This window comes from Peribacillus faecalis (assembly GCF_014712675.1).
GTDB classification, from domain to species: Bacteria; Bacillota; Bacilli; order Bacillales; family DSM-1321; genus Bacillus_AD; species Bacillus_AD faecalis.
In genome coordinates this window covers 1-55,971 of the sequence record NZ_JACXSI010000025.1, presented here as the reverse complement: position 1 = coordinate 55,971, position 55,971 = coordinate 1, and the positions used below count along the sequence as shown (strand labels likewise).

The following is a 55,971-nucleotide window of genomic DNA, read 5'->3' as shown; positions in this document are numbered from 1 at the left end:
CCCGTCCGCCGCTGACTTCAAAGGAGCAAGCTCCTTATCTGTCCGCTCGACTTGCATGTATTAGGCACGCCGCCAGCGTTCGTCCTGAGCCAGGATCAAACTCTCCAAAAATTGTTTGACTTGCTCATAAAATAAAAAGTTTTGTTTCGTTCAATGCCGAAACGTTTTATTAGAATTAACGTTGACGTTTTTGTTTTGTTTAGTTTTCAAAGATCAATATGTTATCTCAAACAGAAGCTTTTTTATAATAACATTAGCTCACTTGTTTGTCAACAACTTTTTTATTTTAATCACTTCACTCAGAAGCGACTTTATCAATATAACATTTTCGAATTTGACTGTCAACAACTTTTTTGGTTGTTCTTTCATTCGAATTGTTTGTTTATCGCATTTCCTAACGACAGATATTAATATACCACCTTACCTAAAACTTCGCAACCCATTTAGGTAAAAAGTTTAGCAGAATAGTAAAGTTTGATAATTCATAATAATTTAACAACCAGCATTGTTACTAGTACCCAATTTAGTCTAAATCAAAACCATTAATTTTATTATTTTTCCCATATAAAAAGACAGCAGTTTCGCTGTCTTTTTATAAATAATATTAACGTTGGCGCATATAAGGGAATAAAAGAACATCGCGAATAGATGGCGAGTTTGTTAAAAGCATGACTAAACGGTCTACTCCGATCCCTAAACCACCTGTAGGCGGTAAACCATACTCTAGTGCTTCGATGAAATCTTCATCCATTTCATGTGCTTCATCATTACCTTGTTCTTTTTCTTTTAATTGCGCTTCAAAGCGTTGACGTTGATCGATCGGGTCATTTAATTCAGTGAAGGCATTTGCATGCTCGCGGCCGACAATGAATAACTCGAAACGATCAGTGAAACGTGGATCTTCTTCATTTTTCTTAGCTAATGGAGAAATTTCCACCGGGTGTCCATATACAAATGTCGGCTGAATAAGTGTTTCTTCAACTTTTTGCTCGAAGAATTCATTTACAACGTGTCCGAATTCCATATGTTCATTTACTTCAATGCCATGTTCTTTCGCTAACGCTTGTGCTTCTTCTTTCGTCATGTGCTTCCAGAAGTCTACACCAGTTGCTTCTTTAACGGCATCTACCATATGAACTCGTTTCCATTGAGGTGTTAGGTCCACTTCGTGCTCTCCGTAAGGAATAACCATTGTACCGTTAACTTCTTGGCAAACGTGCGCAATTAAGTTTTCAGTCAAGTTCATAATATCATTGTAATCTGCATATGCTTCATACAGTTCGATCATTGTGAATTCCGGATTATGTCTAGTTGATACACCCTCATTACGGAAGACACGACCGATTTCATACACTTTTTCTAGACCACCGACAATTAGTCGTTTCAAGTGAAGTTCAATTGCAATACGCATGAACAATTCCATATCTAATGCATTATGGTGCGTAACGAACGGGCGTGCTGAAGCTCCGCCTGCGATTGTATGCATCATCGGCGTTTCTACTTCCAGGTATCCGTGGCTATCCAGGTAACGACGCATAGATTGGATGATCTTACTTCGTGTAATGAATGTATTTCTGCTTTCTTGGTTTGTAATAAGATCGACGTAACGTTTACGGTAACGTTCTTCAACATCTTTCAGACCATGGAACTTGTCCGGAAGCGGACGAAGTGCTTTCGTTAAGAATGTAAATTCGCTCGCTTTAACAGATAGCTCTCCAACATTTGTTTTGAAAACTGTACCTTTAATACCGATAATATCACCAAGGTCAGCGTGATTAAATTCGTCATACGCTTCGTCGCCGATAGCATCTTTACGAACGTAAATTTGCATTTGTCCAGTCAAATCCTGAATGTGCGCAAATCCCGCTTTACCCTTACCGCGCTTTGTCATAATACGACCGGCGATTTTCACTTCGATTTCTTTCTCAGCAAGCTCTTCTTTTTCGCAATCTCCATACGCATCAAATAACTCTTGAGTTAGATGAGTGCGTTCGAATCTTTTGCCGAACGGGTCTTTTCCCGCATCAAACATGTTTTGCATTTTCTCGCGTCTAACGAGAAGCTGGTCATTTAATTCTTCATGACTCATTGTTTGTTCACTCCACTTTCTCTTATCTGGATATATAGACAGCTCGAATAACGAACTTTATTTTCTTTACTCATTGTACACAAAGTATGGACAGAAAACACCTTTTTTCCATCAAAATCGAGTGCTTTCTGCTTTTCACATATAAAAAACTGCCAGTTTCTCTACTGGCAGTCTAATTTTACATGCATTATAGAAAAGATACCAATCAAAGTCAACAAACTATACCGCTTGGACTTGGTCAATCTCCTCTTCTTTTTGATTATCTTCTACTAATGTATTTAAAAGGTTCGCTAAATCAGCACGCGTTTCACACGCATTAATCTCATTGCGCACCTTCCCGCTTCCTTTTACACCTTTTAAATACCATGCTGCGTGTTTTCTCATCTCACGAACAGCGATGTGCTCGCTTTTCAAATCAATTAAACGATCGAGATGCAGTATGCACACATCAATTTTCTCTTGTGCAGTCGGCTCAGGCATAAGCTCTCCCGTTTCGAGATATTTGACTGTACGATAAATCATCCATGGATTTCCTAGTGCTGCGCGACCAATCATAACACCATCGCAGCCTGTTTCATCAAGCATACGCTTAGCATCTTGAGGGGTGCTAATGTCTCCGTTTCCGATGATTGGAATGTTCACATTTTGTTTCACTTCGCGAATAATGTTCCAATCCGACGTCCCTTCGTACATTTGCACACGTGTTCTTCCGTGAAGCGCAACGGCCTTACCTCCAGCCCGTTCGACAGCTTGCGCATTTTGGACAGCATAAATATGCTCAGGATCCCAACCCATACGCATCTTCACTGTGACAGGTTTCTCGACAGCGTCGACTACCGCAGCAACCATATCATAAATTTTGTTCGGATCAAGCAGCCATTTGGCACCTGCATCAGCCTTCGTGATTTTCGGTACCGGACATCCCATGTTTATATCAATAATATCAGCATTTGTATGTTTATCGACAAATTTAGCCGCTTCGACAAGAGACTCCCTTTCACCACCAAAAATTTGCAGACTTAGCGGCTTCTCGCGCTCATCGATGTACAACAAATTCATCGTTTTTGCGTTTTTTAAAACAATCCCTTTATCACTGACCATTTCAGCACAAACAAGACCTGCGCCAAATTCTTTGACCGTAAGGCGAAATGCTGAGTTGCACACACCGGCCATCGGCGCAAGGACGACGGGATTCTTCATTTGAATATCGCCTATTTTTAACATTCGTTGTGTTCTCCTTTGCTTTAAGCTATTCGAAATTCAATCCCAAATCCTTAATCAATTCTATTCTTGCGGCGGACGCAACTCATCAATAGAAATGCGCAGTACTGCAGACACTTCTGATAAAAATTGTTCTGTCGGAACACGGTTGCCTCGTTCGATTTCGCCAAGTAGCGAAACAGATACAAGTAACTCTTTTGCTAATCCTTCTTGTGTATATCCTTTTAGCTTTCTAAATGCGCGAATTCGTCTTCCCCATCTTTCCTCTTCCATAATCGAACTCCTTCTTTATCGGGTATATGGTCTAATACTTTCTGCAATGGCAATCCCATCGCCGGAAGCTCGATGTTAGGTTCTATTTCCAATAGCGGAATGATGACAAAAGCGCGCTCATGCATCCGAGGATGTGGAACAGAAAGGTTATCCGTTTCAATATTGTCTTGATTATACAGCAAAATGTCAAGGTCAATCGTTCTCGGACCCCACCTGATTTTCCTTTCCCTGCCAAGCTCTAATTCTATTTGCAAACATTTTCTCAACAGCTGCTCTGCTTCATAGTCTGTTTCCAGCTTCACAACTATGTTTAAGAAATTTCCTTGATTTGTATATCCAACCGGTTCTGTTTCATATATCGATGATACGTTATTTATACTTATTCGCTCATCTTTATGCAGTTCCTCTATAGCTCCCTTTAAATAACTCAAACGGTCATCTAAATTGGAACCAAGAGAGAGATATGCTACTGACTTCACGCTTGTCGACTCCTCTTAATTTCTACAGCAACTGATTTGTAGTGTCCCGGTATTGGCGGATCAGGTTTGATGACCTTCACCGTGCATGCCGATACTAAAGGGAATTCCGCTAAAATTGTTGAAGCAAGATTTTCAGCTACTGCTTCTAACAGTTTATACGGTTTTCCTTCGACAATCATCTTGCATGCATTATATAGCTCTCCATAGTTAACAGAGTCATGCAAGTCATCACTTTTGCCAGCTGCCGATAGGTCTACTTCTGCGATTAAGTCTACTCTAAAGCGCTGACCAAGTTTTGTTTCCTCCGGGAAAACACCATGATAGCCGTAAAACTCCATCTCATTGACATATATTTTATCCACTGTAATCACCCTTTCCCATTAATGCATCCATCATTTTTGCCATTCGGGCGATTTCTTTTACATCATGTACCCGCATGATTTGACAGCCCTTTTGTATGCCATAGCAAACCGTTGCGCCTGTTCCTTCCATGCGCTCGTCAGGGGGTAAATTTAAAACAGCTCCAATCATGGATTTTCTTGATGTACCAAGAAGCACCGGATAACCGAGAGCTACGATTGTATCTAGATTCTGCATCATTTTAATATTCAACGCTAAATCTTTCGCGAATCCGATGCCCGGATCCAAAATGATATTATCATCACGGACACCCGCTGTTTTAGCTAGCTGAATGCTTTCGTAAAGATCATTGATAGCATCCCGCATAAAAGAAGAATAACTACTTCCTTCGCGGTTGTGCATAATAATGTACGGAACATCCAGCTCCGCCACCACTTTCGGCATAGCACCGTCAGCTTTGCCTCCCCATACGTCATTGACAATATGAGCACCTGCTAATATCGATTGCTTAGCCACTTCCGCTTTATACGTATCGATGGAAATCGGTACTTCAATCTCCTGCGAAATTGCTTTTATAACCGGAATAACCCTTGATAATTCCTCATCGGCTGAGACAAACTCCGCTCCCGGACGTGTAGACTCACCGCCAATATCGATAATATCCGCACCATCAGCTACCAACTGCTTCGCTTTCGCCACTGCGTCATCAACGTGAATGTAGCGACCGCCATCCGAGAAGGAATCTGGTGTTGCATTCAATATCCCCATAATCAATGTCTTTTTCTCATAATCCAATTGATAAGGACCGCAAGATAGAACTGTGTTTTTTGTAGTCATCTTTTCACCCAGCATTTCTTATAATAAGTTTTCACACGACGATGAAGACGTGCGTTCCAGTTTGTATTGCTGATACAAGGCCTGTGTTATTTTGCCGGCTGCTCCTTGATAAACACCGATCTCTATCAGCTTATTAATGGCGACTATTTCCTGAATAGAGTTAGTTAGAAAAACTTCTTCTGCCCTCTCTAACTCCGATAACGGGAAACTGCCCTCCTGTATTTCATAGCCCATCTTTTTAGCCGCAGCTATAATCCATTGTCTTGTAATTCCCATTAAAATGCCAGTATTTTCACCTGGCGTATATATGACCTTGTTTTTCACCCAAAATACATTGGATGTAATACCCTCTGCGACAAATCCATCCTTCGTCAAAAATATTCCTTCCGCATTCGGATATGTTGTCTGAAGCTCCATTTTTGCAGCAATATTATTTCCGAAATGATGCGATTTAAGACGATTGCCTGTTTCCGGCATATTACGTCTTAATTTCAAAATTACAGCCTCTTTCTCGACAATACAGTTAACCGCTTCCGAAAGAGGACTAATAAAGACAATCAAAATCGGATAAAAGTAATCATCTTCCGGTAACCCGGCTTTTCCGATACCTGCCGAGTAATTAATCCGGACACGTGCATTCGAAAGGTTATTTAGCCTTAGCAGCTTTTGTACGATAGCTGTTATTTCCTCTTTACGAACAATTGTTCTTATACCCATTTCATCAAGACCTTTTTGCAACCTGACTAGATGATCATCTAGTAAAAAAGGGTGTCTATCATATATACGAACGGTTTCAAAAATGCCCATTCCGTATAGAAACCCATGGTCAAAAGGCGAAATCACGGCATCTTGTTCTTCTATGTACTGTCCATTACAATAAATAACCACTCTATCACCTAGCTCTTTTATAAAAGTGAAGGAATTGGCCGATTAGTTCTTTCCCTTTTTCCGTCATAATCGATTCAGGATGGAACTGAACACCTTCAACCGGATATTCCTTATGACGAATCGCCATGATTTCCCCCTCTTCGGTCCATGCTGATATTTCAAAGCATGATGGCAGCGTCTCTCTTTTTACAATTAAAGAATGGTATCTTGTAGCCTGAAAAGGGTTTGGCATATTCTCAAAAATCGTCTTACCATCATGAAAAACAGGTGATGTTTTTCCGTGCATCAGCCGCTCTGCCTGAACGACATCTCCTCCAAATACTTGCCCTATCGCCTGGTGCCCTAAGCAGACACCCAAAATCGGAATATCTTTAGCAAAATGTTCGATTATTTGAAGGCTCATTCCCGCTTCATTCGGACTGCATGGTCCGGGTGAAATCATTATGCATTGCGGCTGCCATTGTGCAATTTCCTCAATCGTGATTTCATCATTACGCTTCACGATTAATTCTTGACCCATCTCTCCTAAGTATTGCACTAAATTGTACGTGAAGGAATCGTAGTTATCAATCATGATGATCATAGTTGTTTACCTTCTACTTTCTCGTCTGCCATTTCCTTTGCTCTCCATATAGCCTTCGCTTTCTTTAAGCTCTCCTTATACTCATTCTCCGGCACAGAATCGATAACCACACCTGCTCCCGCTTGAATATGTCCGATTCCACCTTTAGCAAACAAAGTACGGATGACAATATTCAACTCGAGATCTCCGTCAAATCCAATCCAACCGATTGAGCCTGTGTAAATTCCTCTCCGGACAGGTTCCAACTCCTCAATAATCTCCATTGTCCGTATTTTGGGTGCTCCCGTAATTGTCCCTCCCGGAAAGGCTGCATCAATTAAATCATAGCCATCAAATGAAGTTTCCAATGTCCCTTGAACATTGGAGACAATGTGCATGACATGTGAATATTTTTCAATGGTCATAAACTCATTCACTTCCACTGAACCATATTCACACACCTTTCCAAGATCATTGCGTTCTAAGTCAACAAGCATAACGTGTTCAGCTCGTTCTTTTTCATTGTTCATTAATTCTTGCTCTAAACGCTCGTCTTCTTCTGCATCTTTCCCTCTCGAACGTGTACCCGCAATTGGACGTGTACTGACATGATTCCGTTTCTTTTTGACCAATAGCTCCGGAGATCCGCTGACAATTTGAAAGCTTGGCGTTTGTATGTAGCCCATATAAGGTGAAGGGTTCAACTCTCTTAAAGCAGAATAAATAGCCTGAGGATGTGCTGTAAGCGGTTTGGACTGTCTTACCGATAAATTCACTTGAAATATATCCCCAAAAGATATATATTTCTTTATTTTCTCGACTGCAGTGATAAATTCCTGCTCTGTCATAGAAACCGACAAACTTTCTTCAGAATAATATACAGAATTCGACTGCTGTCGCATTGTATGAGAAGATGCTGCCCTGATAAAGTCCTGTTCAATTTCATCCAGCCGTCTTAAGCAAGCTCTCTCAGTTTCCTGCTCCCCTACTTTCAGAAGCCATAGAATATTATTTTTGTGCTCAAATACAGCAACCTCATCAAAAACTAAGAAATATATATATGGTGTTTCCAAGTCATCTTTTGCCAAAATCGGCAGCTTTTCAATGCAACGAACATAATCATAGCTGATAAACCCAATCGCCCCACCTCGAAAATCAGGAAGCTGATCACCTGAAGGAATACTATATCGATGCATCCATTCCTTCATTCTATGTAAAGGATTTCCGTCCAACTTTTCCACTTGTCCTAGTCGATCGGTCACTTGCAAGTAATCCGCATATCCTTCCAGAATGGCGAATGGCTGCAAGCCACAAATGGAATAATTCCCGTTTCGTCCGCTTTCCAGAATGACGTGGTGATCTTTCTCTTGTGATAATACTTCATACGCCTGAAAGAATTGCTCTTTCGTAAATGAAAGTTGCTTACTGTATACATGCCTGTTGATCATAATCACTCCAATACCATATTTGTTAAACCTTAATAGTTTACTACGAACTTCTTTTTTTCTGCATTATAAAGCAAAAAAGCACCCTGGGGGAAGGGTGCTTTCTTTCGAAATAATATTATTCAAAGTTATAAAGAGGCGTGCTCAAGTATCTTTCGCCATTACTTGGGATAATCGCTAATACTTTTTTGCCTTTTCCTAACGTTTTCGCCACTTGAAGTGCTGCTGAGATTGCCGCACCGGAAGAAATTCCACCTAGAATACCTTCTTCTTTAGCTGCTTGGCGTGCATATTTGAATGCTTCATCATTTTGCACAGTGATAATTTCATCATAGATATTTGTGTTCAACACATCTGGGACAAAACCTGCACCAATACCTTGGATTTTGTGAGGACCTGGTTTGCCGCCTGATAGAACCGGTGAATCAGCTGGCTCAACAGCTACGATTTTAATACCAGGGAAAGCTTCACGTAACACGCTTCCTGCACCAGTGATTGTTCCGCCCGTACCGATACCTGAAATAAATGCGTCCAGCTGCTCGCCGCCAAATTGCTCTACGATCTCTTTACCAGTTGTTCTTCTATGAACTTCAGGGTTAGCTTCATTCTTGAATTGTTGCGGCATAAAATAGCCGTTTTCTTTCGCCAACTCTTCTGCTTTACGAATTGCTCCGCCCATTCCTTCAGGTCCAGGAGTCAATACAAGCTCAGCTCCATAAGCACGTAATAAGTTTCTACGCTCTAAACTCATTGTTTCCGGCATAACAAGAATTGCTTTATAACCTTTAGCTGCTGCGATCATAGCAAGACCGATACCAGTGTTGCCGCTTGTCGGTTCAATAATAGTCGAATCAGCTTTCAATTGTCCGCTTTCCTCTGCTGCTTCAATCATCGCTAAAGCGATACGGTCTTTAACGCTGCTTCCAGGGTTCATGTATTCTAATTTCAAGTAAACATCCGCACTGTTGTCATCTACTAAACGATTTAATTTCACGATAGGCGTATGCCCAACTAATTCCGCTACAGAATTTGCGATTTTAGACATAATCTCCACTCCTAATTCCAAGTATTTTTATTGGTTTTATTTTAATTTACACGCAAGTTTAAATTTTGTCAACAATTTAAAGCTCAGTTTTTAAATTCTTTATTTATTTAGACATCCATTCCCATTTTATACGTTTATGAAACTCATTCTCCTTCTAACGTATGAAAAACATAGCAAAAGGGCTGTCAAAAGCTTTAAACTTTTATACAGCCCCATCACCTCTTTAATAGTTCCACTTGACACCGAGTTCATCCCAGAAATAACTCGCTGTTATTGCGCCATCTATTTCCTCTAAGGCAAGTTCGCGCTCAATCATACTTTTGACATCTTCATAGGCGAACGTTTTCGCTTTAATAATTTCCTGCACAAAAATCAACGCGTAACCGTCTTCTACTTTAAAAGGCTTGCTGAATTCTTCTTCTTTCAGCTTTCCGGCCTGTTTATAATAGGACGGTGAATATCGCGTTTGATTTTTATTTATATAGCCAATATCGCCGGCTTGATATGCAGAGCCGGTATCTGTTGATTGTTCTAGCGCCAACGTGCCGAAAGCCACACCATCCTGCAGTTGCTCATAGATTGCTTGCGCTGATTTTTTATCTTCAACAACAATGTGTGACAGATGATACGTTTTACCGATTTTATATAAATCTTCATTCGCATTATATGCTTCTTTAACTGCACTTTCAGATATTTCTACACTTTGGACTAAAAGCTTCTCAAGAAGGATTTTTTGTTCAATTTGACCTTCCCAGTCGCTTCCGTACCATAAGTATTGCTCATCGTAAGAGCCGTATTTCGCTTTAATCATCATTAACTCTGTATCGAGCTCTTCCTCAGATACCGAGATGCCATATTCCGATGCCGCTTGCTTAATCACTTCTTGATTCACCATATCAGACAAAACTTCTTGACCAAAACGTTGCTCCAATTCATCCCAAAGTTGCTGGCGTTCAATAGAAGTATCGCTGATTTTCGCTATTTCTACCTCGCCATCAGGTGTAGAAAAAGGATTGGTTGCAATAAAAATCGTGATGACATTCGTTAAGAAAAGGATGCCTATCGCATATACTAACTTTTTCTTCGAAACGGGAAACTGCTCCCATTTTATTGTGCGTCTTTTTCTAATTGTTCCAGTTCCTCCTTAGAAAAATGATAATTTTCGTTACAGAAGTGACAGTTAGCTTCCGCTTGACCTTCTTCTTCAATTATTTGACGAATTTCATCTTTTCCTAAGCTGATTAAGGCATTTTCAATACGTTCTCTCGAGCATTGGCAAGCAAATGAAACTGGCATTTTCTCTAGAATCTGCACGTTCCCTTCACCCAATAGCTGTTCTAAAATATCTTCAGGCGTAGAGCCGGCTTCAATCATTTTAGAAATCGGAGGAATTACTTTCAGCTGTTGCTCAATTGCAACAATTGTTTCTTCTTCTGTTCCTGGCATCAACTGCAATATAAATCCGCCAGCTGCTTTAATCGAATTGTCCGGATTAACAAGTACGCCTACGCCTACAGAGGAAGGCACTTGCTCGGAAGTAACTAAGTAATACGTAAAGTCATCACCAAGCTCGCCTGATATGATTGGCGTTTGTCCTGTAAAATGATCCTTTAATCCAATGTCTTTCACGACAGTCAACATTCCGTCTGTTCCAACTGCTCTGCGAACATCCAGTTTGCCTTCTTCATTCAAATCAAAATGCGTTTGCGGGTTCGTAACATAACCTCTTACTTCACCCTTTGCATTGCTGTCAACAAGGATTGACCCAATCGGGCCGCCGCCTTCGATTTTAATTGTCAGCTTATCGTCGCCTTTCATCATCGCACCCATCATCACGCCGGCCGTCATTGCACGACCAAGTGCCGCTGAAGCTGTAGGCCATGTGTAATGGCGACGCTGCGCTTCTGATACGGTTTCAGTAGTTGATACTGCATATGCTCTGACTTGGCCGTTATAACCTAATGCTTTTACTAAATAATCTTTCATACTATCTATTCCGCTCCGTTTCTAGACGTTATTCTTTAATCGGTCTTTGTTTCTTTGATATATAATTTTTAACCCTGTTAATGTTAAGTATGGGTCTACGACATCAATCACATTCGATTCATCCGCAATAAGCGCAGATAATCCGCCTGTTGCGATTACTTTCGGCTCAACCTTGCTCTCAGCCTTCATACGGCGAACAATGCCTTCTACTTGCCCAACATAGCCGTATAAAATACCTGCTTGCATCGCTGACACTGTACTTTTGCCGACAATCGAATCCGGCTTAACAATTTCAATACGCGGAAGCTTAGATGCTCTTGTATAGAGCGCTTCTGTTGAGATACCGATACCTGGAGCAATTGCCCCACCCATATATTGTTTCTTTTCATTGACATAGCAATACGTTGTCGCTGTTCCAAAGTCAACAATAATTAGCGGACCGCCATATTGTTGAATTGCTGCTACAGCATTAACGATACGGTCTGCCCCTACTTCTTTCGGATTATCGTATTTAATATCAAGACCTGTTTTAATTCCCGCTCCGACAATTAACGGCTTCGTCTTGAAATATTTCTCGCACATGCGTTCCAACGCTGCCATTATAGGAGGCACGACAGAAGAAATGATAATTCCGTCAAAGTCAGTAAATCTTAAGTTTTCATGTTCCAATAATGCTTTTATGATCATGCCGTATTCATCTTCAGTTTTATTGCGACTTGTTTCTATACGCCAGTGATGCTTCAAGACGTCATTTTTATATACACCTAACACTGTATTGGTGTTACCTACATCTAAAACAAATATCATTCAAAATCACCACTTTTAAAAGTTTGACAATATACCATCACATCATACCATAACTATATTGAGAGCGTTAATAAGAAAAACCGTCACCGGTCCTTTTCTAAAACTTATGCTATCTTAAAACTGTTATCAAATTGACTCTCTGTTGCTTAAGCAATAAAAAGCGACCTCTACACAATGAAGAGGTCGCTTATGTTATCGGAAGAAAAGAAGATTAATCTTCTTTTTTGTCAGAAGGCTCATCTTTTTGTGGCTTCTTTAAATCAATATCTTCTACAGATACATTGTCAGCCTCAATCTTTTCTTCTTTCTTTGTAATGTTTACTTTAACGTCATTTTCAGTAACCTCAAGGTTTCCGTTCAATGACTTGTATGAACGCTCAGGTAATTTACCGTGGTCGCATAAGGACTTGATTTGTTCTGCATCCAATGTTTCAACCTCAAGAAGCGTATTGGCGATTAAGTCCAGCTTATCTCGGTTTTCAGTAAGAATGTCTTTTGCTTTAGCATAGCATTCTTTAATGATACGTTGAATTTCCAAATCAATTTCATAAGCGATTGCATCGGAATAGTTTTGATCGTTATTGAAGTCACGACCAAGGAATACTTGACCACCTTGTGATTGTCCAAATTGAAGAGGTCCCAGTTTATCACTCATACCGAATTCTGTTACCATACGACGAGCAATGCCAGTAGCACGTTGGAAGTCATTATGAGCACCAGTACTTACTTCACCGAATACAATTTCCTCGGCGACACGTCCGCCAAGAAGACCGACAATTTTATCAAGAAGTTCCGGTTTTGTCATAAAGAAACGATCTTCTTTCGGAAGCATTACTGCATATCCTCCAGCTTGACCACGCGGAACAATCGTTACTTTATGAACAACTTCCGCTTCGTCAAGAACAACACCGATTACTGTATGTCCGGCCTCATGGAAAGCAACAATATTTCGTTCTTTCTTAGAGATAACACGAGTTTTCTTAGCAGGGCCGGCAATTACACGGTCTGTTGCTTCATCGATATCACCCATGTCAATTTTCTTCTTGTTTTGTCTCGCTGCAACAAGCGCAGCTTCATTCAACAAGTTCTCTAAATCTGCACCTGAGAAGCCAGGCGTTCTTTGAGCGATTGCTGTCAAATCGACACTATCATCTAAAGGCTTATTGCGGGCATGTACTTTAAGTACTGCTTCACGACCTTTAACATCCGGACGGCCTACTGTAATCTGACGGTCGAATCGTCCCGGACGAAGAAGTGCCGGATCCAAGATATCAGGACGGTTAGTTGCTGCGATGATGATAATACCTTCATTCACACCGAAACCATCCATCTCAACTAATAATTGGTTTAAAGTTTGCTCACGTTCGTCATGTCCGCCGCCTAAACCAGCGCCACGCTGACGGCCTACTGCATCAATTTCATCAATGAAAATGATACATGGAGCATTCTTCTTCGCATTTTCAAATAAGTCACGTACACGAGATGCACCGACACCGACAAACATCTCAACGAAGTCAGAACCTGAGATTGAGAAGAATGGAACTCCCGCTTCTCCAGCTACTGCTCTTGCCAATAATGTTTTACCAGTACCAGGAGGTCCGACTAACAGAACCCCTTTCGGAATACGAGCGCCAAGCTCAGAGAATTTGCGAGGGTCCTTTAGAAACTCAACAACCTCCACCAGCTCTTGCTTTTCTTCGTCCGCGCCCGCTACATCAGTGAAACGAACTTTTTTCTTCTCATCATTATAAAGCTTAGCTTTACTTTTACCAAAGTTCATAACACGGCCGCCACCGCCTTGTGATTGGTTCAATAAGAAGAAGAACAGGAATAAAATAATCACAAACGGAATCATTGTTGTTAAGAACGAGATGAAACCATTCGTCTCTTTTGCCGGAACAGCTTCAACATCTGTACCAGAAGCTTGAGATGCTTCTTCAATGCGCTCAAGAGTCGCTGTACTGTTGATTACATATGTAACAAAGTACTCCCCCTCTTTCGCATCTTTCAGTTGACCTTTAACAGTATATACGTTTCTCTCTGGCTGTATGGAATAACTTTCTACGTTCCCATTTTCCAAATTGCTAATAAATTGATCTTGAGTGATGCTTTTATCATTTTCATTATTATTGGTAAAGATGCTAACGATACCGATAATAACCAAAAGAATCAATAAATAAAAAATGGTATTACGGAAGATCCGATTCATTCCTTATCTCCTCCCACAGTCACAACTATTTAGAATTTTACCACAGTAAAACATTGGAATACAATATATTAACATTCTAACGAGACTGTATGTTTATATAAGCTATTATAGCTTAGTTTTCGTAAATTTCGGGTTTTAGAACACCAATGTAAGGAAGATTACGATAACGTTCAGCATAATCTAATCCATACCCCACAACAAATGCATCCGGAACGATGAAGCCTACATAATCAGCTTTGATATCAGCTTTTCTTCCGCTTGGCTTGTCTAATAAAGTAATAATCTTAATACTTTTTGCTTTGCGGTAACGGAATAGTTCCACTAAGTAGCTTAGCGTCAAACCGCTGTCGATAATGTCTTCAACAATCAGAATGTCTCTTCCCTCAACTGAAGTGTTTAAATCCTTTACGATTTTAACTTCCCCTGATGAAACTGTAGAGTTGCCGTAGCTGGATACATCCATGAAATCCATTTCGATGTGTGCGTCAACGCGTTTGAACAAATCTGCCATGAAAGGCATAGCACCTTTCAATACACCAATTGCTAATGGGAATTTATCTTTGTATTCCTCAGTCAGCTGTTGTCCTAACTCTAAAATTTTTGCTTGTATTTCTTCTTCACTAATTAAAATTTCTTCAATTTCATTGCGTAAGCTCATTAACTGCCTTCCTCCTAGAAGAATGAATTCTAAACATACTTTAATGTAATGAAAGACTTACTCTCCTTAACAGCCTCTTTGTCAGATTTGCTCAGACCGGGAATCCAGATGACCTCCCCGCCGGCATCCTCCACAATCGGCCATGACGCTCTTTCTGTTACAGGTATTTTTTTATCAATAAAAATGTCTTTCACTTTCCTCGATCCATTTAAACCTTTCACTTTCATACGGTCCCCGTTATTGCGGGTCCTGACTGTTAAAGGCAAATGTATATCCTCAAGATTGGCAATAAAAATATTGTTGCTCTTTTCTTCAACCGATTGATTCGCACTTGTTGTTATTTTTCGTCCATTCGGAAGGACGACCTCACCTGGTATATGTATTGTATAGGAATAAGGTTCTGAATCTTTCTGCCTGAATGTAAAGATACCTTCGTCATATGACTTAATAACCTTTAGGCCTGCTGGTAAGTGGATTTCTCCGGATGGATGAGAACTTTGAAAAAGAGTGATCATTGACTCAATATGCGTTGCAGATAGATCTTCTTGTCTTTCAAAATAAAGATAGTTTAATATTAGATGAATACACCTTCTTTGTAAAGGCTTTGGCGTTTGCAGAAACGCTCTAATACTAATCTTTACCTCGTTATCCTTTTTTAAAACCAGCGCTTCTAATCGTTCATTTGCAAGTGAGTTTAAAAAAGCTTCGTCCTCGAGCAATTCTTCGCTAAATCTTTGGAAATGCTCATGAACCTGTGTATTTTCCTTTTTCAGAAACGGAAGCACTTGTAAACGATACCGATTTCTCGCATATACAGGCTTCAAATTGCTTTCATCCAATCTGTACGCTATCCCATATCTTTGACAATAATCTTCTATATCATCCTTATCAGCAAATAGAAACGGACGAATGATTTCATGCTCCTGAAACGTTCTCTTCATTTGGATGCCGGCTCTGGCTTCTCCGCTTGCACCTCTTGTCAGCCTCATCAAAATAGTTTCAATCTGGTCATCACCGTGGTGAGCCAGCACCAACTTATGTATCCGATACTTTCTCATAACCTCTTCATAAAACTTATATCTTGCTTCTCTGGAAGCAACTTGCGAGCTTTTACCCGTTTTACTTATGTATGCCGGAACATCTATTCGTGTCCCCGCAAAAACCACTCCCCATTCGGCACAATACTTTTCAACAAACAAATAATCCTCATAAGATTGCTGACCTCTGAACATGTGGTCTACATGAGCAACTACCAGCTGCAAATTGTATTCTTTTCTCAGACTGCATAGAAAGTGAAGAAGTGCCATTGAGTCTGCTCCCCCGGAAACTCCAATCAGCAGACGTTCATCTTGCTGTATAAGCCCATATTTGTTTATTGCCTGCCTAGCTCTTTCTTCAAGCATGATTAACTCCCTCTTCTTAACTTATCACTTCATAGAAGAATTATTACTTTATATTGTACTTTATTGCTCTCTCTTTTCCAAAGTAAATAGTAAATAACTTCACAAATGTTTCTTTTTTTGAAGGCTTATCCTGTTAACTGCGAAAAGATATACAAACCATATATGCAACCGACAATCAATAGAATGAAAAATGTTTCAGCAAAACCGCCGTTTTTCTTATTAGATTTCACATTCTTTGATGTGACACTTCCCTTCACTCGCCGGTCATTTTTCGCCTGTATCGAAAGCAACAGCTCTCTTCTCATTTCCTTAGCACTTCCATACTCGCCCAATAACGCTTTTCTAATTACCTTATTGTACGGGCGCAGCTTTACGTTTTTATCAACAATTTCCAGCAATTGTCTTTTTCTATCTGATTGCTTCTGAAAACGATTCGGGTAACATACATTAATTCCAATCATTGCAACAGCAAATAAGTCATATGAAGGTTCCGCTTTTCTCGTACCCAACCCCCAATACCCGCGATCAAAAAACTCCGTATACTCTTTCACTGATCGGCCGATTGGAGTCGTACCGCCGACATCTATACAGCGAATGGAGTGGGATGCGTCCATGACAATCAGGTTTTCCGGTTTTAAGTCTCCAAATATCCAACCTTGACTATGCAGCTCGTCAAGGCTCGCAAGTAATTGCAGAAGCAATATACCGACCCAGTCATCCCCTTTCTTCTTAATAAATGAAAGCAAATCGTCCCCTTGAATATATTCCATAACATAAAAAGGAAAACTGCGGCCATTATGTTCCCAATCATCTCCATGAAATAAATAAGGCCCCAGGGAAGACCCTTGGACCTTGGAGAACGACTTTAATACATTCATCTCTGAAGCGATGCTTCCATAATCGCTGCTCATTTTAATCGCGACCAGCTGTCCCTGATGGTCGGCTAAATACACAGTCCCATTTGCGCCGGCGCCTAGCATTCTTATAACTTTATATCGATTTTTATTCCATTTTCCGTTTATTACTGTCCCTGGAGGCACTTTACTAGGATTCTTTGTAGTATTGCTCATCATCATCCGATAACAGGCTCCTTAACGATCTTTTTTTATTAAAATACCGGATTGCTTCACTGATAGCCGGACCTGTGGGCGTTATGCCTCTTGGACTCAGCTTAGAGAATACTTTGGATAATGACTCTAGCTTCGGTGTCCAGTCTATTAGCTTCTCCACATCCTCCTTTTTCCCGGGAAATACAAACAGAGAGAACTTATTTTTTCCGACACGAGCATTTAAACTAATGGAAAGGTCTATTAACGATTCTTTTACAGTAGGCAACTTTTGCTTCATACTGGCACTCGTATCTACTAGCACAAGCACTTCCAATGAGGAAGTCTCACTCAGCTCATCTACTACTTCAATAACTTCCCCCCTTTTATCCGGCGGCAATTCTTCTATAGAAGCCGATTGCCCCAGTATTTGCTTCAGTTCATTATTTACGACACCTTGAATTGTGGAAGCCATCGCCTTTCTCGTAACCATTTGGACTGTCTGCGATAAAGCTTGGGAATACACTACCTGACTTACCCCTCCTCCAGCCGCTGCTATCGCTTCAATTTCACGCAATCCTTGGTCATCAATTACATCATTCTCCATGACACCAATTACATTAACAGTAATCCCTTGTTCTCGGGCAAATGCCGCCATTGCGGCAGGGTCTGCTCCTCGATTTGAACACCCGTCCGTGATCAGCAAAATTTGTTTTAGTGTGCCTGTATTCATTCAAATCCTCCTCCTGCAGTATAGTTATTACCATTTTTACCCAGAAGGTAGTTTTTATACAGGCTTACTGTGCCTTTTTCCTGAAGGAAGACACAGGTATTGCAGACCATCTTGGTGTATTATGTTTTATTTTCGCTACTACCACTGTCATGTCATCACTAATATCCCCCCTTGTCCGAATCACTTCCTCAAGAATTAAATCCGCGACTTCTTGGGGCTTGTCCGTTTTTAAGTCTTTAATTTTCCGTTTCATCCAAAATTCAACGTTTTCAACATTTTTCGCCCCCTCCAAAATGCCGTCGCTCATCATAATTAGTAAGTCCTCTGCCTTTAATTGCTCAGAGACTACTTCAACATCTACTCCGTCTAAAAATCCGATTGGAAGGTTACTTGATTCTATTTTAAATACACGATCGCCCCTTTTAATAAAGCTTGGTGTAGAACACACTTTCAGAAATTTTGCCTTAGCATCGTGCAAATCAATTAATGCTAAATCTAACGTAGAGAATATTTCATCCGTTGTACGCAATGAAAGAATAGAATTGATCGATTTAATCGCTACTTTTTCATCTATTCCGGACAAAAGAATTTTTTGGAGCAGCTCAAGCGTCTCCGAACTCTCCATTTTTGCTCTTTCTCCATTCCCCATGCCGTCGCTTATTGCCATAGCATACTTACCCGCACCAAGTTCCATTAACGAATAGCTATCTCCGGATATTAAACCTCCTCCTTTGGCTGCATGAGCAACACCTGTAGTCACGACGAATTTCTGAGTTGACCGGAAATTGGCAAAACACATTCCAGGCTGGCTTTCTATATCCTCTAAAGCAACTACAATTGTTTCACCGAGTATATCTGATAACATCGGTGCTATTAGCTTTTCACACTCTCCCCCTCCTTTGAAATAAGGCAATGATATGTCAATATCAATACTTCCTTTCTCCAAATTATAAATTTCTACACTATGCAGTTGCAGTCCGAAATCCGTGATTGCTTCTAAGATTTGTTCTTCCTGCATATGGTGATTTTTTCTCTCTTTTTGAATTTCTTTCGCAAACTCATCCATCACCTCCGATACGCCCCGTAATTGTTCGGCCACTAGTTTACGACTTTCCTTTACCTGTTTTTTTAATTTTTGATCTGCCTGATAAAAAGTAAGCTCCTGGGAAATTGCATCAACAACCCTCGGAAATCTATGACAATACTTCCACTCTCTCTCCGTTTGGGTCGAAACAACCCGATCATTATAAGAAAGCTCCGCAGCAAGCTCCTTCATACCCTCATACGTGGTATGGAAATTTTGCACCCAACATCGGTCCTTCTTGTGACAGGATTGGCACGTTTTCCCCGTTATATTACTCAAAAAATAATCAAACTCTTTTTCTTCATCTACCTCCTTATTCCACTCATCTATTTGAGTGAAGCTGTCTGATAGTGCCTTAAAGACATTGGAAAACTGCGCAACTCGATGCGAAGTGACATCTCTAACCTTTCTCATGTATTTTTGTTGTTCATTTGAAAACTCTGTCGTTCCCGGTATAAATTTCGAAATTTTCTCCAGCAAGACGGCTGGTGTTAACAGGAATAACCCAATCGCTACTAATGATTCATACATCGCAATCGATAAATTCGCTGTTCCTTCTCCATATAATCCAATTAATACAGTAGCCACCAGCAAGCCGGCAGCTGTACCAATTTTTCTCCCTTCTTTCAATAAGCCGCCAAGCAAACCGGCAAAAGCCAGCAAACTCATTTGAAAAAGAGTAGCAACACTCGCCAAGCTAAAAATTAAACCTGTAACCACACCAACTGTAGAACCAATAGCCGCTCCAGCCGATAAAGCAAAAATCAAAACTAAATAACGCGATAATATATGTTCAAACGATAAGTCATATAAGCTCCAACCGATTGTCCCTGTCAATATCGACGCAATTAAGATGGTCAAGCTGACAACTTCTTCAGTCCGAAGGGTTCTCGATCGTTTAGGCGCAAAGATTAGGGGAATACATTGAAGAAAAATAAGTGTAAGAATGAATGCAAGCCCTGCCTCCACTCCCATCATTAAACCGTCATAAAGCAGAAGCTTTCTTTCTACCAGATAGTGCATCGCAAAACTGGTCAAACCAAAGGATAGAAATACGTAGGCGGGAACGATTTTATATTGTTGCGCTATTGAAGGCTCTCTTATTTTATATAGCATCATGAAGATAATAGAGGCTGCAAATATGATAGCCGCATTTGTCACGTGAAGAGTAGCTGCCCCGGCAATTAACCCGACTAGTGCATAAGGGGCCTTATTTTTTTGCAAAAGATACACTGAGGCGAAAAACGGGATAGCAAATGGAGCAAGTTGAGATAAAATAAGTGCCCTGCCTAATAAAAATCCAATCAATACTAAAATGACTCCACGTTGAATGAAGAATGTGTCTAGCTTTCTGAACAAACCACCAATCCATTTTTTCGCATAATCCTCGTTGTACGATAAATTTATATCTGCCATAGAATTCATCGTGTTATGTTCCAACCTAGCCATAAATAAATCAACTCCTATCATTTCTAATGATTCCCATTATAAATACTAGAGTTACATTTTTTTGTCGTAATATAGAAAGCGTTCACAAGAAGTGTTCGACTCATTTCCGTATATTCACCCAAATCTAAACAGCATAGACTACAACCTAACAAATCATCCTGTCAATACATGTACAGAAACATAAAATTTTATCTAACTATCAAATAAAAAAGTTTGCATAGATTAAAAAAATGTTACCGGTCCTTTTTCATTTTTGAATCTACCCCTTGAATTCACTTCAATGAAATAGGAGACATGCGGGAATCGAAATGCGGAAGCGGGCCCGCACTAAGTGCACTACGTCTGCATATCTTCGTCGCTGTTACTCTTATTCTGAGAGCCCCACACAAAAACCTGGTTTTGGTTTCTTCGGGGTGGCTGCGGAAGTTCACTAGTTGCTGGGCGCTGGGGTTGGATGTCGTTACTGGTCCTTCTTTACTTTCAGCAGATCATGCTGCCCAAAGACAGAGCCATACAACTGCGACAAGTTTATTATTTGACCGCCCTTAAAAAGAGACAAAAAAAGGACGATTACGCTCTTGATTATTCTGAAATATTAAACTTTAATAATTCCGTTGACAAAAAGACAAGAAGTAAGTAATATATAACTTGTGCTTCTCATTAAGAGAAAAACACAAACTTACTATATTGGCGGTGTAGCTCAGCTGGCTAGAGCATTCGGTTCATACCCGAAAGGTCGTGGGTTCGACTCCCTCCGCCGCTACCAATATAATATTGGCCCGTTGGTCAAGCGGTTAAGACACCGCCCTTTCACGGCGGTAACACGGGTTCGAATCCCGTACGGGTCATATTTAAAACCATCAGATAACATCTGATGGTTTTTTCTTTATCCTTTTTTAATTTACATAGAATCGGATAGTTTAAGATAAAATAAGAATAACTAGCCAACTAAATTCAAAAACACATTACTTCCTAAATAAAAAAACAAGCAAGTGCTATTGCACTTACTTGTCTATACTATCGCTTATTCTATAAATAAAGGAAAAACCTGCAATATCATAAAATCAGCAGCAAGTATTAACCTCTTCGGCCTCCACGTCCGCCACGTTTCGTTTCAGTGCTGCGTTTCAAAGTGGAAAGACGATCTTCGCTTTCCTTTAAGAATTTCGCCATTTTTTGTTCGAAATTTTCCTTTGGAGCACGATTTTCTCTAGAGCGGAAGTTATCACGAGAGCGATTATCTCCTCTGTTTTGTCGTGGGCGCGGCTGATGAGTTTGCTCAGGGCGATCTTTTGCCTTCTTAATTGACAGACCGATCTTTCCATCTTTTTCTACATTAATAACCTTTACTTCTACTTGGTCGCCTACTTTTAAATGTTCGTTGATATCCTTAACATAGTTGTCAGCAACCTCGCTTATATGAACAAGACCTGTTGTACCTTCAGGCAATTCAACGAACGCCCCAAATTTAGTAATGCCTGTTACTTTACCTTGTAACTTGCTGCCTACTTCGATTGACATAAAAAAAATGTTCCTCCTTAAAAATTAAAAAAATCATACTTAGTAATCATTATAGCGAAAGTGAAAAATCAGTGTCAACTTTAGTCATTATCTTCTTTTGTATTCGGAAGATTAAAAATGACTTCTCCTTCATCAGAAAGGAAATAATCTCTTCTGGCAATTTTCGCTATGTATTCATCATCATTTAATTTAATGATTTCTTCTTCAAGCAATTCTTGTTCTTTTTGCAGAGTATTTAATTCACTCTCTGCAGTTTGCTTTTTTTCTTCCTTCTTCTCTATAGCTGCTGATTGAGATAGTAAAGTCGAAACAGTCAGCACGGAAAGAACAGTTGCAACTACGGCAAATAAAACAAGACGCCTTACCAGCCCCTGCTGCTTCTTCTTTCTTTGCTGCTGATTATGTTCAGTTTGTTCCACATAGGCTGACTGGATCTTTGCTACCTTTCTGTCTCTCATGCCTTCCACTCTCCTCACCTCTCTTATTCTCGATTTTTCCCTTTATTGATAAACCTATATATATTATTCCACGCTTTTTTGAGAATTCCTTCGATATAATTATATAGCTTTTCAACTTTATTTGTTACTGAAACTGGAAACAGTTTATAAATTTGTCTAAAACACCACACAAACGGTGAACAGATTATTTTAACTGTCCCCATTATAACCTTTATAATGAAATATAAAAGGGCAAGCAGCCCCTTCATTAAAGTCAAACTGATTAACATCAGAGTCTTTAAAATAAACGTAACCGGTTTGTACACGAGCAGCGTAACTACTTCTTTTATAAAATCAGCTGTTGCTTTACATATCCTAATGAACGTCTTCAAAAGAGTTAAATAGCTGTTCTGGAATAACGCCTGGTATGCGGCAAAACCGCATACTAGCGCCAAAAAGGAATAAAAGCGCAGTTCCCCTTGATTAACAAGCAGTAAGACATAAAAAACTTGCAGAGCTTGGACAATCCAAAAAAGAATATCATGTATAAAAACAATCCATCTCTTTCGTTGCGAACGTTTCAGAAATAACTGATACGTATCCAACGTCGCGCCAAAATAGCTTCCCATTCCGATCATCGCTACTAAAGTATAAAACTGCGTAGTCAGTGTCATTTGAACAGCTTGCCAAAGAACCCTTTGGCTTTATCTCCCGATGGTGCATCTACATAGACCAAATCATAAATTTTTCCCTTAATTGACACAACTCCACTATCCACATCTAAATTTTTCATTTGCAGATTTTCACCTTTAATAGCCAAAAATCCCATCGTTGTTTCTAATAAAAATTCTTCATTATCAAAGCTTTCTACTTGTCTTACGCCTGTTATTTCAAGAAGCTTACGGCCTCTCATCACAATGTCATGTTCAGGTGTGTTTCTTCCCTTGTTGTCTCCTTGTTCATAATATTGGCTGCTCATATTGATTCCTCCTGTACACACTTTTTTGTACAAGTGTATGAGGAACACTCCGTAAATAGAACTTCCGCTAGAAGTACTGGACGTACTTGATCTTAAAATTCATCTTGCTCAATTTTTTCTTCGCTTATGATTGTGTACATATGTGCTGCATCTTCTTTTCTTACATTTTCTTGCAGCTTTTCAATTCGTGCCGTTACATGCTTTTGTCCAAATTGAATACAAAGCTCATCTCCAACTTTTACGTTTGAGCTGGCTTTCGCAGGAAGACCATTGATTGTTATTCTTCCTTTATCAGCAACTTCTTTCGCCAATGTTCTTCGTTTAATAATGCGAGAAACTTTCAAAAACTTGTCTAGTCTCATTTTTTACTCCCCCGTTAAAGTCCTTTAGTTTTTGCTTCATTCCAAAAGCTGTCAAGCTCTTCTAATGAATAGTCTTCAAAGCGTTTGCCGCCTTGATTTACGCACGCTTCAATATAGCGGAAACGCTGTGCGAATTTGCGGTTCGTTCCTTGAAGCGCCTCTTCCGGATAAATATTGAAAAAACGACCGATATTTACTAGAGCAAACAGAATATCTCCATACTCATTTTGCATCTCTTTTACATTCTTTTGTTCAGCAACTTCACGGAACTCCGCTATTTCTTCCATTACTTTGTCCCAGATTGGCGCTTCTTCATCCCAGTCAAAGCCTACTTTTGCCGCCCGCTTTTGATAGTCATAGGCAACTAACAGCTGCGGAAGTGATTTTTCTACGCCGTCTAATAGTGACTCCGGTTCTTGATTACCCTTTTCAGCACGCTTAATAGCCGCCCAGTTATCCATAACATCATTTGTATCTGATACTTTTACATCCCCAAACACATGAGGATGTCTGCGAATCATTTTCTCACTGATAGTCTCAATTACATCATCAACCGAAAACATCCCTTCATCTTCACCGATTTGAGCATGCAGCATTACTTGCAGCAATACATCTCCAAGTTCAGCTATAATAGCATCTGTGTCATCATCATTAATTGCATCAATCAGTTCATATGCTTCCTCAAGCAAATACTTTTTCAAGCTTTCATGTGTTTGTTCACGGTCCCACGGACATCCGTTCGGTCCCCTCAATTCAGCAATAATACGACGCAAATTCATGAATTCCTTGTTCAGAAGAGTCGCGTCTTTAATAGGAGGCACATATACAGAAGTCAAATTACTCAGTTCTGCTTCGCGGTCCAGCTCATATAAAGGCAGCCATTTGACGACTTCCTGCTCGCTGCCGGCTGCTGTTACAAGTGCAACCTCATAGTCATCCGGATACTTCTCCATTAAAGTCAGCTTCACTTCAGAAGCCATATAGCTGTCATACACTTGTCCGATAATCATATGCTGTGTGACTTGCAGCTCATCCTTTTTCAAAGCGGTGCCATCCAATAGTTGAAAGCCATCAATCGGATCAATTTTCACCGCCTGAAACAGTGCATCCAAGAAACTTTGTCCACCCTCGATTGACAGCTCAATCTCATGTTCGGCTGTTTTCTCTATTAGCAACTGCACTGTCATTTCTGCTACCATTGGGTGACCAGGTACCGTGTAAATGACCTCTTCTTTTTCAGCAAGCTCGATTAACCTATTACTAATATGCTCATATACTTCTTGGAAGGTATCATACTTCTCATATACAGCATCAAAACTGTTAAAAGCGATGCCTTCCTCTTGCAATTGTGCAATAACCGGGTGGTCAATTGTTCTTGTATAGCAGCTTTTGACTGCCTTCAACTTTTTATAAATACCGTATGGCAGCTGATCCAAGTCACCCGCACCCAGCCCCATAACTATAATCTTATTTGTTGTCATAATTATCTCCTACTCATCTTTTGGTAAAAACTTTGCCAGTTTGCTTCCGAACGGCAATAATGCCAGCTCTTCTGCCGAAAAAATCGCTCTTCGAATCACATAATACAAATAGGTGACAGCACCTGTTCCAACCATAATCAGCACTTGAACAACAAGTGCCAGCCGACTCGATCCGCTATCTATTAACAGAGAGAAGAACCATCTCTCTATTGTAAGCAGGATACTCATCATAACTGCCGCCTGGAAAATAATCAACAATGCCCGATTGAAAAACATCGATTTTTTCATTACTTTTCTTATATATAACATAACAAGCAGTGCCATGATCATAAAGCACACTGTCGTAGAGATAGCTGCACCTGCTATTTGCATTTTAGGCACAAGATAGATCATTAATAAAAATTTCACAAGTAGCCCGAACAAAATAAAAACGATAGATATCATAGTGTTCCCCAGACTTTGCAGAACAAACGTGCCCGTCATCATCAGCGAGCAAAACAAAATCGAAAGGACGAGTATTTGCAGTGCCTGACTGCCGCTTTCATTCGTAAACAGCAATGTATTTACTAAATCCATCATACAAAACAGTCCTACAGCTGCTGCCGTACCAAGCATGAAGCTCAATCGAAAGGTCAAATCCGTATACTTCTCTACTATTTTAAGGTTTCCCTGTTGTTTATATTTAGATATAAGCGGGACAATCGTCAACGAAAGCGCAATTGTTGCAGACGTCCCAAGCTGAAGCAGCGGTTGACCGCGATCGTATATTCCTTTCCATTGCTTTGCCTCTATTTCCTCAAGCCCGGTTGTCGACAGTAAAGGGTATAAAAGCAGTGCGTCAACAAATTGAATGAATACCATAACCAGCGAGGTAAAACTGAAAATAAGCCCCTGTCCTATAATCATTCGCACTAAAGGCATGTAATTCCTTCTGATGCGGATGCTGCTGAACGATGACGTTGCCTCTTTTTTCTTATTTTTTCTATAATAGAGCAGCAGTACAATTCCTCCTGCTACACTGCCAAAGATTGATCCAAGAAACGCACCTTCTGAAACTTCATAAAATGATAACCCGTAATAATAGAATAGAACAGCAAACAGAAGGATGCAGCCAACTCTCACGGACTGCTCTACAACTTGTGAAACAGCTGTTGGTGTTGTTTCTCCTTCACTTTGAAATAGTCCTTTTAAAATCGATATGAACGGTATGAACAGAAAGCCAACTGACACTATTTGTAATGAACTTAACAGCATCGGGTCATTCATTATATCGGCTATCGACTCCGCCCCGAAAAAGAGCAATAAAAATAAAAGCATACTGATTATGCTTAGAACAGTTGCAGATACTACAATAATTTCTGTCCGTGTATAGTCATTTCTATCTTCTTTGAGCTCCGCTAATAGTTTTGAAATTACAACAGGAAATCCATAAGTAGATAGCACTAATGCAAATGCATAAAAGGGATACACTTGCTGATATGTATAAAACCCGACATCCCCGACTATATTTTGATAAGGGATGCGATATAGAGCACTTAATATTTTCACGAAAACAGCGGAGATTGTCAGAATAAAGGCCCCGCGAAGAAATTTTTTAGAAAGGTCTTGATTATTGATTGTGATCCCCTCTCCCTCTCTTTTCAGAACTTTCAGCAGTATTATATCATAACTGTCTACTCAATCTTGCCAACGCTTTGAAATGAGCAGAACAGATTTCCATACCATAACAAAAAGAGAGGAAGCTTTTTTGCCTCCCCTCTTTTGCATATAAATTAAGATTCCATTTGGCGCGCCAAGAATCCTGCAGCTGTTTCAACTGCTTTTCTTTCAACTTCCCCTAAAGTTCCTTCTTTAGAGAAAATGATTACTGCACCGATCGGATCTCCATTTGCAACGATTGGTCCAATTGTATATGACTGAATCTCTTCAGTGAAACCATCTACAAGAGAAATTTGTGTTTTTTGCGTTTCTAAAGTAGTGTTACGATCTTCCATCGTATTTTCAACTAAGTCGCTGATGCTGCGATTTAAGTAATCTTTTTTAGATCCGCCCGCTACAGTGATATATGTATCTCTGTCACAGATTAGTACCGGATTTCCAAGGCTATCGAATAATGCTTCTGCATACTCTTTAGCAAAATCACTTAGTTCACTAATCGGAGAATACTTTTTCAAAATAACTTCTCCATCACGATCAACAAAGATTTCAAGAGGATCTCCCTCGCGGATTCGAAGTGTTCTGCGGATTTCTTTAGGGATAACTACTCGTCCTAAATCATCTATACGACGAACTATTCCAGTTGCTTTCATTCTTGTGTTGCCTCACTTTCCTCTTTTTATGTTTTGGTTATTCTTACATTCGTATCCATAACCGCGTTGAACTTAGTATTTTTCATCCTCTAAGTTCTATTCATGCAGAAAAATATTTTATTACTATAATTTTCTGCTATATCCATTTCACCATGAAATGAGTAGAACTGCAACCAAAATTTTTCATATTATTGGTTAACTTTATCTTTTTCGATATGTTGAAGCCCTTCCGTAAGGTTCTTTAATAATGGAAGCCATTGTTCACAGTCTAAATTTCTAATCGGCAATACAATTTTTAATCTGCTTCCTTCCATGCCCAAACCTGCATGTCGATCAATTTTACCAGTTAGCTGAACTACTTTTGAACCATCTATATTATTGCTTCGAGCTTCTGAAAGCAGCACAACAATTTCTTGTTTTTGCTGTTTAATAGAATCCACTTTAGAAAGTTGGGCAAACACTTTAATTGTCGCAACCGCAAATAAATATTCAACTTCTTTCGGATACTCTCCGAATCGGTCAATCATCTCTTCCTGCAGCTCAGCTACTTCTTCTAAGGATGATACTCCACGGAATTTTTTATACATTTCTATTTTTTGATTGCTATCGGTGATATAACTATCCGGCAAATATGCATCAACTTGCAGATCAATCTCTACCGGTTGTACAGGCACTGCGTGCGGTTCAACGGTAATACGTTGATCAATCGCTTCTTTCAGCATTTGGGAGTACAAGTCAAATCCTACTGAATCGATAAACCCATGCTGCTCTGCTCCCAGCAAGTTTCCTGCTCCTCTGATGGATAAATCTCTCATCGCAATTTTGAAGCCTGAACCTAGTTCTGTGAACTCTTTAATAGCTTGCAGACGTTTTTCCGCTACTTCTGTTAAAACCTTATCTTTGCGGTACGTAAAGTAAGCATACGCCACTCGGTTTGAACGCCCGACTCGTCCGCGAAGCTGATAAAGCTGGGATAACCCCATTTTATCGGAATCATGAACAATCAGCGTATTTACATTCGGTATGTCAACACCTGTTTCAATAATTGTCGTACTTACTAAAACGTCATATTCTCCTTCAAGGAAACTGATCATAACAGACTCAAGCTCCTGTTCCGTCATACGACCGTGCGCATATACAACACGCGCATCCGGCACAAGCATGGAAATCTCTTCCGCCTTACTCGCTATATCTTCTACCCGATTGTATAAAAAGTAAACCTGTCCATCCCTCGCTAATTCCCGCTCAATTGCTTCCCGCACTAAAACACCGTTATATTCCATTACGTATGTCTGAACCGGGAAACGATTTTCCGGCGGTGTTTCAATAACTGACAAATCACGAACGCCCAGCATAGACATATGAAGCGTTCTCGGAATTGGCGTAGCAGTCAACGTAAGCACATCGATATTCGCCTTTAACTGTTTGATTTTTTCCTTGTGAGTCACACCGAAGCGTTGTTCTTCATCAACAATCAGTAAACCAAGGTCATGGTATTGGACATCTTTAGACAGCAATCTGTGTGTACCAACAACAACATCTACAGTCCCTGCTTTCAAGCCTTTCAACGTTTCAGTCTGCTGCTTTCTCGTACGGAAACGGTTTAACAGACCGATAGAAACCGGATAGTCTTGAAATCTTTCACGTATTGTTTCGTAGTGCTGTTGCGCCAGAATAGTAGTCGGAACCAGAATAGCAACTTGCTTTCCATCTGCAACCGCCTTAAAAGCAGCGCGAATTGCCACTTCAGTTTTACCGTATCCTACATCACCACATAGTAGGCGGTCCATTGGTCTTTCGCGCTCCATGTCTTTTTTGATTTCTTCAATTGAACGCAGTTGATCTTCTGTTTCGTTGTACTGGAATGACGTCTCGAATTCTCGTTGCAAATCTCCATCCGGTGAAAAGGCATACCCTTTTGAAGCTTCCCTTTCTGCATAAAGCTTAATAAGGTCATCAGCAATATCCTGTACAGATGATTGGACCTTGCTTTTCACTCGTTTCCAATCGTTCCCGCCTAATTTATATAGCTTCGGCTCTTTTCCTTCTGAGGCAACATACTTTTGGATAAGGTCAATTTGATCAACCGGAACAAACAGTTGATCAGATCCTTGGTAGCGAATATTCAAGTAATCTTTATGAACACCATTGATTTCAAGCGTCTCAATACCCAAATATTTCCCAATACCATGGTTGACGTGGACAACGTAATCGCCAATCTTAAGTTCCGAATAGTTCTTGATCCTCTCGGCATTGGAGATTTTTTGTTTTCTTGTCGATTTTTTCGTGCGCTTATTGAATAATTCCTGCTCCGTAATGACAGACAGTTTTTGCATTGGTAATTCAAAGCCGCTGTTTAAATTGCCTTTTGCAATTTGGACCTTACCCTTTAAAATACTGCTTTTGTCATTAAGTTCTGCCGCTTCAATGTCGTAATCCTCGAGAACTCGACGCAGTTTCGACATCCGTTCTTCATCCGGTCCTAAAACTACTACTGAATAATGCGCTTTCTTCCAACGTTCAATCTCAGTCTTAAACACATTCATTTGCCCATGGAAGTTTTGCATTTGCTTACATGAGAAATTAATAATGTTCTGCGGATTAGTATGCGGCACATGACGTAAGAACAGCGACATGTAAATCATATTTTCCGAAGGAGCAGCCATAAGCTCAGCAAAGCTGAATGACAGTTTCACATCATGGACGATTTCCCCTTCATCCAGTAAATTTGTAAACCACTCCAGTTCTTCCCCTTCAAGAGAAGCCGAGATTTCTTGAATACGGCTTATTTCATCTAAAAAAACTAGCCCGCCAGTTGGTATATAGTCTAGTAAACTAGCTGGTCGATCGTAGGCTAAACTTGTATATTTATAAATCGTATCAATCTTTAAGCCTGAGCGCAGCTGCTCAACTTCAGCACCGACGTTTTGTAGAAGTAGATTTTTCGCTTTCTCGCTCTTCATTTTAGCCAAACTACTGCGCAAGCCTTCATCCAGCAAGTCTGCCATCCGACTGATATCGGCCGGACCTGCAATCAACTCAGAAGCCGGACCAATATGAACAGCTTGCACCTTTTCCAACGATTTCTGATTTTCAATGGAAAATGTTCTGATTGAATCGATATCTGTATCAAACAGCTCGACACGGAAAGGATTGCTTTCGGTTAAAGGATAAATATCCATTATTCCGCCTCGAAGACTGAATTCCCCCGGCGCAGAAACCATATCTGTTCTTGTGTAACCCATTGCTACCAGCTGGCGGACTGTCTTTTCAATGTCTAGCTCGCTTCCCACTTTCAATAAAAGTTGATTTTTTTGCCATATCTCCTTAGGAGGAAGCAATTTGCGGAAACCGCCCATCGGCACAATCACAATACCTTTATTATTATAAGACCAATGGTTTAAGGCATCGATTCTTTGCGCTCGCAATTCCGGACTGGATATACTGATCTCAGCTGCAATCAATTCATTAGCTGGGTATAAAAATACCTCTTCTTCTGACAGAAAATTCGTCAAATCCTCATACAGCTTTTGCGCTTGCAAAAGATTATAAGTGACCACTAAAATAGATCGGTTTGTTTGATTGTAGACAGAAGATATCAACATAGCTCGCGAAGAACCAGATAAGCCTGCAACTAATTGCTCGCGAAGACCTTCCTCCACACCGGTAATGATGGATTTCACATCTTCATTAGGCAAAAATACTTGGCTTAGTGCATTCATGCTGGCTCCCCTCCAAACGGAAAAACTGTTTTAATTCATTTACTATTTTCATTATTTTACTTCCTTACATTTAATAAGTTCCCTACTCATTTTGTCAGGTTCAGCAAGAAATTGTATGGCGCATTTCTTGCTTTTGCAAATGGAAAAACGCTTTGGAGTGAGATCCAAAGCTTTCGATTATTGAATAATGTAATCTATTCCATGAAGACTTGGGTTATGCTGTAATGCTTCTTCGCAATCTTCACAAATAACCTGTACATGCATATTTCCGTTTGCATCATACCGGATTAAATCATGATAATCAGATGCTGATAACCGATGGAATCCGAGTTGCTGCCATGTGGCACTTTGTTCCCGAACCATCCCGATGTTTGATTGACAATGCCTGCACGTATAATATAAGTCCATGCCTTTTGCCCCTTTAATATCCATTTAGCCATAGTATGGACAAGACAAAAGCAACTTTATTCATATCGCTTTTAATTAAATTCATTCATTGCTTGCAAGAATGGTTTTTGCAGAAAACTTTCGCACGCTTCTTCACAAGTTTTGATGACATCTCCCATTTCAGCCCATTCCATCTCTGTAAATCGTCCAAGGACATGATTAACTACCGACATCCCATTTTGCGGTCTGCCGATTCCAATCCGAATGCGATTAAATTCCTGTGTACCTAAATGAGCAATTGTTGATTTGATACCATTATGTCCGCCTGCACTTCCTTTTTGGCGGAGCCTAATTTTCCCGACTGCTAAATCCAGGTCATCATAAAGAACAACAATGTCTTCTATATCTACTTTGAAATAATTCATAATTGCCCCTATGCTTTCACCGGATAAATTCATATATGTCATCGGCTTCAACAGTATTGCCTTTTCCCCGTTTATATAGCCGACTCCGTATAAACCTTTGTGCTTTGCCTGATTCAGTTCAATTCCCCACTTTTCAGCAAGAGCATCAATGACCTCAAATCCGATATTATGTCTTGTTCGTTCATATTCTCTTCCCGGATTGCCCAGTCCAATAAATAATTTCATGTATATTAATCACTCCAACAATAAACATTCCTATACTTAGTATTCCCTAAAAAAGTTGATTTTCCTTTATTCATCCTTAATAAAAGACTTAATAAAAATGCTTAATTTTTTTCATATTATAGCATGATTGATCAATTTCTTTCCAAAAAGTCAGTCATCCAAAGACAACTAGCAATAGAGGCTTACCCTTTGGGCAAGCCTCTAACTGTGTTTTGTAGGATTAGCTGAATAAAGTACTTACAGATTGCTCTTCATGAACACGAATAATCGCTTCAGCAAGCAATGGAGCAACAGACAGTCCCACTACTTTGTCGATTTTCTTCTCTTCAGGAAGTTCAATAGAGTTCGTTACAACTAATTCTTTGATTTTTGAGTTTTGGATTCGTTCAATAGCCGGACCAGATAATACCGGGTGTGTACAGCAAGCATATACTTCTGCAGCACCGTTTTCCACTAAAGCGTTAGCAGCTAACGTAATTGTACCAGCAGTATCGATAATATCATCGATTAAAATTGCTGTTTTACCTTCGATGTTACCTACGATATTCATGATTTCAGCAACATTTGGCTTAGGACGACGCTTATCGATAATTGCAATTGGCGCTTTTAGGCGATCCGCCATTTTACGAGCACGTGTCACACCACCGTGGTCTGGTGAAACGATAACGATATCGTTCAAGTTCTTCTTCTCGAAGTAATCTGAAAGAATTGGAACAGCTATTAAGTGATCAATCAGTATATCGAAAAAGCCCTGAATTTGTGGCGCATGAAGATCTAAAGTGATTACACGCATTGCTCCAGCTGTTTCTAAAAGGTTTGCTACTAATTTCGCTGTGATTGGTTCACGTGCATGAGCTTTACGGTCTTGACGTGCATATCCGTAATAAGGCATTACTACGTTAATTGTTCTTGCTGACGCACGTTTAAGAGCATCAATCATGATCAGTAGCTCCATTAGATTTTCATTTACTGGCTGACTAGTTGACTGAATTACGAATACATCACAACCACGAATGCTTTCTTCAATTTTAATTTGGATTTCGCCGTCGCTGAAACGGGTTACTGAACATTTACCCAGCTCAACACCGATTGCATCGGCAATTTCTGTGGCTAATCCTTTATTTGAGTTAAGAGAAAACACTTTTAAATTCGGGTCAAGATACTGATTTGACATGATGAACCTCCAATAATTATTTATTAATATTTAATTTACTAACATAGTTATCTTTATTGACTTGTCTAGCTCTAGCAATTGACAACGCCTCTTTTGGCACATCAGAAGTAATCGTCGAACCGGCAGCGATATAAGCACCGTCTCCGATATTGACTGGAGCAACCAAATTGGAATTGCAGCCGACAAATACATTGTCGCCGATTACAGTTTTAAATTTATTTTTGCCGTCATAGTTAACAGTGATTGAACCACAACCTAAGTTAACATCACTTCCGACTTCAGCATCTCCAATATAACTTAGATGCGAAGCTTTGCTTCCTTTGCCGAAGACAGACTTTTTGATCTCAACAAAGTTCCCGACCTTCACTTCATCTGCAATTTCTGATTGAGGGCGGATATGAGCGAATGGACCGATTGCAACATTTGAACCGATAGAACTATCACTTGCAACTGATTGTCGAATGGTGGTTTCGTTACCAATTTCACATTTATCAATTTCAGTATATGGTCCAAGTATACACCCAGAGCCAACTTTAGTTCCACTCTTGAGAACTGTACCCGGATAAATGATGGTATCTTGGCCAATTTCCACATCTGTTTCAATGTATGTTTGTTCCGGATCAATTAAAGTAACACCGTTGCGCATATGCTGTTCATTGATGCGTTTTCGCATAATCTTTTCTGCCTGAGAAAGCGCAACACGATCATTTACTCCGAGTGTTTCTTCAAAGTTGTCTGTGACATAAGCAGAAACAACTTCTCCTTCAGCTTTTAAGATCTCAATCACATCTGGCAAGTAGTATTCACCTTGAACGTTATCGTTGGAAACCTTTTTCAAAGCATTAAACAGCGCCTCATTATCGAAGCAGTACGTACCAGTGTTAATTTCATTTACAAGCTTCTCTTCTTCACTGGCATCTTTGTGTTCAACAATTTTCTCAACAAAACCTTCACTGTTACGAATAATGCGTCCATAACCGGTTGGGTCATCCAGCCTAGCTGTCAGAATAGTCGCCTTCGCTCCCAGTTCCTCATGCTGTTTCATTAATGCATCCATCGTTTCCGTTCTAATGAGCGGAGTATCACCACAAATGACAAACGTTGTACCTTGCTTTCCTTGTAAAAGCTCTTCCGCTTGCATAACAGCATGCGCAGTGCCTAATTGCTCATTTTGAAGTGCGAAATGGGTTCTGTCTCCCAATTGAGACTGAACTTTCTCCGCTCCATGCCCTACAATTGTTACAATTTCCTGCACATCAAGAGCAGATACTTGATCCAGTACATGAAGCACCATAGGCTTTCCACACACTGAATGCAATACTTTATACAACTTGGACTTCATTCTCGTGCCTTGTCCAGCTGCTAATACAATGGCATAACGATTATTCATGACACCCTCCCTGCAGTTTATATAAATTTTAAAATTAGTTCTACTTTACAATTATCCTTATAAAATATATCTCAAAAAGGAGTTGTTTTCAACAACAGGCACTGATTTCCTTCAATTTATTATATTTTCTAAATGAAAGAAAGTTTCTTAACTAGCTACTTATAACTGCTCAGGGAAGTATGCCTATTATTATATTGTGGACTACAGTGATTGCCACAATGCGCTGTAACACATACTACTTAATAAATATTATGGGAATATTATTAGACAGGGAGTAATAAAGTAGAGAAAAGATAAGGGGATTTTTAAGGGCAAAGAAAAAGAGCCATACTATGAAGTAGGCTCCTGATGCTTGTTTCGGTTACTAAGGTCAAATCAGCTAAACAGATTAAGCGCCAGCTTCCTCTAGTTCAGCTTCTTCTAAGCCCTCAACTTCACCCAAACGATGATACTCTGCTAAAACAGAATCTTGGATTTTTCCTCGTGTAGAAGAATTGATTGGATGTGCAATATCGCGGAACTCTCCATCAGGAGTACGTTTGCTCGGCATTGCCACAAATAATCCATTATTACCGTCAATTACACGGATGTCATGAATTACAAATTCATTGTCTAAAGTAATTGAAGCAATCGCTCTCATACGGCCGTCCGTGTTAACGCGGCGCAATCTTACGTCTGTTACTTCCATCGTGTTCACCATCCTTAATTATTAGAAAAGCTTATGACTATCAATTCAACAGCAGCTATTCATAATCCTTCTAAACTTGTAAAATTTTTTCTGTTTTATTAAAAAAACTAAATAATTAGAACTTTATCTGCATTTAAATCTGTCTCAGAAGTTGAACTTTTGATATAAAAATTAAAAAAACACCCGCTTTTTAATTAACGAGTGCTATAACTTCAATCTCTATTAAAACATCTTTCGGCAGTCTCGCAACCTCTACACAAGATCGCGCCGGCTTGTGTGACGAGAAGTATTCTCCATACACTTCATTAACTGCCGCAAAGTCATTCATATCTTTTATGAATACTGTTGCTTTTACTACTGTTTCAAGTGAAGCACCTGCCGCTTCTAAAACAGCTTTTAAATTTTGAAAAACTTGATGCGTCTGTTCTTTTACATTACCTTCAACTAATTGTCCCTCTGCCGTCAATGGTATTTGACCTGAGCTAAAAAACAAATTATTGACTACAATCCCTTGAGAATATGGCCCGATTGCTACCGGGGCCTTTGCTGTAAAAACTGTTTTCATAAAAAAACCTCCCCTTTGATTTCTTTACTTCGTTTTAGCTATTACATCAAAATAATTACCTTTTGTCACGTTAATCTTCTTATCTTTTGTATCTAGTTCAGATAACTTCAATAAAGATAAATAATTATCGACTAATCGTTCTTCTGTGTCTTCAGACTCAATTAACACAGCGATTCCAGCTACCGTCGCATTAAATTCACCTAATAGGTCTGTCATCCCTTTTATCGTTCCGCCCGCTTTCATGAAGTCATCGACTACTAGTACCTTCGACCCTTCTTCTAAGCTTCGTTTCGACAATAGCATTGTCTGTATACGTTTAGATGATCCAGAAATGTAATTGATGCTGACTGTAGGTCCTTCCGTTACTTTGTTGTCACGTCTTACAATAACAACCGGTACATTTAAATAGCTTGCCACTGCGTTGGCAATCGGAATTCCTTTCGTCGCCATTGTCATAACAACGTTAATTTCTTGTTCGGCATAAGCCGAAGCAATCACGCGTCCAACCTTTTTCATAAGTTGTGGGTTCCCGAGCACATCATTCATATACAAATAGCCGCCAGGCAAAATTCTGTCTGGCTTCGCCATGATGTCACACATTTCATCAAGAAATAACGATGAATCTTCTTCATTGGATTTAACGATATATTTCACTCCGCCTGCAGCTCCTGGTACTGTAGTCAGCATGCCGATACCCCGTTGTTCAAATGTTTCTTTGATGATCGTCAAATCCTCACTAATTGATGACTTTGCCGAACCGTATCTTTCTGCAAAAAAGGTGAGCGGGACAAGATTGCTTGGATTGTCTAATAAATAATTAGTCATATCAACAAGTCTTTCACTTCTACGAAATTTCAATATTATCCCTCCAAAATCCGAATATTAATATAATTATTTTACATTAATATACGTGTTTATTCAAGTGCCGTTCATTCTCCGAGCATTCTTACTGCATGCACTTGTTCACAAAATCCTCGCAATCCGTTATAGACACGATTCATTCGTGAATCATATTCGACTAACCCGAATACTGTCGGACCGCTGCCGCTCATCAAAACAGCATCAGCACCAAACTTTTTCATTTGGTTTTTAATATGTAATACTTCCGGGTGCAGCGATAATGTCACATTCTCTAATACATTCCCGATGTTGTTACATACTCCTTGATAGTCGTTTGTCTCTATTGCCTGAATCATAGCAGCAATATTAGGATGTTTCACGTTTTGCAAATCCAGCCGTTTGTAAACATCTGCAGTAGAAACACCCCGAAGCGGTTTTGCTAATACAACCCAACATTTAGGCGGACTTGGCAAATGTTTGATGCGTTCTCCTCTGCCTGTTGCCAAAGCAGTGCCTCCGTATACACAAAAGGATACATCCGAACCAATTTCTGCCCCCAGTTCAGCCAGTTCGTCCATACTTAGACCTAGATTCCATAAGCGATTCAAACCTCTCAATGTAGCAGCAGCATCACTGCTTCCACCCGCAAGACCAGCTGCGACAGGTATATTTTTTTCAATCTTAATCGAAACACCTTGCTTTATATCAAAACGTTCTTTTAACAGAGCCGCTGCCTGATAGGCTAAATTTCGATCATCATCAGGAACATAGCGATTATGCGAAAAAATTGTTATATTGTTTTGTTTCTTTTCTTCGATTTCAATTCGATCCGCTAAATCTACAGTAGTCATGACCATTTCCACCTCATGATACTGATCGGGTCTCTTGTAAAGCACATCAAGAGCCAGATTAATCTTAGCTGGCGCTTTCTCCATTAGTTTCACTTCAATCCACCTACTTTACGTTCTTAACAAGTACTTGTCCTATTTTACCATATCTCTATTTTGAAAGTGTCGTTTTTTACGATGCACACCGGTAATTCGAAATACTATTTGGAAATTACTAAAATGAACAGTTGGTTAAAAGCATAGTGTACCATCTTCTTTGAATAAAGTCTTGTAATCACCGGTACGATTTTACTTGATTTTACCCTTGAATTTCTACCAGATAAAATCAGTTAAATGCAAGGAAAGACCAAAGCACTAAGCCTTGGTCTTCGCATTCGTTGCAGTTCATGATTTATGGTCAGGCTTTACTTTCTGCTGCTTTGTTCGGCAAGATTCGATTGAGCTATTTCAATTGCCCTCTTCACCATGTTACCCGCATCACGAGCCTTTATGCCACCCCAGCCTTCTTGTTGGACAACATCATAAAATCCCAGCTCTTTCGCAAGCTCTTCTTTGAATCGTTCTGACATTATCCCTCTTCTAGCCAAAAGACAACAACTCCTTTTCTCATGCTGCAACAGTATTAGTCTTTGCCGTTTTTGTTTTCTTTATAATATGAAAAGCTGAAGTGCAGTCGGACACAGACAAATCAGTTTAAGCTGATTTGTCTAAAGGTATATATGATTCTTCTTTGCCAAAAGCAAAAAGACAGTAAACAAATGTTTACTGTCCGCTTAAAGCTACTTTCCCTGCTGTTTCATCAAAGAAGGTAAGTTGTACAGTTTCTGTTAATACATCCGCATAACTGTAGGAGACTCTTTCAAAAGCATTTTCATCCTGATCAAGCTCAATTACGAATACAGAAGGATAGGTCTCTGATAAAGTTCCGAATCGTTCAACCGTCTTTCTTCTGCCGCCATTCGCTTTTAAAACGAGCCTTTTCCCTAAATTTGAATCTAAGGCCTTTTTAATATCAGCTAAAGTTTTTGGCATGCTCGGTCCACCTCACTTCGTTTAGTATATCACATATTAAGATAAACCGTCAAACAAAATATAAAATTATATCAGTAGATAAATTTACTTGTCAATGGTTTTACCTCATAAAATTAAGAAAATGTATACATTAAGCAGTATGCCCACCTTTAACCCTAATTATGTAAAGTAAATAAGAAAAACCGGCAACGTTCCTTTCGGTAAAGTACAAACTAAAAAATTTGCAGTTAGCTTTAAATGAATACTGTCTTAGATTGTTTGTGAAATTAAAAGAAGACATGCAAGAGGACTAAGATGAATCAAATAAGAAAAACGGCATGCTCCTTTGCTAAGTGAATTCGAAAAGTATATGATGCCTCAAGAAGTTATAAAGGGTTAAATCAAATGTTGCTTCTCCTGCAACATTTGATTTAACCCCCTCTCTACACTTCTTCATCGGCTAATATTTTGTATGGCATTCCTGTACGAAGAACACCTCTCGTTTCGATACCGCCGATCCCCTTTTCACCTGTCAGAGTGTTTCGTAGCGCCTCCCAAACATGAATTCGATCCATAAAAGGGGTAAAACTTATTTTAGCCACGATATAAACCGGGTCAAGCGCGTGTATATTAACACGAGATGGTGAACTGGCAAAATTGGCTCCCGAGCTGATTAAAGACTCAAAGTGCGATTGACAGGCCCCTGCGAAAATAACGAGCTGATCAAGCTGCGGAATCTTCTTTCGAGCCTCTTTCACTGTCTGAGCGAAGTGCCATGAGTGACGGTATGCATTTATATCCATTAATTTTCCTTTTGCTTTCGAGTACGAGTCATGGCCAGTAATAACTAATATATCAGGTCGATATGTCTCTAACAACGAACCGACTCGTACAGGCATTTCTTTTTCATTGCAATATAAGCCTTGGACCGGGATACCAATTTTCTCATATACATCCATGCACTTCTTCAAATAGGATGGGTCGCCGTCTAAATGCAGCACACGTCCCGGCATTTGAAAAAATTCTCCCTGATGTCGATACCCGTCCGTTGCTTCAAACTGAAGTTTTTTCTCCAGTAATTTGCGATCCTGCGAGAATAGCTGAAAGGAGTGTTCAATCAAAGCTTCATTCCTTTGCCGAAATTCAGTCCGCGTCTCATCATTTATGAAAACTAAATCTTCAAATGGCGCATCTGCCACTAAACGAATATCTTCGCCATAAAGAACCGCAATTTTTTCATTTTCAACAGTTCGAATTGAAACAACCCGAAATATAAGGTCGCATCCGTATTTGATTCGGCCTACTATATCACCAACTTTAATTGTCATTGTACTCACCCCCGACAAAATACTTTGCCATATGGTCACATCCTACTTCATAACGTATGCAGTCATTCGCACAGATGTGAAATGTCCAAACAGAAAAACCGGGCACCGGCCCTTTTAATAGAGCACCTGCTCAATGCAGTGTCTTGCTAAGCATAAAAGAACCCCGCATCAATATACGGGGTTCTTCTTTATTAAACATTTTTATTGCGAATGACTTACTTGAAGTCCTCATATAGCTCATCACTTAAACGGCCAAACTCTTCGATAGATAAAGTCTCGCCTCTTCTTTTCGGGTCAATGCCAGCACGATCAAGCGCAGACAAAATCAGCTCTTTCTTTTCTTTGCCATTTGGCAACTGACTCATTAAATTATTTTGTAATGTCTTTCTGCGTTGCGCAAAGCTTGCTCTTGTAATAGTGAAAAAGAATGCCTCATCTTTCACTTCAACTAGCGGCTTTGGTCGTCTCGTCAGACGGATGACTGCGGAATCGACATTAGGCTGCGGAATGAAAACCGTCTTTGGCACAATCATCACTGTTTCCGGAACGGTATAATATTGAATTGCAATCGATAGCGAACCATACTCTTTCGTTCCAGGCTTTGCAGCAATACGATCGGCTACTTCCCTTTGAAGCATGCAGACAATGCCTCTTATAGGCAAATTCTCTTCCAGAAGCTTCATGATGATTGGTGTTGTCACATAGTAAGGCAAATTGGCAACGACCATCAAGTCTTTAATGTCACTGAATTCCTGATCAATGACTTCCTTTACATCTGCCTTTAACACATCATTATGAATGACTTTCACATGCTTATATGGCGATAGTGTATCTTCTAAAATCGGCAAAAGACGCTGGTCGATTTCAAAAGCGACAACTTTCTTACTGTTCTTCGCCAGTTGTTCCGTCAACGCTCCAATTCCCGGACCAATTTCAATTGCCCCGCTCGCTTCTTTATCTAATTCAGCAAAATCAATAATTCTTTGCAATATATTTGTGTCAATTAAAAAATTTTGCCCTAAACTCTTTTTGAACAAAAAACCATACTTCTCTAAAATCGCTCTCGTTCTTATTGGTGTTGCAATATCTTTATGCATGCTTTTCCTCCTGTAATATTTCTTGCATCGCTTCTATAAAGCGTTCCTTATCAATTTGAAACATATTTAAACGGTTATATAGCTGCTTTCCGTTTGTATAACCTATCCGCAGCTTAATCCCCAGTTTCTCTCTTCTTTCCCGTGAGTTAGATCCGCCAAGCAAGCCGAAATCCAATAAATCTTGAGGCGTAATCTCCTCTTGAAACACTTCTTTTATTACTTGCGCTTCCTTCAAAGCGGTTCGGATTGCGTCCGGGGATGCATGTTCAACACCGATGCCTCTGCCGTTTTTTGGTCTGGCCTCTGCTTTAGGCAAGAAGGCGTGCTTGCAACCAGGTACTTTCTCTGAAACGATGTTACGAATACGTTCTCCAGGATAATCGGGATCCGTAAATATAATGACTCCCCTCGTTTCCTGAGCAAGTCTAATCCGTTCAATAACAGCATCGCCAACAGCAGATCCGTTCGTTTCAATTGTATCAGCATTAAGAGCCCTTTTTATGGCTGTTGTATCATCTTTTCCCTCAACAACAATGATTTCTTTAATTTTCATGTTTCCTCCGATAACTTGAAACCTTTTCTAATCTGAATCATCTAAATCAATAGATCGTCTTTTACATTATACTCTTTCTTATTAAATTAACAAAAAAAGCAGAGGATGTCTCCCCTGCCATTTTACGATCAATTAATTTACAATGCGAATTTTGACCTTTTTTCTTCCCCACTTATAAGCTTGTGACTTTTCCGAGAAAAATACGTCAATTTTATTGCCTTTAATTGCCCCTCCAGTATCCGCGGCAACAGCATAGCCATATCCTTCAACCCAAACTTTCGTACCTAAAGGAATAACCTGAGGATCTACAGCGATAACTTTCGCATTCGGATTGCTTTTCAGATTAAAACCTGTCGCCGTTGTGCCTGAGCACCCTGCGCAGTAAGCCGTATATGCTGTTGATTCAACAGTCATTTCCGTACCGCCTTCAGGGGCAGAACTGCTTTGACCACGAGATGCAACCTGCACAACTTTCGTGCCGACTGCAACAACTTTATCTTTTTTCTCTTGAACAACCGTTTCTGAAACTAAATTTCTGCTCACTTCTGTGCCGTTTTCTTTAGTGACTTCATACTCCTTAGCAACTAAGCCTTCCTTCCCTTCGGTTAAGACTTTTTCTTGCCCTTTTTGAAGCGTGTTGTCTTTTTGTGAAACGACTGCAAAGCTCACTGGTTCTTCCACTACATCGGTGACCTTTTCTACTCTCACAACATTTACAACGTCATTTGCAGCAATCGTTGTCTCTAATGCTGGTTCAACTCGGTCCAATTCATTCAATGTAATTCCTTGCTGTTCTAAAAAGTCAGCGACCGTAGTCGAAGTTGACCAAACCTCTTTCGATGTGCCACCATCATTTAGCGTTAATGAAAATGATCGTTCAACGGATATAGTCATTGCAGCTTTTAATGTGCTATCCATCTCATGAGATATTTTATCTGTTTCGCTTAAACCTATGTTTTGTTCTTCGAGAAACTCTCCTACCGTTTTCTTTGTGGTCCAAATCTCTTGCGGTTCTCCGTCAATAATGACCGTCACTTGTGACGCGGGTACCCAAGTAATCTCCAACTCTTCGCTCAGTTCGGTATTTGCTTCCGGATGCAAGTAGTCATGCTCTGTTAATGAAATATTTAAATCGTCTAATAAGTCCTTTACTGTCTTCGCATGCGTAGAAACAACTTTTTCCTCACCGTCAATGGTCAGAGCCACTGTTTTCTTTGTACCTTGATAAAATGTTAGTCCAATCGCTACCATAAATACTAGCAAGCTAGTAATATAGATAGCCTTATTCCTTCGTTTGAAGGGTCTTATAAGCTTGTTTTTCCATGTATTACTCAAATGAAAAAACGCCTCCTTTCTCTCTCCGGTGATTATAAAGACTTCATCACCAACTGTCAAATAAAGCAATTCATCGAATGTAATTCCTAATTATGCATACAAGCACTGACTTTGAAAAGAGCGGCTTATCGACAAAGACCGCAGCTAACATTTGAGATTCTTGTAGAATCACTCAGAAATAGCTATTTTATTGACAAGCACACTCTCTTTTCGACATCATTTTTTATCAATCTATGCCGAATAATTTCTTAGCGTTTGCTGTAGTTTTGTCGGCTAATTCCTTGTAAGTGATATGATGAAGATTTGCCAGCTCTTCTGCAACAAGTTTGACATAGCTCGGCTCATTTCGCTTTCCTCTGAATGGATGCGGTGTCAAATAAGGACAATCTGTTTCAATCAGTAAGCGATCTAATGGAATTTGAGCTGCAACTTCCTTCACGCCTCTTGCATTCTTGAATGTAACCGGTCCACCAAAAGAGATGTAAAAATTCATGTTCATACATTCTCTGGCTGTTTCAATACTTCCGCCGAAACAGTGCATAATACCGCCGACTTCTTTTGCTCCGGATTCCTTTAAAATATCAACTATATCCTTCGTTGCTTCCCGGTTGTGAATAATAATCGGCAAATTTACGCGCTTTGCCAGCTCAATTTGCTTACGAAATACCTCTTTTTGTATATCCTTAGGTGATTTATCCCAGTGATAGTCAAGCCCCATTTCTCCAAGCGCTACTACTTTTGGGTGAGCCGCTAATTCCTCCAGCCAAGCAAAATCTTCATCAGTCATATCAACAGCGTCTACCGGATGCCAACCGACACTTGCATAAAGAAAATCATACTCTTCTACCAATTGCATTGCTCTTGTAATTGTTGGGCGGTCAAATCCAACAATCAGCATGTTGGAGACACCTTCTGTTCGTGCTCTCTCTATTACTTCTTCCAAATCGTCTTTGTACTGTTCTGCATTTAAATGTGCATGTGAATCAAAAAGCATCTCAATTTCTTCCCTTCTAGCATTAAGTTTATTATGGAACAGTGATTTCATGTCTCACATTTCCGTGACATTTCCATTACAAAGTCAGGTCATTTGTATTACATACCCTATCCGTATGGTACACTAACTCGTTACTCTACTCTTTCAATTGCACATGCAAGAGAAAGAAGTCCTCCTAATTCAGAAACAAAGGAACGTTTCACGTGAAACGTTCCTTTTTGTAACCTTACTTAACTTTAGCTCCATTTGGTAACGAAGCATCCACAGTTGCAAGAGATAACTGGCCATTTTCACTGCCTGCCAGAATCATCCCTTGAGATAATTCGCCTCTTAGCTTAACCGGTTTTAAATTTGTTACACAAATTACTTTTCGACCGACTAATTCTTCCGGCTTGTAGTATTGTGCAATTCCTGAAACTACTTGACGTTTCTCAAAACCTAAATCTAATTGTAGTTTCAAAAGCTTATCCGCTTTTTTGACTGGTTCAGCTGCCAGCACTTCCGCTACACGCAACTCTACCTTCATGAAGTCATCAATAGAAATCTCTTCTGCCTTTTCAACAGGCGCTTCTGCTTTTGTTTCTTCTTTTACAGGTACTGGTGCTGCCCCTTGCATCTTTTCTTTAATATATTCAATCTCTTTCTCAAGCTCTAATCGAGGGAAGATTGGCTCACCTTTTTGAACTTTTGTTCCGGCTGGAATTGCAGCAAACTTTTCTAATCCGTTCCAAGATTTTAATTCATCTGATTGAATGTTTAATTGTTCAAAGATTTTCACAGGCGTTTGAGTCAAGAAAGGCTGTAGAAGGATTGCGATTCTTCTTAATGTCTCTGCCAGATGAATCATAACGCTCGCTAACTCATCTTGTTTTCCTTCTTTCGCTAACACCCATGGTTGTGTTTCGTCAATGAATTTGTTTGTACGGCTCACAAGTTGCCAAATGCTTGATAATGCAACAGAGAACTCCATTTTCTCCATTGCTTCCTCATATTTTGCCACTGTTTCTTCATTCATAGCTAAAAGCTGCTGTTCAAATTCATTAGAAGAACCTTTGTATTCCGGAATCACTCCGTCGAAATACTTATTAATCATCGCAACTGTACGGTTTAAAAGATTGCCTAAGTCATTTGCTAAGTCAAAATTGATTCTTTCAACGAAACCTTCCGGAGTGAACACGCCGTCTGAACCGAAAGGAACTTCGCGAAGCAAATAGTAACGAAGAGAGTCTAATCCGTAGCGCTCAATTAAAGTGACAGGGTCTACAACATTCCCTTTTGATTTCGACATTTTGCCGTCCTTCATCAATAGCCATCCGTGCGCGAAAACCTTCTTAGGAAGTGGCAAATCAAGTGCCATCAGCATGATTGGCCAATAAATAGTATGGAAACGAACGATCTCCTTACCTACTAAGTGGACATCTGCAGGCCAATATTTATCATATTTTGTCGTATCATCTGTTCCATAACCTAAAGCTGTAATATAATTCGACAATGCATCAATCCAAACATAAATAACATGCTTTGGATCGTTCGGCACTTTTACGCCCCAATTGAATGTTGTTCTTGAAACAGCTAAGTCCTCTAATCCCGGCTTAATAAAGTTATTAATCATCTCATTTTTACGAGATTCCGGCTGGATAAAGTCCAGGTTCTCTTCGTAAAATTCCAGGAGACGATCGACATACTTGCTCATTTTGAAGAAGTATGATTCTTCCTTCACCTTCTCAACAGGACGTCCACAATCCGGGCAGTTGCCGTTCTCAACTTGGCGCTCTGTAAAGAATGATTCACAAGGTGTGCAATACCACCCTTCATACTGATCCAAGTAAATATCACCTTGGTCCAATAGCTGTTTGAAAATCTTTTCCACTACATCTTTGTGACGTTTTTCCGTTGTACGGATGAAATCATCATAAGAGATATCAAGCATTTTCCACAAATCCTTAATGCCCGCCACAATTCCGTCGACATAAGCTTGAGGCGTAATGCCTTCCTCTTCCGCTTTACGCTGAATTTTTTGCCCATGCTCATCCGTACCTGTAAGATACATTACATCGAATCCGCGCATACGTTTGTATCGCGCCATCGCATCTCCCGCAACGGTTGTGTACGCATGTCCTATATGTAAATTACCGCTAGGATAATAGATTGGCGTCGTTATATAAAACGTTTTTTTGTCATTCATCTTCCCTGTTCCTCCTAACAAAATTATGAAAAATATATTTGTATTTTCATTAATGAATAAAACATAAATTGCTTTACAAATTCCTTATTTATTATAACAAGAAAAACCTGCTTTTCATTCAAAAAAAGATTGTATTGTCATCATTTCCTTTTTAATCAATGGTTTATACCCATTAATTGAAATATCGTATCGGAATTCAACTCTTTCCTCTGCAACTGAATCAGTAATTTTTCGGTATAAGTTCAATCTTTTGTAAACAGAAAGACAAAATAGTATAATAGTTACAATTGTGAAAAGAAACGTATATTTTAAAAACAAATCCCAAATTTTTATTTGCGGATTATATTTCTTTGTCTGCCCTTGTTTATTCTTGAACATGTTTACAATACTTATCTGAAGTATAATGTCGAAAAATGTCGAATATAAAAAATACATATTATTACAAATATAGAAATAAATGAGTTTAATAAATTTTTATTTTATTCTCATTTTTCTGTAAAACCTTGTTATATAAGGAATCAATTGATACTTTCCTCTCAAGTAAAAATGATTGACGTATATGGGAATGCCTGGTATTATAAATGTATTATAAAAACATTGTCGAATAATGACGAAAATTTAATAAATTTTCTCATTTCTACAATTTCAGGAGAGGAGCAGTTACATAATGAAATCTACAGGTATTGTACGTAAAGTTGATGAATTAGGTCGTGTGGTAATTCCAATTGAACTCCGCCGTACTCTAGGTATTGCTGAAAAAGACGCATTAGAGATTTATGTAGATGATGAGCGCATCATCTTGAAAAAATATAAACCAAATATGACTTGCCAAATCACTGGTGAAGTTTCAGATAATAACTTATCTTTAGCTGACGGAAAATTAATCTTAAGTAAAGAAGGCGCTGAGCTTCTTCTTCATGAAATTCAAGATTACTTAGAGCCTACAGAGAAGTAAGAAAAAGACCCTCAATTAAGAGGGTCTTTTTTTATTAGGACCGGTGACAGTTTTTCAAAATGACAAGGTATATAACTTTGAACAAAGATAGGTGTCTAACTTTACACCTGCCATGCTCGGTCCTACGCCACCCCTCCCAAGAAACCAAAAGCGGGTTTCTTGGGAGGGGCGTCTTAGTCCTGCCGCATGTCTCCTTTTTCATTGAAGTGACACCGAGGAGTTGAATCAAAAATGAAAAAGGACCGGTGACAGTTTTTCTTGTCTATTCAACATGATACATATGGTAAATTTCGCGTTTATGAACATTCCGGTCTTTAGCTGCATGCTTTATAGCATCTTTGCTGTTCATACCTTTTTCTTCTATATATATGTTTACATGATCAATAACGGATAACTCCTGCCACCATTGCTCATCTTGTAACTTTTCCTCTTCTGTTCCACCTTCGACGATGATGCAAAACTCACCGCGCATTTCATTTTCCTTTGACCAATCACAGACTGATTGCAGATCGCCTCTAATAAACTCTTCGAATTTCTTCGTAAGCTCCCGACAAAGTACAACCCGACGATTCCCCAGTACTTGCAGCATTGCTTGCAATGTCTCCTTTAAACGGTGTGGAGACTCATATAACACAAATGTTGAAGTCACGTATTTCAGTTTTTCAAGTTCTTTCTTCTTTCCTTTATTTCCACGGTCTAGAAAACCATAGAAATAGAAAGGCTGAGGTACGAGTCCGGAAGCAATAAGCGAAGTCAACGCTGCATTAGCTCCCGGGATAGGAATGACCGTTATCTTCTTATCAAGTGCCTCCATAACTAATTCATAGCCAGGATCTGAAATACAAGGCATTCCGGCATCACTCACTAAAGCTACAGTTTGTCCGTTTTCAATGCGCTCAAGCAACTGTCTTCCACTTTGCTGTTTATTATGTTCATGGTAGGAAACTACAGGTGTTTCAATTTCAAAGTAATTGCAAAGCTTCTTTGTATTGCGCGTATCTTCTGCTGCAATCACATCTGCTTCCTTCAAAATTCTTATTGCACGAAAACTCATATCTTCCAAGTTCCCGATTGGGGTAGGCACAAGGTACAACTTAGGACCTGCTTCCCCATCTTTAAAGCTCTGTTGCTGCCACATACATTTGTCGTCTCCTTTTATTTCTTCATTATATCCTGCAGAACAAAAGCTTGGCCGCTCATAATAATCTCTTCCTTCTGCTTTCTGCTTAATTGTTTAAAATAGTACTCTGCTTGCATTGCTTCTTTTTTTGTATCAAAGACTGTATGGTATTTCAAGATGACAGGTACTCTACTCCGTGTGTATTTTGCACCCTTACCCTCATTATGCAAATGAATGCGTCGTTCTAAACAGTTCGTATAGCCTGTATAATAAGTACCGTCGCAGCATTGCAATACATACATGTAATGTTTACTCTCCATAAAGCAATTCTCTTGCTTCTTTCGTGTATTCGTTATTTTCATCATAGACAACGAATGGAGGCAATGTTTTCAAGTCCGGACTTCCATCCTTAATGCCTTCAATCAAAATCGTGTTTGCTTCTTTCCCCGCCATCGGGTAAACAAATTGCAAACGTTTTGGCTCTAATCTATATTTCCGCATCAGCCACATAATATCCATCAGTCTGCCAGGACGGTGCACGAAGGCTGCTTTCCCGCCTTGCTTCAATAACTGACTCGTGTTGCTGATGACGTCTTCAAGCGTACAGTGGATTTCATGTCTTGCAATAGCAAAATGCTCATTCTTATTTTGCTCTTCTGCTTTCGGCGTTGGAAAATACGGAGGATTACATGTTACAGCGTCATATTGACTGTGGCCAATCACTTTAGCGATTCCTTTTAAATCCCCATGATGCATCGAAATCTGGCTGGATAGCTCATTGTAATCAATGCTCCGCACAGCCATATCATATAACCGTTCCTGAATTTCCACTCCAAGAATAGGCACTTTCGTCCTTGAACTTAATAAAAGTGGTATGACGCCATTACCCGAGCACAAGTCGACAATTTTGCCCTTCGAAATCGGTATTGACGCAAAGCGCGCTAGCAATACTGCATCCAGCGAAAAAGAAAAAACGGATGGACTCTGTATTATGCGTAATTCCTCCGCTAGCAAATAATCTAATCGTTCATCATCTTTCAAAATCACTATTGATAATCTCCTCGAGTTCGTTTTTAAGTGTGAAAAAAACCTCCCTAAATTTCAGGGAGGGCTCATTATTTCTTATTTAAAAAGGATAAGCAGAATAAACAGTCGCCTTCTTTTCTCGGGCTTCCGAAGTGCAGGTTGCAAATATGAAATCCTTCCTGGTAAAGCCTTGCGAGATTATCATACCCTTCACCGATATCGAATGCTTTGTCTGCCTTCAATTCATCATTATCTTTCTTTTTGGCTGTGCCTTTAACTTGCTTTTTCTGTTCAAAATGCTGATCTAGTCGGCGACGCAAATGTTCATTTTCGATCTTAAGAAGATTATTCTCTTCTAACATTTCAGCTACATGATGCTTCAAGTCTCCAAGCTGTTTATATAATTCCCCAATTTGTGACTCCATACTACTGACAGAATCAAAAATTCCTTTCTTATCCACGCACTCACCACCTTAGTAATCTGTGGCTTGAATAGAAACGGCTCCCTCATTTAAGATTTCTTCTAAAGTGAACTCCAAGACTCTCCCTTGCTCTGCCAGTTCCACCTGAAGTACTCTTTCGAGAATATTAAGCCCTACTACCTTGCCTGTTCCATTCGGAGTTGTTACCGTATCTCCAAGATCAGGAAGCTGTTCTTTTGCAGTTTCATATTCGTCATTTTCATATTTCAGACAGCACATTAATCTACCACATAAGCCCGATATTTTTGTGGGATTCAACGATAAATTTTGATCTTTTGCCATCTTAATAGAAACCGGCTCGAAGTCTCCCAAATATGTAGAGCAGCAAAGCATCCTGCCGCACGGACCGATTCCGCCAAGCATCTTTGCTTCATCTCTAACACCAATTTGGCGCAATTCAATGCGTGTCCTGAAGATCGCAGCCAAATCCTTTACTAATTCCCGGAAATCAATTCTTCCGTCTGCTGTGAAATAAAAAATGACTTTATTTCTATCAAAGGTATACTCCACATCAATCAGTTTCATGTCTAATTCATGCTTCTCTACCTTTTGACAACATACTTCATATGCCTCTGTTGCAGCTTTTTTATTCTCATCAACAATCATCCGATCTTTAGAATCGGCGATGCGAAGCACCTTCTTCAACGGCAATACAACATCGTGTTCTTCTACTTGTTTCCTTGGGATAACTACTCTTCCAAATTCCACTCCGCGTGCTGTCTCTACGATGACAAATTCATCCTTTGGAATTTCGAAATCTCCTGGATCGAAGTAGTATATTTTACCCGCTTTCTTAAAGCGGACCCCTACTACATCATACAAAGGATGATCCCTCCTGCAAATTCAACACAAGCTGTTCAATAACAAGCTGTGGATTTGTATTAGACATAAGCTTTCTTTTGGCTTCCAAAATGGCTTCCATCTGTAAAGCCAGCTTATTTTGCACACATTGAAGAGCATATCTTTCTAGCTGTACTTCAATTGTCTTGAAAAGAATTGCGTCTCGCTTGTCCAACTGAATATATAATAAATCCTTGTAAATAAGGATTAATAAATCCAAACCTCGGTCAATCTGCTCTTTCTCCTTGAAATGATTGAACCAGTCTTCTTGCAAATATACCAGTGCTTTCATTTGTCCTAGATTAAGCACTTCATATAATTTTACCACTTTTCTCTGAGCTTGTGCAAACCAATCGTCTGTACATAGTCGCATTGCTTGCTCGAAGGAATTAGTCAGTTCAGATACAATCGCTGAAGTCTGTGCATCAATGCCTTCCGCTTCCAGTTTAGCCCGCAATAAAGCGGATGATAGCGGCTGAAAGCTAATTAACTGACATCTTGATAAAATGGTCGGTAATATGCGTTGTGACTGTTCTGTAATGAGAATAGCCAATGTATCCGAGACAGGCTCTTCTAAAAACTTTAGTAAGCTGTTTGCTGCCTGGACGGTCATTTTTTCCGCATCGATAAGTATATAAATTTTCCTGGAGGATTCGACACTTTTCTTTGCGAACTCCTCCTGCAAATATTGAATCTGTTCTTTTTTAATAGATAATCCATCAGGTTCGATCACATGCACATCCGGGTGATTAAGATTATCGATTCTTCGGCAATTAGCGCATTGATTACAAGGTACCTCTTCTTTATTGTCTGATTCGCAAAACAAGCTCTTTGCCAACAGCAAACTTGTTTCTTTTTTCCCTGTTGCACGTTCTCCCTCAAAAAGATAGGCATGAGCTATTCGGTTCTTTCGGATGCTATTCTGAAGCATTTGGTATACCTGGGGTTGAATTTCTTTAAGCTCATTCCAATTATTGATCATTCCTGTTTCACTACCTTAAGTATATAAATTAATTAGTAACCCTTTGATTTCGCCGATTCGTCCCAGAAGATCAATAGCCTCTTTCTCCTGGCTGACAACTTCCTCCGTTAATTGAATTAATTGTTCATCAATGGTCTGCACGGTTTTCAAAGGGCGACTTTGTCCATATTGATTCCAGCTTTGCGATTGATTCAAATCCATGCCGAAATCAACGGCTTCCTTTACAAATCTTTTTACGAGTGATTTATACTTCGCCAAATCCCTGAAATTGCGGGAACGCATTAATCGGTCTCCTGCCTGATCAATATCTGCAAGCAATTTATTAAGTGAATTTGCCTGCATCTTTTGATTGTGCTTTTCCATGACGCCCGTGAACCGGACAGATGGACTATTTGTTTGGCGATTATCTTTTGTAACTTTATCTAATTTAATATGAAGCTCTTGATTTATCTTCATAATTTCCCCTCATTGCCTTGTTAAAATTGATGAAATCCTTCGATTGGCAGAACAAACACGGTAGCTCCCCCAACTTGAACTTCAATTGGATAAGGAACGTAAGAATCAGCATGCCCTCCCATCGGGGCTACTGGTGCTACGAGCTGATTGCGTGACTGACAGCTATCTTTAATCACTGCCAATGCCTTATCTACTCTGTAATCCTCGGTTCCAATTAAAAAGGTTGTGTTTCCTGATTTCAGAAACCCGCCTGTGGATGCAAGCTTGGTCGCCTGAAAATTATGATCTACTAAAGCTGCTGACAACCTGTTGCTATCCTTGTCTTGAACTACAGCAATAATCATTTTCATGGCCAACGCCTCCCACAATCCATTCATTTCCTCTATTATAACAAGTAATGAAAGAAATTTCTTGTAATTCCTAAATTATACTATTGTCAACCATTCTATATTCCTATTTTCGAACATAATCTTCAATAATCATCAATGCATCAGCCAGAACCTCTTCTACTCCTGCTGATGCATCCACTAATTTTATGCGTTCCGGAAAACGATCAACAAGCATCAAATAACCTTCTCTTACTTTTTCATGAAAGGAAAGCTTCTCCAAATCTAAACGATTTATTTCACGCTCTCCATTAGATTGAATTCTGGCCAATCCTACTTCCGGATCAAGATCAAAGTAAAGCGTTAAGTTCGGCATCGTTTCTCCGATTGCAAAACGATTGATTTGATAAACTTCGTCTACACCTAATCCTCTGGCATATCCTTGGTACGCCAAAGAACTATCAATAAAACGATCGCAAAGCACCATATAGCCTTTCTCTAATGCAGGCAACACTTTCTCAACCAAATGCTGTCTTCTCGCGGCTGCATATAAAAGCGCCTCTGTACGCTCATCCATCGCTGTATTATCCTTATTCAGTAAAACTTCACGAATCTGCTCTGAAATTGAGATACCACCAGGCTCCCTCGTTTGCAGCACATTGTATCCCTGCTGCTTCAAAACATCACTTAGTTTATTTAATATAGTAGTTTTCCCTGCTCCTTCGGGGCCCTCAAAGGTGATAAATACTCCCTGTTCCATCGCTACCTCCAACTAGTTTATTCATATATTAAAATCTGCCGGTCTTTCAAGTATGAACCGCCATGAAAATGTACATCCATTTCAATTATTTGCTGTAAATATACCAATTTACCTTCCGTTATCATTTCACCATCCATTATATATGGAATACCGGGAGGATAAGGGATAATCGTCTCAGCTGCTATACAGTTTGCTGCATTTTTCAGCGGAACTATCTTTTTATTTCTAATCTCCATTTCTTTAAAAGAAATTTTCAGTTCTGTAATATCTTCAATTTCGTTCTCTATATGCAGCGGTTCCTCAAGTTGACCATTACCTCTCAGCTGTGACACTGAACTCTTTATAATTTGAAAGGCTTCATCAAACGGATAGTCTGCATTTTCCTTTAAAAGAGGTAGAATAAACAGTACGTTCTTGGGATCAGCCAGCTCACTATAAAGATGATGTTGATTTAGCATCTCTTGAAGTTGAAAGCCTGTAAAGCTCCCATCCGTTTGCAGCACAAGTTTTAATAAGTCTGTTTCTGCTCGGTCATGTTGCAATACTTTTATTCCTTCTATCTCGGACAATTTCGTTTTGAACTTATCGGCCATTACGGAACAATAATTCAAGTCTTGTTTCTTTATGGTACCTAAAAATACCCGAGCCAAATCAAGAGAGGCCATAATCGGATATGACGGACTGCTTGATTGCAACATATGCAAATACATTTCCACCTGATGATAATCGCTGACACGACGGTGCACATGCAAATATGAGCCCATAGTCATAGCAGGCAATGTTTTATGTGCTGAGTGCACGACATAGTCTGCTCCATAAGTCAGACTGCTCTTCGGGAATGGTGTTCCGGCTATAAAGTGTGCCCCATGTGCCTCGTCGACCAATACCGTTACTTCATGTTCATGTGCGATTGCAATAATCTCCTCTATCTCGTTCGCCGTTCCGTAGTATGTGGGGTATGTAAGAATGATTGCTTTTACTCCATTATAGCGTGATAATGCCTTCTTAACTGTACGAACGGAAAGTCCCTCTGCTACTCCCCATTCTTCATTCAATTCATTCCTTAAAAATATCGGCTTTACTTTTGCTAATCGCAAGCCGTTCAGAATCGACTTATGACAATTTCTTTGTACAAGTACTATGTCGCCCTCTTTGCAGTTGCCGAGGATCATAGCTAAGTTTCCGCATGTCGTTCCATTGACAAGGAAATAGCTTTTTTGCGTACCGTATACATCAGAAAGCAACTGCTCAGCTTCCCTGATTGCTCCCTCAGGCGCATGTAGATCATCTAAGCCTTCTATTTCTGTCGCATCTATTTTTAATATATGATCAAATATATCTCTTCCTTGTTCTTGAAAAATACGGCCATTTTTATGTCCAGGCACGTGAAAAGAAATTGGTTTCTCTTTTTTGAATGCCATCAGAGCTTCCATTAAAGGAGCATGCTCTTGCCTGTTAATCATAATCCTCATCCTTTAATTATCTATGCTCTAAGTTTAACAAAAATATGGCGTATACTCTATCTATACTGAGCATGATTGCGCAAAAAAGAACGGTTATTACGAGAGTAATTCCGTTCTAATTTTCTTCAGCCTACTCAAAAAATATTTATAATCTGGGTCACTGGGGCTCGTTTGGATGATTTTCCTCTCACAATCAACACATAGAAAAGATGTATATAATTGAATGCCTTCACCCTTATCAGTTTCACAAACAACACAACAGATTTCTCTTGGCATTTTAGCATTATCCATCACTATCCATCCACCTCCATACCACAATTGTTTCCATGCTTCTTATTTGTATACAAAATTCTGAATTAAAATTCTGCTCCGCAGTTACCTAATCATTTTCATAACAGCTATTTAATATTCTCGTTATTAGTATGTAAAATCTCGCCCATTTGTGTGTGTCTTATTGTTTTCTTAATATATTCAGCAATGGTTTGCTTATATTCCTTGCATCTATTTAGCTCTTTTTTACTTTTCCCGTTCAAAAAAGAACGGTTAGTTTAGCTGATTTATATAATCGGATAGAATAAATTGCTAATCGTTAATTCCCGAGTAATTGAATTTATTTATGCCATACTTTGAAGTAAGCAGACAGACTTTATACCCTACCCTCATAGGGCATGGTTGGCTTTAGCATAAACTCCTTCTTTCCCAATTTATCGTCGGCTCACGAGCCTGACTTCCGTCCTACGTACACCGTACGTCCCGGGCATTACTCCCTCATTTCCTCGACCTTCTTGCTTCTCCTTCACCGGGTTTGAGCGTTTTTGATTTTGTATTCAGTCCTAAGAGGTTAGCTTCTTAACTCTAAACCTTCGGTTCAGTTATTTTATGACACAAAAAAAGACCAGCTTCATCAGCTGATCTTCGTCTTGCCCGGCAACGTCCTACTCTCACAGGGGGAGACCCCCAACTACCATCAGCGCGCGAGCTTAACTTCCGTGCTCGACTCCCGGCGAACGATAAGCGGCGAATCTCTTCGTCAATTTCACTCGTTCCGTCCTCACGTACACCGTACGCTCCGGGCGTCACTCCCTCATTTCCTCGACCTTCTTGCTTCTCCTTCACCGGGTTTGAGCGTTT

The 55,971-nt window shown here is 39.7% G+C and carries 57 protein-coding genes, 2 tRNA genes and 1 rRNA gene; 3 read left to right on the top strand and 57 right to left on the bottom strand.

Features of this window, described 5'->3' with window-relative positions:
* The 20 genes from IEO70_RS11570 to spoIIE form a co-directional block, all read right to left on the bottom strand.
* A 16S ribosomal RNA gene (locus IEO70_RS11570) occupies positions 1 to 111 on the bottom strand; the annotation flags it as partial.
* A gap of 493 nt (positions 112 to 604) precedes the next feature.
* Positions 605 to 2,089: a lysine--tRNA ligase gene (gene lysS / locus IEO70_RS11565; protein ID WP_190998533.1), complete on the bottom strand. Its 1,485-nt coding sequence runs from the start codon at positions 2,087 to 2,089 to the stop codon at positions 605 to 607.
* Between the two features lie 219 nt (positions 2,090 to 2,308).
* Positions 2,309 to 3,313 (bottom strand): tRNA dihydrouridine synthase DusB, encoded by a 1,005-nt coding sequence (gene dusB, locus IEO70_RS11560; protein ID WP_190998532.1) that lies wholly within the window; start codon positions 3,311 to 3,313, stop codon positions 2,309 to 2,311.
* A gap of 60 nt (positions 3,314 to 3,373) precedes the next feature.
* Positions 3,374 to 3,583, bottom strand: coding sequence for a helix-turn-helix domain-containing protein (locus IEO70_RS11555; RefSeq protein ID WP_190998531.1), 210 nt, complete (start codon positions 3,581 to 3,583; stop codon positions 3,374 to 3,376).
* On the bottom strand, positions 3,535 to 4,062 hold the full coding sequence (folK, locus tag IEO70_RS11550) for a 2-amino-4-hydroxy-6-hydroxymethyldihydropteridine diphosphokinase (RefSeq protein ID WP_190998530.1): 528 nt from the start codon (positions 4,060 to 4,062) through the stop codon (positions 3,535 to 3,537). The genes IEO70_RS11555 and folK overlap by 49 nt, the downstream gene beginning before the upstream one ends.
* Complete coding sequence (folB, locus tag IEO70_RS11545) at positions 4,059 to 4,424, bottom strand: dihydroneopterin aldolase (protein ID WP_190998529.1); 366 nt, start codon at positions 4,422 to 4,424, stop codon at positions 4,059 to 4,061. The genes folK and folB overlap by 4 nt, the downstream gene beginning before the upstream one ends.
* Complete coding sequence (gene folP / locus IEO70_RS11540; protein WP_190998528.1) at positions 4,417 to 5,259, bottom strand: dihydropteroate synthase; 843 nt, start codon at positions 5,257 to 5,259, stop codon at positions 4,417 to 4,419. The genes folB and folP overlap by 8 nt, the downstream gene beginning before the upstream one ends.
* A gap of 18 nt (positions 5,260 to 5,277) precedes the next feature.
* Complete coding sequence (gene pabC / locus IEO70_RS11535; RefSeq protein ID WP_190998527.1) at positions 5,278 to 6,147, bottom strand: aminodeoxychorismate lyase; 870 nt, start codon at positions 6,145 to 6,147, stop codon at positions 5,278 to 5,280.
* A gap of 4 nt (positions 6,148 to 6,151) precedes the next feature.
* Complete coding sequence (pabA, locus tag IEO70_RS11530; RefSeq protein WP_190998526.1) at positions 6,152 to 6,730, bottom strand: aminodeoxychorismate/anthranilate synthase component II; 579 nt, start codon at positions 6,728 to 6,730, stop codon at positions 6,152 to 6,154.
* On the bottom strand, positions 6,727 to 8,157 hold the full coding sequence (locus IEO70_RS11525; RefSeq protein ID WP_190998525.1) for an anthranilate synthase component I family protein: 1,431 nt from the start codon (positions 8,155 to 8,157) through the stop codon (positions 6,727 to 6,729). Before IEO70_RS11525 ends, pabA begins: the two co-directional genes overlap by 4 nt.
* 115 nt (positions 8,158 to 8,272) lie before the next feature.
* Positions 8,273 to 9,199, bottom strand: a complete 927-nt coding sequence (gene cysK, locus IEO70_RS11520) for a cysteine synthase A (RefSeq protein ID WP_190998524.1) — start codon at positions 9,197 to 9,199, stop codon at positions 8,273 to 8,275.
* 223 nt (positions 9,200 to 9,422) lie between these two features.
* Positions 9,423 to 10,223 carry a peptidyl-prolyl cis-trans isomerase gene (locus IEO70_RS11515; RefSeq protein ID WP_407949166.1) on the bottom strand — a complete coding sequence of 267 codons (801 nt, stop codon included), beginning with the start codon at positions 10,221 to 10,223 and terminating at the stop codon, positions 9,423 to 9,425.
* Positions 10,224 to 10,306: 83 nt separating this feature from the next.
* The gene (hslO, locus tag IEO70_RS11510; protein WP_190998522.1) at positions 10,307 to 11,185 is read right to left on the bottom strand and encodes an Hsp33 family molecular chaperone HslO; all 879 of its coding nucleotides are present in this window, start codon (positions 11,183 to 11,185) and stop codon (positions 10,307 to 10,309) included.
* A 21-nt stretch (positions 11,186 to 11,206) separates the two neighbouring features.
* On the bottom strand, positions 11,207 to 11,992 hold the full coding sequence (locus IEO70_RS11505; RefSeq protein ID WP_190998521.1) for a type III pantothenate kinase: 786 nt from the start codon (positions 11,990 to 11,992) through the stop codon (positions 11,207 to 11,209).
* A 211-nt stretch (positions 11,993 to 12,203) separates the two neighbouring features.
* The gene (gene ftsH, locus IEO70_RS11500) at positions 12,204 to 14,201 is read right to left on the bottom strand and encodes an ATP-dependent zinc metalloprotease FtsH (RefSeq protein WP_190998520.1); all 1,998 of its coding nucleotides are present in this window, start codon (positions 14,199 to 14,201) and stop codon (positions 12,204 to 12,206) included.
* Positions 14,202 to 14,313: 112 nt separating this feature from the next.
* Positions 14,314 to 14,859, bottom strand: a complete 546-nt coding sequence (gene hpt / locus IEO70_RS11495) for a hypoxanthine phosphoribosyltransferase (RefSeq protein WP_190998519.1) — start codon at positions 14,857 to 14,859, stop codon at positions 14,314 to 14,316.
* A gap of 29 nt (positions 14,860 to 14,888) precedes the next feature.
* Entirely contained in the window at positions 14,889 to 16,262 is a 1,374-nt protein-coding gene (gene tilS, locus IEO70_RS11490) for a tRNA lysidine(34) synthetase TilS (protein WP_190998518.1), read from the bottom strand.
* Between the two features lie 125 nt (positions 16,263 to 16,387).
* Entirely contained in the window at positions 16,388 to 17,338 is a 951-nt protein-coding gene (locus IEO70_RS11485; RefSeq protein WP_328820919.1) for a protein kinase domain-containing protein, read from the bottom strand.
* Positions 17,307 to 18,041 carry a vWA domain-containing protein gene (locus IEO70_RS11480; protein ID WP_190998517.1) on the bottom strand — a complete coding sequence of 245 codons (735 nt, stop codon included), beginning with the start codon at positions 18,039 to 18,041 and terminating at the stop codon, positions 17,307 to 17,309. The genes IEO70_RS11485 and IEO70_RS11480 overlap by 32 nt, the downstream gene beginning before the upstream one ends.
* A gap of 64 nt (positions 18,042 to 18,105) precedes the next feature.
* The gene (gene spoIIE / locus IEO70_RS11475; protein ID WP_190998516.1) at positions 18,106 to 20,574 is read right to left on the bottom strand and encodes a stage II sporulation protein E; all 2,469 of its coding nucleotides are present in this window, start codon (positions 20,572 to 20,574) and stop codon (positions 18,106 to 18,108) included.
* Between the two features lie 689 nt (positions 20,575 to 21,263).
* Between spoIIE and IEO70_RS11470 the strand changes: the two genes are divergently transcribed.
* Both IEO70_RS11470 and IEO70_RS11465 read left to right on the top strand, forming a co-directional pair.
* Positions 21,264 to 21,340, top strand: a tRNA-Met gene (locus IEO70_RS11470).
* A gap of 10 nt (positions 21,341 to 21,350) precedes the next feature.
* A tRNA-Glu gene (locus IEO70_RS11465) sits at positions 21,351 to 21,422 on the top strand.
* A 229-nt stretch (positions 21,423 to 21,651) separates the two neighbouring features.
* Here the strand turns inward: IEO70_RS11465 and IEO70_RS11460 are convergent.
* The 25 genes from IEO70_RS11460 to metG all read right to left on the bottom strand — a co-directional run bounded on the left by IEO70_RS11460 (position 21,652) and on the right by metG (position 46,430).
* Positions 21,652 to 22,095: a S1 domain-containing RNA-binding protein gene (locus tag IEO70_RS11460; protein WP_190998515.1), complete on the bottom strand. Its 444-nt coding sequence runs from the start codon at positions 22,093 to 22,095 to the stop codon at positions 21,652 to 21,654.
* 80 nt (positions 22,096 to 22,175) lie between these two features.
* On the bottom strand, positions 22,176 to 22,553 hold the full coding sequence (locus IEO70_RS11455; RefSeq protein ID WP_206711568.1) for an FtsB family cell division protein: 378 nt from the start codon (positions 22,551 to 22,553) through the stop codon (positions 22,176 to 22,178).
* Positions 22,554 to 22,576: 23 nt separating this feature from the next.
* Positions 22,577 to 23,206 (bottom strand): spore cortex biosynthesis protein YabQ, encoded by a 630-nt coding sequence (gene yabQ / locus IEO70_RS11450; RefSeq protein ID WP_190998513.1) that lies wholly within the window; start codon positions 23,204 to 23,206, stop codon positions 22,577 to 22,579.
* Entirely contained in the window at positions 23,203 to 23,511 is a 309-nt protein-coding gene (gene yabP / locus IEO70_RS11445) for a sporulation protein YabP (protein ID WP_190998512.1), read from the bottom strand. Before yabP ends, yabQ begins: the two co-directional genes overlap by 4 nt.
* A gap of 92 nt (positions 23,512 to 23,603) precedes the next feature.
* Positions 23,604 to 23,873: an RNA-binding S4 domain-containing protein gene (locus IEO70_RS11440; protein ID WP_190998511.1), complete on the bottom strand. Its 270-nt coding sequence runs from the start codon at positions 23,871 to 23,873 to the stop codon at positions 23,604 to 23,606.
* Between the two features lie 14 nt (positions 23,874 to 23,887).
* A complete protein-coding gene (yabN, locus tag IEO70_RS11435) occupies positions 23,888 to 25,354 on the bottom strand; it encodes a bifunctional methyltransferase/pyrophosphohydrolase YabN (protein WP_190998510.1) in 1,467 nt (488 codons plus the stop codon).
* Between the two features lie 9 nt (positions 25,355 to 25,363).
* Positions 25,364 to 26,971: a putative polysaccharide biosynthesis protein gene (locus IEO70_RS11430; RefSeq protein WP_328820920.1), complete on the bottom strand. Its 1,608-nt coding sequence runs from the start codon at positions 26,969 to 26,971 to the stop codon at positions 25,364 to 25,366.
* 155 nt (positions 26,972 to 27,126) lie between these two features.
* Positions 27,127 to 27,663, bottom strand: coding sequence for a stage V sporulation protein T (gene spoVT / locus IEO70_RS11425; RefSeq protein ID WP_190998508.1), 537 nt, complete (start codon positions 27,661 to 27,663; stop codon positions 27,127 to 27,129).
* Between the two features lie 188 nt (positions 27,664 to 27,851).
* Positions 27,852 to 31,385, bottom strand: a complete 3,534-nt coding sequence (gene mfd, locus IEO70_RS11420; protein WP_190998507.1) for a transcription-repair coupling factor — start codon at positions 31,383 to 31,385, stop codon at positions 27,852 to 27,854.
* A gap of 177 nt (positions 31,386 to 31,562) precedes the next feature.
* A complete protein-coding gene (locus IEO70_RS11415) occupies positions 31,563 to 31,793 on the bottom strand; it encodes an anti-sigma-F factor Fin family protein (RefSeq protein ID WP_190998506.1) in 231 nt (76 codons plus the stop codon).
* A 71-nt stretch (positions 31,794 to 31,864) separates the two neighbouring features.
* Positions 31,865 to 32,422 carry an aminoacyl-tRNA hydrolase gene (gene pth, locus IEO70_RS11410; RefSeq protein WP_190998505.1) on the bottom strand — a complete coding sequence of 186 codons (558 nt, stop codon included), beginning with the start codon at positions 32,420 to 32,422 and terminating at the stop codon, positions 31,865 to 31,867.
* Positions 32,423 to 32,642: 220 nt separating this feature from the next.
* Positions 32,643 to 33,596 carry a ribose-phosphate diphosphokinase gene (locus IEO70_RS11405; protein WP_190998504.1) on the bottom strand — a complete coding sequence of 318 codons (954 nt, stop codon included), beginning with the start codon at positions 33,594 to 33,596 and terminating at the stop codon, positions 32,643 to 32,645.
* A gap of 16 nt (positions 33,597 to 33,612) precedes the next feature.
* Entirely contained in the window at positions 33,613 to 34,986 is a 1,374-nt protein-coding gene (gene glmU / locus IEO70_RS11400; protein WP_190998503.1) for a bifunctional UDP-N-acetylglucosamine diphosphorylase/glucosamine-1-phosphate N-acetyltransferase GlmU, read from the bottom strand.
* A 388-nt stretch (positions 34,987 to 35,374) separates the two neighbouring features.
* A complete protein-coding gene (gene spoVG / locus IEO70_RS11395) occupies positions 35,375 to 35,674 on the bottom strand; it encodes a septation regulator SpoVG (RefSeq protein ID WP_190998502.1) in 300 nt (99 codons plus the stop codon).
* A 190-nt stretch (positions 35,675 to 35,864) separates the two neighbouring features.
* Positions 35,865 to 36,239: a RidA family protein gene (locus tag IEO70_RS11390; protein ID WP_190998501.1), complete on the bottom strand. Its 375-nt coding sequence runs from the start codon at positions 36,237 to 36,239 to the stop codon at positions 35,865 to 35,867.
* Between the two features lie 24 nt (positions 36,240 to 36,263).
* Positions 36,264 to 37,097: a pur operon repressor gene (purR, locus tag IEO70_RS11385; RefSeq protein WP_190998500.1), complete on the bottom strand. Its 834-nt coding sequence runs from the start codon at positions 37,095 to 37,097 to the stop codon at positions 36,264 to 36,266.
* Between the two features lie 71 nt (positions 37,098 to 37,168).
* A complete protein-coding gene (gene ispE / locus IEO70_RS11380) occupies positions 37,169 to 38,023 on the bottom strand; it encodes a 4-(cytidine 5'-diphospho)-2-C-methyl-D-erythritol kinase (RefSeq protein ID WP_190998499.1) in 855 nt (284 codons plus the stop codon).
* A gap of 308 nt (positions 38,024 to 38,331) precedes the next feature.
* A complete protein-coding gene (locus IEO70_RS11375) occupies positions 38,332 to 38,496 on the bottom strand; it encodes a small, acid-soluble spore protein, alpha/beta type (protein ID WP_190998498.1) in 165 nt (54 codons plus the stop codon).
* Positions 38,497 to 38,689: 193 nt separating this feature from the next.
* Complete coding sequence (gene veg / locus IEO70_RS11370) at positions 38,690 to 38,959, bottom strand: biofilm formation stimulator Veg (RefSeq protein WP_190998497.1); 270 nt, start codon at positions 38,957 to 38,959, stop codon at positions 38,690 to 38,692.
* A 422-nt stretch (positions 38,960 to 39,381) separates the two neighbouring features.
* Entirely contained in the window at positions 39,382 to 40,266 is an 885-nt protein-coding gene (yabG, locus tag IEO70_RS11365; protein WP_190998496.1) for a sporulation peptidase YabG, read from the bottom strand.
* A gap of 215 nt (positions 40,267 to 40,481) precedes the next feature.
* Positions 40,482 to 41,363, bottom strand: coding sequence for a 16S rRNA (adenine(1518)-N(6)/adenine(1519)-N(6))-dimethyltransferase RsmA (gene rsmA, locus IEO70_RS11360; protein ID WP_190998495.1), 882 nt, complete (start codon positions 41,361 to 41,363; stop codon positions 40,482 to 40,484).
* Complete coding sequence (gene rnmV, locus IEO70_RS11355) at positions 41,356 to 41,916, bottom strand: ribonuclease M5 (RefSeq protein WP_206711567.1); 561 nt, start codon at positions 41,914 to 41,916, stop codon at positions 41,356 to 41,358. The genes rsmA and rnmV overlap by 8 nt, the downstream gene beginning before the upstream one ends.
* 132 nt (positions 41,917 to 42,048) lie before the next feature.
* Positions 42,049 to 43,251 carry a G5 and 3D domain-containing protein gene (locus tag IEO70_RS11350; RefSeq protein WP_235973592.1) on the bottom strand — a complete coding sequence of 401 codons (1,203 nt, stop codon included), beginning with the start codon at positions 43,249 to 43,251 and terminating at the stop codon, positions 42,049 to 42,051.
* Positions 43,252 to 43,477: 226 nt separating this feature from the next.
* Positions 43,478 to 44,245 carry a TatD family hydrolase gene (locus tag IEO70_RS11345; protein WP_190998494.1) on the bottom strand — a complete coding sequence of 256 codons (768 nt, stop codon included), beginning with the start codon at positions 44,243 to 44,245 and terminating at the stop codon, positions 43,478 to 43,480.
* A gap of 226 nt (positions 44,246 to 44,471) precedes the next feature.
* Positions 44,472 to 46,430 carry a methionine--tRNA ligase gene (gene metG, locus IEO70_RS11340; RefSeq protein ID WP_190998493.1) on the bottom strand — a complete coding sequence of 653 codons (1,959 nt, stop codon included), beginning with the start codon at positions 46,428 to 46,430 and terminating at the stop codon, positions 44,472 to 44,474.
* A 667-nt stretch (positions 46,431 to 47,097) separates the two neighbouring features.
* On the opposite strand from metG, the gene IEO70_RS11335 reads away from it, so the two are divergent.
* Complete coding sequence (locus IEO70_RS11335) at positions 47,098 to 47,385, top strand: AbrB/MazE/SpoVT family DNA-binding domain-containing protein (RefSeq protein WP_190998492.1); 288 nt, start codon at positions 47,098 to 47,100, stop codon at positions 47,383 to 47,385.
* Between the two features lie 262 nt (positions 47,386 to 47,647).
* Here the strand turns inward: IEO70_RS11335 and rsmI are convergent, their stop codons facing one another.
* The 12 genes from rsmI to IEO70_RS11275 form a co-directional block, all read right to left on the bottom strand.
* Entirely contained in the window at positions 47,648 to 48,523 is an 876-nt protein-coding gene (gene rsmI / locus IEO70_RS11330) for a 16S rRNA (cytidine(1402)-2'-O)-methyltransferase (protein ID WP_190998491.1), read from the bottom strand.
* 17 nt (positions 48,524 to 48,540) lie between these two features.
* A complete protein-coding gene (locus IEO70_RS11325; protein ID WP_190998490.1) occupies positions 48,541 to 48,825 on the bottom strand; it encodes a GIY-YIG nuclease family protein in 285 nt (94 codons plus the stop codon).
* Complete coding sequence (locus IEO70_RS11320) at positions 48,815 to 49,555, bottom strand: tRNA1(Val) (adenine(37)-N6)-methyltransferase (RefSeq protein WP_190998536.1); 741 nt, start codon at positions 49,553 to 49,555, stop codon at positions 48,815 to 48,817. Before IEO70_RS11320 ends, IEO70_RS11325 begins: the two co-directional genes overlap by 11 nt.
* A 65-nt stretch (positions 49,556 to 49,620) precedes the next feature.
* Entirely contained in the window at positions 49,621 to 49,992 is a 372-nt protein-coding gene (gene yabA / locus IEO70_RS11315; RefSeq protein WP_190998489.1) for a DNA replication initiation control protein YabA, read from the bottom strand.
* 12 nt (positions 49,993 to 50,004) lie between these two features.
* Complete coding sequence (locus IEO70_RS11310; RefSeq protein ID WP_190998488.1) at positions 50,005 to 50,835, bottom strand: PSP1 domain-containing protein; 831 nt, start codon at positions 50,833 to 50,835, stop codon at positions 50,005 to 50,007.
* Positions 50,828 to 51,835, bottom strand: coding sequence for a DNA polymerase III subunit delta' (gene holB / locus IEO70_RS11305; RefSeq protein WP_190998487.1), 1,008 nt, complete (start codon positions 51,833 to 51,835; stop codon positions 50,828 to 50,830). The genes IEO70_RS11310 and holB overlap by 8 nt, the downstream gene beginning before the upstream one ends.
* A 15-nt stretch (positions 51,836 to 51,850) precedes the next feature.
* Positions 51,851 to 52,291, bottom strand: a complete 441-nt coding sequence (locus IEO70_RS11300) for a YaaR family protein (RefSeq protein ID WP_190998486.1) — start codon at positions 52,289 to 52,291, stop codon at positions 51,851 to 51,853.
* 20 nt (positions 52,292 to 52,311) lie between these two features.
* A complete protein-coding gene (locus IEO70_RS11295) occupies positions 52,312 to 52,641 on the bottom strand; it encodes a cyclic-di-AMP receptor (protein WP_190998535.1) in 330 nt (109 codons plus the stop codon).
* Positions 52,642 to 52,744: 103 nt separating this feature from the next.
* Positions 52,745 to 53,377, bottom strand: a complete 633-nt coding sequence (tmk, locus tag IEO70_RS11290; RefSeq protein WP_190998485.1) for a dTMP kinase — start codon at positions 53,375 to 53,377, stop codon at positions 52,745 to 52,747.
* A gap of 17 nt (positions 53,378 to 53,394) precedes the next feature.
* A complete protein-coding gene (locus IEO70_RS11285) occupies positions 53,395 to 54,840 on the bottom strand; it encodes an aminotransferase class I/II-fold pyridoxal phosphate-dependent enzyme (protein ID WP_190998484.1) in 1,446 nt (481 codons plus the stop codon).
* A gap of 96 nt (positions 54,841 to 54,936) precedes the next feature.
* Positions 54,937 to 55,116: a sigma factor G inhibitor Gin gene (locus IEO70_RS11280; RefSeq protein WP_190998534.1), complete on the bottom strand. Its 180-nt coding sequence runs from the start codon at positions 55,114 to 55,116 to the stop codon at positions 54,937 to 54,939.
* Between the two features lie 579 nt (positions 55,117 to 55,695).
* On the bottom strand, positions 55,696 to 55,971 hold a 276-nt coding region (locus IEO70_RS11275), incomplete at its 5' end, for a hypothetical protein (protein ID WP_190998483.1).

What these genes read in the sequence shown, in the direction of transcription:
- lysS (WP_190998533.1), bottom strand. Translation starts at nt 2,089, where the DNA reads ATGAGTCATGAAGAATTAAATGACCAGCTTCTCGTTAGACGCGAGAAA.
- dusB (WP_190998532.1), bottom strand. Translation starts at nt 3,313, where the DNA reads ATGTTAAAAATAGGCGATATTCAAATGAAGAATCCCGTCGTCCTTGCG.
- IEO70_RS11555 (WP_190998531.1), bottom strand. Translation starts at nt 3,583, where the DNA reads ATGGAAGAGGAAAGATGGGGAAGACGAATTCGCGCATTTAGAAAGCTA.
- folP (WP_190998528.1), bottom strand. Translation starts at nt 5,259, where the DNA reads ATGACTACAAAAAACACAGTTCTATCTTGCGGTCCTTATCAATTGGAT.
- pabA (WP_190998526.1), bottom strand. Translation starts at nt 6,730, where the DNA reads ATGATCATCATGATTGATAACTACGATTCCTTCACGTACAATTTAGTG.
- IEO70_RS11525 (WP_190998525.1), bottom strand. Translation starts at nt 8,157, where the DNA reads ATGATCAACAGGCATGTATACAGTAAGCAACTTTCATTTACGAAAGAG.
- cysK (WP_190998524.1), bottom strand. Translation starts at nt 9,199, where the DNA reads ATGTCTAAAATCGCAAATTCTGTAGCGGAATTAGTTGGGCATACGCCT.
- hslO (WP_190998522.1), bottom strand. Translation starts at nt 11,185, where the DNA reads ATGAAAGATTATTTAGTAAAAGCATTAGGTTATAACGGCCAAGTCAGA.
- IEO70_RS11505 (WP_190998521.1), bottom strand. Translation starts at nt 11,992, where the DNA reads ATGATATTTGTTTTAGATGTAGGTAACACCAATACAGTGTTAGGTGTA.
- ftsH (WP_190998520.1), bottom strand. Translation starts at nt 14,201, where the DNA reads ATGAATCGGATCTTCCGTAATACCATTTTTTATTTATTGATTCTTTTG.
- hpt (WP_190998519.1), bottom strand. Translation starts at nt 14,859, where the DNA reads ATGAGCTTACGCAATGAAATTGAAGAAATTTTAATTAGTGAAGAAGAA.
- tilS (WP_190998518.1), bottom strand. Translation starts at nt 16,262, where the DNA reads ATGCTTGAAGAAAGAGCTAGGCAGGCAATAAACAAATATGGGCTTATA.
- IEO70_RS11485 (WP_328820919.1), bottom strand. Translation starts at nt 17,338, where the DNA reads ATGATGATGAGCAATACTACAAAGAATCCTAGTAAAGTGCCTCCAGGG.
- IEO70_RS11480 (WP_190998517.1), bottom strand. Translation starts at nt 18,041, where the DNA reads ATGAATACAGGCACACTAAAACAAATTTTGCTGATCACGGACGGGTGT.
- spoIIE (WP_190998516.1), bottom strand. Translation starts at nt 20,574, where the DNA reads ATGGCTAGGTTGGAACATAACACGATGAATTCTATGGCAGATATAAAT.
- IEO70_RS11460 (WP_190998515.1), bottom strand. Translation starts at nt 22,095, where the DNA reads ATGTCAATCGAAGTAGGCAGCAAGTTACAAGGTAAAGTAACAGGCATT.
- IEO70_RS11455 (WP_206711568.1), bottom strand. Translation starts at nt 22,553, where the DNA reads ATGAGAGACAGAAAGGTAGCAAAGATCCAGTCAGCCTATGTGGAACAA.
- yabQ (WP_190998513.1), bottom strand. Translation starts at nt 23,206, where the DNA reads ATGACACTGACTACGCAGTTTTATACTTTAGTAGCGATGATCGGAATG.
- yabP (WP_190998512.1), bottom strand. Translation starts at nt 23,511, where the DNA reads ATGAGCAGCCAATATTATGAACAAGGAGACAACAAGGGAAGAAACACA.
- IEO70_RS11440 (WP_190998511.1), bottom strand. Translation starts at nt 23,873, where the DNA reads ATGAGACTAGACAAGTTTTTGAAAGTTTCTCGCATTATTAAACGAAGA.
- yabN (WP_190998510.1), bottom strand. Translation starts at nt 25,354, where the DNA reads ATGACAACAAATAAGATTATAGTTATGGGGCTGGGTGCGGGTGACTTG.
- spoVT (WP_190998508.1), bottom strand. Translation starts at nt 27,663, where the DNA reads ATGAAAGCAACTGGAATAGTTCGTCGTATAGATGATTTAGGACGAGTA.
- mfd (WP_190998507.1), bottom strand. Translation starts at nt 31,385, where the DNA reads ATGAATGCACTAAGCCAAGTATTTTTGCCTAATGAAGATGTGAAATCC.
- IEO70_RS11415 (WP_190998506.1), bottom strand. Translation starts at nt 31,793, where the DNA reads ATGGACTTATATTATACGTGCAGGCATTGTCAATCAAACATCGGGATG.
- pth (WP_190998505.1), bottom strand. Translation starts at nt 32,422, where the DNA reads ATGAAATTATTTATTGGACTGGGCAATCCGGGAAGAGAATATGAACGA.
- IEO70_RS11405 (WP_190998504.1), bottom strand. Translation starts at nt 33,596, where the DNA reads ATGTCAAATCAGTATCTTGACCCGAATTTAAAAGTGTTTTCTCTTAAC.
- glmU (WP_190998503.1), bottom strand. Translation starts at nt 34,986, where the DNA reads ATGAATAATCGTTATGCCATTGTATTAGCAGCTGGACAAGGCACGAGA.
- spoVG (WP_190998502.1), bottom strand. Translation starts at nt 35,674, where the DNA reads ATGGAAGTAACAGACGTAAGATTGCGCCGCGTTAACACGGACGGCCGT.
- IEO70_RS11390 (WP_190998501.1), bottom strand. Translation starts at nt 36,239, where the DNA reads ATGAAAACAGTTTTTACAGCAAAGGCCCCGGTAGCAATCGGGCCATAT.
- IEO70_RS11375 (WP_190998498.1), bottom strand. Translation starts at nt 38,496, where the DNA reads ATGTCAGAACGATTCAAAGAAGAGCTTGCGAAAGAGCTGGGATTTTAT.
- veg (WP_190998497.1), bottom strand. Translation starts at nt 38,959, where the DNA reads ATGCCAAAAACTTTAGCTGATATTAAAAAGGCCTTAGATTCAAATTTA.
- yabG (WP_190998496.1), bottom strand. Translation starts at nt 40,266, where the DNA reads ATGACAATTAAAGTTGGTGATATAGTAGGCCGAATCAAATACGGATGC.
- rsmA (WP_190998495.1), bottom strand. Translation starts at nt 41,363, where the DNA reads ATGCATAAAGATATTGCAACACCAATAAGAACGAGAGCGATTTTAGAG.
- rnmV (WP_206711567.1), bottom strand. Translation starts at nt 41,916, where the DNA reads ATGAAAATTAAAGAAATCATTGTTGTTGAGGGAAAAGATGATACAACA.
- IEO70_RS11345 (WP_190998494.1), bottom strand. Translation starts at nt 44,245, where the DNA reads ATGCTTTTTGATTCACATGCACATTTAAATGCAGAACAGTACAAAGAC.
- metG (WP_190998493.1), bottom strand. Translation starts at nt 46,430, where the DNA reads ATGAATGACAAAAAAACGTTTTATATAACGACGCCAATCTATTATCCT.
- IEO70_RS11335 (WP_190998492.1), top strand. Translation starts at nt 47,098, where the DNA reads ATGAAATCTACAGGTATTGTACGTAAAGTTGATGAATTAGGTCGTGTG.
- rsmI (WP_190998491.1), bottom strand. Translation starts at nt 48,523, where the DNA reads ATGTGGCAGCAACAGAGCTTTAAAGATGGGGAAGCAGGTCCTAAGTTG.
- IEO70_RS11325 (WP_190998490.1), bottom strand. Translation starts at nt 48,825, where the DNA reads ATGGAGAGTAAACATTACATGTATGTATTGCAATGCTGCGACGGTACT.
- holB (WP_190998487.1), bottom strand. Translation starts at nt 51,835, where the DNA reads ATGATCAATAATTGGAATGAGCTTAAAGAAATTCAACCCCAGGTATAC.
- IEO70_RS11300 (WP_190998486.1), bottom strand. Translation starts at nt 52,291, where the DNA reads ATGAAGATAAATCAAGAGCTTCATATTAAATTAGATAAAGTTACAAAA.
- IEO70_RS11295 (WP_190998535.1), bottom strand. Translation starts at nt 52,641, where the DNA reads ATGAAAATGATTATTGCTGTAGTTCAAGACAAGGATAGCAACAGGTTG.
- tmk (WP_190998485.1), bottom strand. Translation starts at nt 53,377, where the DNA reads ATGGAACAGGGAGTATTTATCACCTTTGAGGGCCCCGAAGGAGCAGGG.
- IEO70_RS11285 (WP_190998484.1), bottom strand. Translation starts at nt 54,840, where the DNA reads ATGATTAACAGGCAAGAGCATGCTCCTTTAATGGAAGCTCTGATGGCA.
- IEO70_RS11280 (WP_190998534.1), bottom strand. Translation starts at nt 55,116, where the DNA reads ATGCCAAGAGAAATCTGTTGTGTTGTTTGTGAAACTGATAAGGGTGAA.